This is a genomic window from Patescibacteria group bacterium (genome assembly GCA_038064855.1).
Lineage (GTDB): Bacteria > Patescibacteriota > Minisyncoccia > Ryanbacterales > GWA2-47-10b > SICQ01.
The window spans coordinates 17,440-74,898 of record JBBTSE010000001.1 but is presented as its reverse complement, the minus strand read 5'-3'; the positions used below and the strand labels follow the sequence as shown (position 1 = coordinate 74,898).

Here is a 57,459-nt window from a genome sequence, read left to right as displayed (position 1 = left end):
CTCGCCGGAGATTCCGTATTGCGAGAGCGTTTAGGTAAAAATGCTCAGACTACAGCGGCTCTCTATACCACCAAGAAAACAGTAGATGCTTTTGAACAAGTCCTACACTCACTATGAAAGTTTTGATGATGAGCACCGATAGATCAGTCTTTGATAAAGATTCGGCTTTTCGTGCGCGCTTGGCACTGTATGGCACTAAGGTAGGTCATATCACGGTACTAGCGTTAGGCGTGCGCGGCGATGAGCAATTGACAGATCAGGTACATGTCATGGGCGTGCGCGGCATGACAAAGATAGGCTCGCTCTACGCCGCTTACAAAAAAGCAAAGAAGATATTAGACATCAATCCGGTGTCTTGGGTGGTAACAACCCAAGATGAGATCACGGGACTCGTGGGGTTTCGGCTTCGTGGGATTTTTGGTGTGCCATGGCGTGCCGAAGTACATACCGATATCATGAGCCCATGGTTTGGAAAAATATTTTTTACCAACAAAATCCGTAAGTTGATATTTCGCCTGACGATTTCTCGTGCCTCGTGTATTCGTGTAGTGAGTAAGCGTATCAAGTCAAGTCTCGAGCACAAAAGATTTGTACGCGCTCCCATTGTTGTCGTACCGGTAAAGCCGCGAGAACCACTCGTACACGCATCGCCTCCCCGCGAAAGATTTTTTCTCGTCATCTCACGCCTTACTAAAGAAAAAAATGTTGCTCTCGCTCTTTTTGCTTTTTCTGATATAGTGGCAACTACAGAGGATGTTATCCTCAAGATCGTAGGTGATGGGCCAGAGAAGGCAAGGCTCGAGCGCCTTGCCGCGCATCTTGGTATTCGCAATCGCGTGGTATTTTTGGGGTGGCAGAAAGAAATTGACAGTTCTCTTTCGGGTGCGGTAGGCGTACTCTCAACTTCATGGTACGAAGGATTCGGCCTTTCTCTCCTTGAAGCGATGGCCGCGGGATATCCAGTCATCACGACTGATGTAGGTATCGTAGGAGAAACTCTCAAAGATGGCCAGTCGGGTCTCGTGGTGCGGCCCGGTGATAGGGCGGGTTTTGCCAATGCGATGGCGCGTCTGTTACAAGATACGAAGCTCGCTGTGCACTTGGGCAATGCCGCAAAAGAGGCGTCGCGACTTTATTTTGATGAAGCTGTCTATTGGCAAGCATTTGATGCGTCATTTTCCGTATGCAAACCAAAAAATTAAAACTCGTCTATATACTGCCGGAGTTTCGGCGTGATATTGCTACGCATTTTTATCATAAGGTAGAGATGCTCGAGCAGCTTGGGTATGAGTTCGAATTATTTTTAATCATTGAGCGAGGCGAGGCGCCAGAAAAGTTTGCCAATGTGTATGTGCAGTATTTTCATTGGTTACCGTTTCGTGCACTTGAGCTTTTTTCTATTTTACTTGCACTGCGTCTTTCAGGATACCGAAAGTTTTGGACGCACTATTCGTTTATCGCAGGCAACATAGCGCCGCTTTTTGGCAAAAGTTTTTATTGGAATTGCGGTATGCCGTGGTTGTACCAGCGTGGTAAGATAGAGGAGTTTTTCTTTTGCCGTGCGATGAAGAAAAATATACTGGTCACCGGTACCGAGGGCATGAAGGGCGCGTATATAAAAGAATATAAGCTCAACGCAGGTCGCGTGCGCGTGGTGCCCAACGGCATTAATCTTGCGCGGTATATGCCATGGCGTAGCAAGCGCGCTGAGGCGCGTGCCGAACTCGGTATTACCTCTGAGCAAAAAGTAGTTTTGTTTGTACATCATTTATCAAAGCGCAAAGGGGCAAATCGCATCAAGCCGATAGCCGAACGCTTTGCTGACGATCAATCAGTTATATTTGTTGTCGCAGGTTCTGGCCCGCTCGCAAGTGAGATTATAGGCGGCAACATACGGCGCGTGGGCGATGTGCCTCAAGACATTATCCCGCGCTATTTCGCTGCCGCCGATGTGTTTTTGATGCCGTCAGAAGAAGAGGGCTTCCCCAATGTGTTGTTAGAAGCGATGGCGATCGGTGTGCCAATCGTTGCGAGCGATGTGGGTGGTGTGCGCGAGATCGTATCGCCAAGCGCGCAAGATTTTGTACTATCAGGTGATGATGATATGTTCGCGCAAAAAATAAAAACATTGTTTGCGGACAGCGCTTTGGCAAGTCGCATCGGGGAGGAAGAAAAGGCGTGGATCACGCGCTACGATATGCCCAAGGCAGTGAAAGCTTTTACTGCTCTTGTGAGCGAGAAGCAATAACCGCGATATCTCGTTCAATTGAGCGAGATTTTTTTATAGCGAGTTCAATGGCAAAAGCGATCCAGAGTATCGTAAAACCAAATAGAAGATGGGTGAGGAGTGGGTGAAATATAGCGTCGGAGAAGAACATAGTTTCAAGTACGAGTGCTATGGTGGTAGTCGCGATGATGATAAAAAAATCTTGGAAAAAGCGAAGCGGACGGAAGATGGCTATCATGCCTCCAAATATACCTCGCGATTTTCTCGTAGCCATAGAGGTTTCGAGTGACGAGAGGGGAAAGTGCTCAGGGTGTTTAATATATTTTTTGGCATAGATTTGCGGCGCCAAGCTATGCATGACGCGTAGTGAGACGAGTGCGAGGCCTCCGAGTGCGCCAGCGACAACTAAAAATATGGGCGAGGTAATGGATATTTTTGTAATACCAACAGCGAGTGTAAGCGAGAAAAGTGGCGGGATGATAAGGTGATTGATCTCATCCCAAAAAATACCGCGGAGTGAATAGGTCTCGCGCAGACGGGCAAGCTCGCCATCGACTTTATCAAGGATGACATTGAGATAGAGAAACCCAAGTCCTACGAGTTTATACTGCCAGTCAAAAGCTACAAGAAATGCGCAACCAGCAAAGCCCGCTACAATACTGGCGATTGTCACTTGGTTTGGTGTGACGCGGGTACGGGCGACGAGACGAGTGATATAGATCGATGGGCCGCGCTGAAACAGAATATAGCCGGGTGGCCTGCGCCACCCGTCAGGGTTTGTTTTTGCGCCCTGCAGGCGCTCTCGAAGTTCTCGGGTAGATTCCATAGGATTAGTGACCTTTAATGCCTCCCAAGGGCTTTAACCAGGCTACTGGCTCTATACTACCAGATTTTTTAAGCTCATCGACTACGGCGTATAATCCCTCGCTCGTATAATGCTCTTTTTTTATCAGGTCTTGTTCTTTGCGTTTGGAGACGAGTGTATACTGCGCGGGAGTTATTTTTTGTGATTTCCCGTCTTTGATATATTCGCCGATTTCTTTTGCGGCTGATGGTGTCGCTGACCATAGTGACTCTTCAGCATCACCACCGACAGCAAGGCACGAGAGCGTGCCCACATCGCCCGCTATCATGACCGGTTTGCCCGTAAATACCCGCATTGCGTCTTGACGATGCACGACAAGCTCTTGTCCATCAATGGTTTCTTTCATGATTGAATTATGAGCGGCGTCCCAGACGAAGTGCGCTTTACCCTTGGGCAAGGCGTCATTGATGCGCTTGAGAAGTGCGAGACGAAATGCGTAGCCGTAGTTCAAGCCAATTCTGATCGATTGCCATAAACGCTTGCCTTCGGGCGAGTTGATAGGTGTCTCAGGAAATGGTGTGCGCGAGAAATATGCATGCCAGCGTGCGCCAAAGTGTTTAATACCTTCAGGCGCGGCAAAATGAAACATGAGTTTTAAGAAAAAGAGTGCTAGTTTTTCAAGTGGTGCATTCTTTTCTCGTCGCCCAAAGTAGCGGCCAAGGTGATAGGTCGCATGCCCGCCACCACCATGATAAAAAATCAAAATATCACCCTCCGCGATATTCCACGCGGACGCGATTTCTGGCTTATCAATTTTTTCTACCGTGTGGAGCTCAAGAAAATGATTGCCGCCGAAGTTATAACCTATCTCATGGCGTCCGTTGGTCCATGACGAGCGTGGGACAATGTCACCAAGATCAATTTCTTTTTTTTCAGCATTAGAGATGATATTGCCGCCGTATTCCATATGCGCGAGTTCTTCAGCATCAATGCCGTATTTGCGTGCTGCCGCAGGCGCGCCTTCAAGAAAAAATTGCCGAAGCTCTTCGCGCGTAAGATCATATTTAGTTGAGGGTTTCTCATAGGTGCCGAGCCACGCCAAAAATCCTTTAAAGCGGCTTTCGCGGGGGAGGACGCCAGCGCGAAGTCGCGTAGCAAAGTCTTTGAGAAATTCAGGCGAGAAGTCTTCTTTTTTGAGTGTTGTGCGAAATACACTCATACCGCAGTTCATCGCAGGCGCGGTCAGTTGCGGCACAATGGTATCTTTGGTCGCCGCTACAAATTGTGGGGGAGATTCAAGGCCTGCCTTTGGGTGAATATTGGGGAGACATACCGGAGGCCGCGCCAGGCTGTGCACGCGCGTAATACGCCCGAGCTTTCCTCGAATTTCTGGATGTTCGATGTTGTCGCAAGAAAAAAGCATAAAGTTATTGTATTATAACGATTTTCGGGTTCGGGGGCTACTATTGACAAATTATACTATATACGGAATGACTCTCAAGCAGATGATCGCGGTGGGCAAGTACGACTGGAGCAACCCCGACATCACGCCCGAGCGTTTCCCGATCAACGGAGGGGGCATCGTCGAGTCGGTTGCCGAGGCGATCCACTTCAACCACAACATCTCGTCGGACGATGCAGAAGCCAAGCTCGACCGCACGGGACTGCGTCCCGGCAGGATCGAAGAGCTGCTCACCTTCGGAGCTACCTTCCCGGACATGCAGCGGAAGTTCCCGATCGTGGCGCTCGGCTCCTCCTGCGAGTTCATTGGCAACCGCTTTGCCCGGTGCGCGCTTGCGTGCACCGGGTTTCACTTTTTTGTATACTAAAGACGACAAATGAAAAAGAGAGCGCAACGGTGCAATCGTATCTTGGGTTATTATCGCACGGGAATGCTAAGAAGTTGAAAATGAATGTTTATCTTACCCCTTGAACACGTCGAGTAGCGAGGGCAAACTGGTCAAAATATGGCAGAAGGTTCTCAAAAGTGGTGCCATATTCGTGCCCGCCAAAGACTGCATCGCAAAAAACTTCGCGCGCGCGCGCCACTTCTGTTTTTTCTGCCAGATTCAGGCGCGTATCTGCAATAGTTAAATCCAAAAGTTCCAGTCCGCGTTCAACGGCTCCCCAAAATGTTTTTTCGTCTTTATCCTGCCAGCGCCCGGCGCGGCTCACCTCGCTGCCAATATTGCCGAGTTGCTCCTCCAAGCTCAATTTGTGCCATCTTTCCGGGTCCATGTTATATGAGAATAAGTGTGTGGACGATAGACTTAATTTTTTCGCGAATCGTTGCATCCTCCACGCCACGCGAGCGGTTGTTAAGCCACGGCTTGAGATTGATCATCGAGTCAAATTCAATAAATTCAGAGCAGGATTTTTCTGGATATATATTGATGCCCCAGGTATGTTCGCGCTTCGAGTGTTCTTGTTCGGTCAGTACAACTTCTTCATCTGCGTGCAATCCACCACCAATTGCCATGATACCTTGTTCTATATCCACCACTGCTTTTACCAGTTCGCCAAATCCTTCATGTGCCATTCGCACAAGTTCCGCTTTGGTAATAGTTTTTTTGATGATTTGTATTTCCATAGCTTAGTTTAGTATATCAAACTTTAGATATTATCCTTTAAACACCGCGAGCGGGCGGAGACGGGCGACGGGGCGCGCAATACCTTCACGCTCAAGGGTTTCGGCTACATAATCAATGCCTTCATTTGTAATATGCTCTACCACGCGTTTAAACGGTGAGCGTGTCTGATAGATGTGGGTGACAAAGTTTTTGGGGTGTGGGCGCGAAAGACCCTCTGCTTGCATTTTTTTAATAGTCACGCCCGCTCCGTGGTCGGATGCAAAAAGATGCTCCTCGGCTTTATCAAGACCGATGGCGATATACGAGTTGGTAGTATTAAATCCTGAAATGATAAGGGGTTGGCCGGGAAACGCGCGGTTTGCGGTGTGACGATGCACGATAAGTTCCTCATCGCCTATTTTTTCTTTCATGATTGCGTTGTGAGTTGAGTCAACAATGAGTGAGGCGGTCACGCCTTTTTTGGGCGATACTTTTGCGAGCGTGTCGATGATGCGCCGTGCGATCGCCATGCGAAATCCATAGCTGTAGTTAAGTGATGCTTTGGTGGCTTGCCAAAGGCGATCGCCTTCAGGTGTGCCAAGCGGGATTTCCATAAAAGGTTTGGGCTTGAAATAATACCGAAAGCGCTTTGTGGCGTATTTCCAGTTTTTCGGGTTTCCAAAATGAAAGAGCGCTTTGAAAAAGAAAAGCACACATTTTTGGAACGCGGTATTTTTCTTGCGGTTACCAAAGTAACGGCCGACATGATACGAGACGGCACCTCCACCGCCGTGGTACATGATGACAATCGATCCTTCTTTTAGGCCCCAGTCACGCGCTTGCTTGATATCAATCATTTCTTCGACATATTGGATCTCCAAAAAATGATTGCCGCGAAATCCATAGCCAAGGTCGTGCCGCCCCGATCTCCATGAGATGCGCGGCAAGATATCTTTGAGATTGAGCGAGGTTTGTTCGTCTTTGGAAAAGACTGATCCGCGGTATTCGACGCGATCAAGAAATTCAGCTGGAAGGTTGTAGCGTTCTACTGCTGCCTCGGCACCGCGCTTGATGATATCGGTAAACTCTTCCTCGGTCAGGTCATACGGTTTATGGGGGCGACCAATGAGACCGAGCCATAAAAGAATATTTTTAAAGTGGCCGTACCGAGGGCCAAGATTTGACCGCAGTTCGTAAAAAAATGATTCAAAAAAAGAATGGTCAATATCTTTGACCGATAGTGTGGTGACCAGCGCACCCATACCACAACCAACTGATGGTGCGGTGAGCTCGGGCACGATAGTGCCGCGGGTGGCTGCCGCAAACGAAGAGGGGCCTTCCGTGCGTTCTTTTATATGAAGGTCGGGGAGGCATACCGCGGGACGCGCGAGTGACGGCAGCGCAGTAATAGTAGCGAGAATATCACGCGTACGCTCGTCATCAATATTACAGCCCAGTGAATGAACTTTTTCACGATCCATGATAGCATTATGGTACCCAAAAACGCCTTCATTTTCAACGATGATTGTCTGGTATCTTACAACACTCACATATCCTTCAACGCTCGCCAACCGCCTCCAGGTCATGAAGATGACGGAGGCCTTTTCGCGTCATGCCGTCGTTACTCTCTGGGTAGCCAGTATGGGCGACAAGAAAAAAGAAGTGCTCGAGAGCTACGGCGTCAAAGGAGATATTGCGATCAAAGAGTTACCGGTGGCGTCAGGTATATTGTGGCCACGAAGCTTCTTTCGAGCGTTGGCGTTTCGGCGCATTGTTCGCGAAGCTCCACCGCAAACAGTGTTTTACACGCGCGACGTATTGCTCGCCTTTTTTCTTTCTTTTCTTTCGCCACGATTTCGAAACAATTTCTTTTTTGAATGCCATTCGTTGGGTAAATTTCCAGACTTTATATATCAAAAAGTTTTTCGAGCAGCACGTGGTGTTATCTCAACAAACCAGGGCAAAGTTCGGGTTATAAGGGAGAAGTATGGCATTAATGAAGATCGTATCTTTGCGGCTGGCAACGCCTTTGATGAACATTTTAGCCCTTCTCTTCCACGTCAGGATGCGCGAAAAGAGGTAGATTGGCCGCAAGATAGACGTATTGTTTTGTATGTGGGTAGTACTCAAGCTTGGAAGGGTGCTGATATGCTAGAAGAGCTTTCATATAAGATGAAAGACGTTCTTTTTATAGTGCTTGGGGCTTCGCAAGAAAAAAAGACAGGGAATTATTGGGCGCTCTTGCCAGTTCAATATCATGAAGTGCCAAAATATCTTCGTGCAGCTGATGTGCTTTTGGCTCCGTATAGGCAGGATAGTGAGCGGGCAAATTTCTTTTTTTCTCCCATTAAAATTATGGAATATCGTGCATCAGGCACTCCAATTATTGCTACCAAGCTTGGTTCCATCGAAGAAATTTTTGGTGATGAGGTGGTGCGAGAGGAAATCTCCGCAGAATTTCCATCTATTAAGTTGGTAAGGGCAACGGCTGGTGATTTCCAAGCAGCCCTTGAAAAGCTTTTTACCCAGTACAAAGATGTACAAGAGAGGCGAGAACGTCAGGCATTGGAAAATCGTGAAAAATATTTAAGATCAAGCTGGAATGGTCGAGCTGTTCTTGTAAAACAATTCATAGAGAGATTTAAATGAAAATTTTCTTAAAGAGGAACGCTTTTTTTGGCGTTCTTTTTTTAGTTGTCTTCGGGCTAGGTCTTGTGCATCTCGTAATATTCCGTTATACGATGAATCCTGATGGTATTTCATATCTCGATATTGGCGACGCTTTTTGGCGGGGGGATTGGAGTGGTGCGCTAACGACATATTGGAGTCCGCTCTATCCTTTTATTTTGGGATTTGCATTGTGGCTCATGGGATTTTCGCCTGCCACAGAGTTTACTGTGGTGCATATAGTAAATTTTTTGTTGTATCTTGGCTCGTTCGCAGCGTTTCTTTTTTTTCTCCGCACCTTACTCGATCATGAAGAGATAGTTGACGCTCACGATCGCGCCCTCTTTTTTATCTTTGGTACAAGTATTTTTTTGACGGTAGCGCTGAGCATGATAACTATCAGTCATGTTACACCTGACATGCTTGTCGCATTGCTCATGTATGCTGTTTCAGGATTGTTTATCATTTTTCGTACGCAACCACAGACGTGGCATTATATAGTGCTCGGCAGTATCCTCGGGCTCGGATATCTTACTAAGGCGATTTTATTTCCTTATGCATTGGTGGTTTTGGTTCTCGTGTTTCTCGTTGTCAAAAAAGATCGGACAAAAAACTTTGGGTTAGGTGTCGCGGGAAGTATTTTTTTGCTGTGCGTGTTGCCTTGGGCATTTAGTATATCGGTCGCCAAAGAGCAATTTACTTTTGGTGATACGGGTGCCATTAATTATGCCTGGTTTAATAACGGTGTCCGCCCTTTTATACACTGGCAGGGAGAGGGGGATGCAGGGGCACCCACTCACCCTACTCGAAAAGTCTTTGATAACCCCGTGGTATATGAATTTAATGATGGCCATGCAGTGACCTATGCACCATGGTTTGATCCGGGGTATTGGTATGCTGGTCTTAGACCACATATTTCTTTATTGAATATCATACGTACCAGCTGGGACGGTTTCTCCATGCTTGCCAGTGATATGATGTATTATTTTAGTTTTATACTGCTAATGATCGCCGGTATTTGGTGGCGCGAAGAAAATAAAAGAGAGGCATTTTGGAAGTTTTGGCGCGCTTATTTTCCTTTAGTAATTTCGAGTAGCATCATTCTCGGGTTGTATGTTGCCGTATCTGTTGAAAGTCGTTATACGGCGCCGTTTCTTGTAATTGTGCCCGCAGTATTTTTTGTTTCGATCTATGCCAGTGTCAAAAAAAGAGATTTGCCTTATGCACGTATCGTTGTCGTTGCGGGGACGATTTTGGCAGTATTGATTACTGGTGCGCGCAACATGTATGATGTCACTCATTTATTTATTTCAAACCCACGGCATTATCACCTAGAAGTCGCCGACGGATTGAGAGAGATCGGTGTACCAGAAGGCGAGCCGATGGCGTACATTGGTCATGGCTCGGGCGGTATGAGCGCTTATTGGGCGCGTCTTCTGCGCGCAGAGATTATCGCTGAAGTACCCGAGGAGGGGCAGAAAATGTTCGTCGAAGGAAGTGTCGAGATGCGCAGAGAGGTGCTCAAGGCATTTGCTGGTGCTGGTGCCCGTTGGGCAGTATGGGAATATGCACCTGCATGGGCACAAGAAGAAGGCTGGCGGCGCATTGACCAGACGGTGTATTTTTTACGAAAGCTTTAGCGCGGTTTTACGCTCCAGACGTCACCCCATTGGTGAGGGTCGAAGCGCTTGTCGTCTTCTATTGATTCTTTAGTGGTCGCGGTTGATGCGCAGAGAAGTATCGTGTTGTTCTCGAGCGATACCCAGCCATTTGCGTATCCAGGGGGAATGACAACTACATTTGGTTTGCGCTGCGAACTAACAAAGGTGTATTTTTGTTCAGGATTTTGAGGGTTGAGCGCTACAAATTTTGCCATACCTTGGAGGATGGTGAAGTATTTCCATTCGCGTTCATGGAAATGAAACCCTCGGATAGTGCCGGGGGAGTGGTTTACCACATAGTAAACGCGCTTTACGGGTACTTCGGCATTGTCAAGAAAGGGGGCGAAATGCCCTCGGTCATCAACAAAGACGGATCCATCTTTGGCGTGGGGGATATGTTCCATGTTTGCGAGTATAGCGCGTTTGTCTAAAATTTCAACCATATAAAAAGAAATCCTCCACTCTGCAGCTGCAGAGTGGAGGTGATGGTGGCTGTGGCAATCAGTGGCGAGGATCACGAGCGATATCGCCTTTGTCGGAGTAGGCGATGATGCGATCTATCTCCGCCTTCACCATGGTGATGTCGAAGGGGAGCTCTTCGAACGGAACGCCAAGGATGGCATGCCACATCTGCGCATCGGGAGGGAGGCAGGTCGCGGCGGTTCGGCGAATGCGCGGCACATGGTAAGAGGAGCTCACGATCGTGATGTGCTTCGCTCTCTTCAAGGTCGGGTCGCTCGCGACGAGCTGGAGTTGCGTGAGGGTGTTTCCGATGCCGACCGCGTCATTGTCTAGAAGGCGGATGATGTAGTCGGGTATACCCTCAGACAGCGCCATTTGTCGAAGATGTGGCAGAGCCAGTGTCAGCCCCACGAGATAGAAGAACGGGATCGGAGGAAGACGCTGCTGCTCCTTTTTCGCCTTATCAGCGACATAATGCCAAATCCTGGCGCCGAATCGTACGCGCGCGAGATTCTCGCGGTTCCGTACACGGAATGCCATATCTCCGGTGCTCCGCGGATTGAAGTAATCGAGGATGATGACCGCGTCCGTCCGGTGTGGGAGAAATTGTGGTTCGGTGATCGTGTACGCGAATTCCCTCAAAAGGTTCTCTTCGAAACGCATTACCACCTCCTTTCAAGGTAGTATAGTTTTTGGGTGCTTTTAGTTCGAGCGCACTATACCACTAAATTTTGTTTTTGGCAACGTGTTTGATGTTGCTGTAGGTATCGCTATCGATGTCTTTGATGCGAGTGCTTTTGAGAAGGGTTGCTACTTCTTGGATGCCAAACACTACATCTTTATTTTTATCGACTGAGATAATTTTATCTTTGAGTGCTTTTTTAGTGCTCACATGGTAATGTCGATTGTCTTCAAAGCGCTGGTCAGTATATTCGATCTTGCAGTGGGTAAATTTTTGAACAAGCTTTGCCACTGTTTTTACATCATAATTATCTGTAGCTACGTTGTAGACGCCAGTTTTTTTAGTCGAAGTGTTGTGTACTAAGGTTTGAGCGATATTCTTTACGTGAATGAGCGGGCGTCGCTGGTTGCCACCAAATACAGTAAGCACTCCACGATTGATGGCTGCGGCAGTCAGTGTGTTGACCAAAAGATCGGTACGAAGACGCGCATAGTCGTCAGAGATACCAAAAGCAGTGCCAAGTCGAAACATGATGGCGTTAGGGTGCTTTAAGAGGATATCTTCCGCATTGAGTTTAGTGGTGGCATACAAAGAGAGCGGTTTGACCGGAGAGTCTTCGTCGAGTAGTTGTTCATTTGATCCATAGACTGAGCACGATGAAGTGAAGATGATGCGTCCACGGTAGTTTTTCGCAAGCCAGCCGATTGCTTTTTCATTAATCTCAACAGCAGCAAGAGGGTGTAGGTAGCAGGCACCATCGCCGACAATGGCGGCGAGCCAGATGATATCAGTAAATTTGCCTATAATGCTTTTAAGTTTCTTTGTGTCACGCACATCACCAAAAATAAATTCCCCACATGGTTTAAGGTAGCGATCCTCGTACAGAAGATTGTCGTATACGGTATACGGTATTTTTTTCTTTTGGAGAATATCGGTGACGGCGCCCCCGACAAATCCAGCACCTCCAACCACGAGTACATTCTTTTTGAGTTTCATTGGTTTTCACTTTATCACGCCCTCTATATTTTTGCGAGACCCTCTCCGAGCTCAATATGTGGTGTCCACTCCAATTCTTTTTGTGCTTTTGCGATAGAAAGACGGAGGACAAAAGGGGGTGCCGCAGGTTTGCCTGATAGGTGAAATGGTATTTCTTTGCCAAGCGCGAGGCCGATTTGGGTAGCGATGTCGCGGAGCGTATACGCGCGTGGTCCGCTGACATTATATATATGTATACCTTCACTCTTCGTCTCTACAGATTTTTTAATAATCGAGACAACGTCATCGATATATACCGGTTCGCGTACTTGTGAACCATCACCATCAACAGTGATAGTGCCAGCGTGTGCTTGCGCGAGAAATCCCGCGATGACGCCATGGTCGCTTCCAGGTCCGTAGATATTGTTGCCACGGAGGATGATGGCTGCTTTGATAAGGCCAAGCTCGTGCCATTTTTTTATTAAAGATTCAGCCGCTATTTTTGAGATGCCATAAGGCGCTACAGATCCCAATGGCGCGTCTTCATCCAGCACTTCTGAACTGTCCTGATATACGGCGGCACCCGAGAGGAAGATAATACGAGGAATGCGTGCGCGTTCTATCGCGCGTAGAACCTCGGCGGTCGGTACGATATTGCTTGAGATACATGTCTCGAGACTCCCACCGGCTGCACCTGCCAAATGGATGACATACTCAATGTCTACAGGAAGAGTATCCAAGTTTCCTTCACGCCGAGACCAGGTAATGATTTCATGTGTGCCCGCAAGATTTTTGGCAACATGCGTGCCGATAAAGCCCGTCGCTCCGGTGATTAGAATCTTCATGCTTTCTTTGCAGGAGGAATGTGACGCAACGCAAAGCCAAACATTTTCCACATGGGTTTGAATGCTTGGCGCAAATTCATTTTCTTGCCTTCCGCGTACCAACGAGGATTGTAGGAAATGGGCACATCGACAATCTTGAAACCAAGTTTAGAGAGTAAGATTTGAATTTCTGGTTCAAACGCCACGCCGTCAGAGGTAAGGTGGGGGAGAAATGCATCAAGTGCATGACGCGAATACATTTTATATCCCGTCCACATATCGGTGGTGTGGTACCCTGAGAGGATATTACACACGATCGTATACAGGCGATTCATAAGATAGTGGATATTCATAATAAGTTTTTTGGGGATGTATTTACCCATAAAACGCGAACCAAAAACTACATCCACCTCCTTGCGGAGGAGAGGCTGGAGTAAGTTAGCAAAGTCATTCGGATCTTGTTCAAGGTCGGCATCTTGGACGATGATAAAATCACCTTTCGCCATGTGAAAGCCACGGCGCACAGCACCCCCTTTGCCCGTATTTTTTTGGTGGACAACTTGGTGGGTTGATTCAAATGGTTTGAGTGCTTCGGCGGTACCGTCTTTTGAGCCGTCATTGATGATGATAAGTTCACGCTCAAAGCCGTCTGGCAGGCGAGCATTTTTAACGCGCTCGATGACTTTGGCGATTGTTTTCTCTTCGTTATAGACAGGTATGATGATGGTGAGGAGTGGCATAGATAGAATTGTAGCTTCAGTATAAAATACTCTATATGCTTTGGAAATGGCTGTTAAGGACTGGCGCTGTGGCGATTTTGGCGCTGTTTATGTTTTGGAGCCCCGGAGGCGATATCACTTCGACTCCTCGTTTTTGGCGTGATGAGGCGATTCCTTTTGAGATCGCGCGCGGGTGGGCAGAGACTGGCACGCTTGATGTAGTGGTGGCGCCCGGCGTTACCAATGCTTTTTCCTATCTGACTCATGCTACTGGTTTCCCCGTAACATTTCCCCTTGCAGTTATATTTCGGATGTTTGGTGCGAGTCTTTTTATTGCTCGCATATATATGCTCGTTTGGGTTGCCGCAGCACTCATATCAGTTTTTTTTGTAGCAAGATCTTTTTTTGGTAGAGATGAAGCTTTTGCGGCAGTGATGCTTGTAGGAACGTTTAGTTCCTTTTATGCTAATGGCCGTACGGTGACCGGAGAAATCCCCGGATTTTTGTTTCTGTTGTGGGCCCTTTTCTTTATTTATAAAAAAGAGTGGCTTGGATGGGGAGGAATGTGGCTCGGATTGGCGGCGGTGACCAAACCATCAATGTATCTTTTACTTTTACCGGCAGCGGCGCTCGAAATCATCATCACGCGCCGCGGGTTATTTTTGAAAGACAGTCTGAGTCTTGCTCGAGGTGTGGTGCCAGTATTGCTCGTGTGGTTTTATATTATCGTCCCGGAGTTTTTTCAGCTTTCAAGTTGGCAGGGGATGATCGATTTGTATCGGCAACCGTTTAACGAAGCTTCACTGCTTTCGCAATTTCCCGCAGGGTTTTTAGATTTTTTCTTTCATTCGACCATTCTGTATTTTCTTGTGATAACGGGTGCCGTGCTCTATGTGTTACGCCACAATATCTATGACAGTAAGGCGCGCCGCATGGTATGTTTTGTGTTGTTGTACGGGATATGCGCGTTCAGTTATGTGCTCCGAAGTCCTGGGTGGTTTCGTTTTTTGGTCGGATACGAGGCGCTGATACTTATAGGTATTGTTCCCGTACTTTTCTTGTTTGCTAAAAAAGTTCGTTTACCGCACGCAAGTTTTGTAGCGGTGTTTGTGGTACTACACACAGTCAATTATTTTTTTCTCTCAAACATTCCTTCGGGCAGTACGGCGATACAAGCAGGTCAGATGGTTAACACGCTTTTGGACGCACGTCCGGATGCGACTATCGGTTTTGTGCGCTTGCCGACTGTCGCGCCCTTTGTCGACTCTTGGCATAAATATCAGTTTGGTGATATTGGGGGACATGAGACTTATGGTATACATCCACTCGCGTATGTTCCCGAAAAATTTCCGACTTATCTTGTAAGTTATGCTAACCAGTATGAAGGGTTTGAAGAAGCTCTCGATCGTTACTATCAACCAACTGATATCAAGATCTTTAACAATACTACGGTATATATTCATAGATAAGTTATTTTAAAATGAAACTATCTATTGTTATTCCGGTATACAACGAGCGTGGCACGATCGAGGAAATCATACGTCGGGTACAAGCAGTAAATATCGGCATTATTGAGAAAGAAATCATTATTGTGGACGACGGCTCCACTGATGGCACAGACAAAATTTTAAAAAACATTCCCGGCGTTCGTGTGATTACTCATACAAAAAATATTGGGAAAGGGGGTTCAGTGAAAACAGGGTTCCGCCATGCTACAGGCGATATTCTTCTTATTCAGGACGCAGATTTGGAATATGATCCGAAAGATTACGGAGACATCATTGACCCTATTGTTAAAGGATATACGGACGTAACAAACGGCGTACGTATTCAGCCTCCACGTGATGCGCGTCGGAAAAAATCGTATTATTGGATTTCATGGCTTGGCAGTGAGCTTATTACTGTCGTAACCAATACTCTTTACTGGCACAATGCTGGTGAATACGAGGGTTGTTATAAAGCGTTTCGCAAAAGCGTTATTGACGCAACGCCGATTGAGACAAACGACTTTGATTTTGATAATGAGCTTGTATGCAAGCTTCTTCGAAAAAAAAGTCGCATTGTTGATGTGCCGATTCACTATTATCCGCGTGATTATGGTGATGGTAAAAAAATTCGTTTTTACCACGGCGTTAAGATCCTCCGAACGATCATAAAATGGCGCTTTAAGAGGATTGTATAGTGTTATTCAAAGTTATTTTTATATGGCTTGTCAAGATTGTTAATTTTTGCCAAAACGAGTTCAATTACTATTGAATGAGAGAAGTCTTTGTTCCTTGTCAATCTCTTTAGGAGGGAGGTAATCAAATATGCGTGAAGCCATTTCGCTCATTATCCCGCCGTCAGCATTTTTACTTGACGAGCGGGTATTCATGACTCTTGGTATCCTCAAAGTCGCGGCAGCAGTCGAGGCGAGAGGTCGTCCAGTTGATGTTCTTGATCTTTCTGGAATCAAGAACTTCATTGGGGCTGTTCATGACTATGCAAGCTCAACGCCAACTCGATACTTCGGCATTACAGCTACAACACCACAAATGCCAGCAGCGATTTCCGTCGCTGAGGCGATCAGGAGCGTGCGTTCCGACGCTCGTGTCATTCTTGGTGGCCCGCACATCACTCTTGTGGCAGCCGCCGTAAAAGGCGAGCGCCGGCTCGGCATTACTGGCCGGGCATCACGATCGTTTCAGAAGCTGTACGAACATTTTGATGTGGTGGTGGCGGGAGATGGTGAACTTGCAATAGAGCTTGCGCTTCAATCAGCGGCGCCCCAGTTCATCGACGCTGATGATCCGACACAACCACTTTTTCTTACCAACCAAGATCTCGAGGGGCTACCATTTCCGGCGCGGCACCTTGTAGATGTTGATTCGTACCACTACACCATTGAAGGTGAGCGAGCACTCAGCCTTATCGCGCAGCTTGGATGTCCATTCGAGTGTGGATTTTGTGGAGGGAGGCAGTCACCGTTTCTCCGCAGAGTGCGTACGCGTCAAAGCGCTCATGTGATCCAAGAGATTGTTCACCTCACTACGGTTTACGGTGTACGAGGCGTCATGCTGTACGATGATGAGCTCAATGTAAATCGCAACATGCTAGAGCTCATGCGCGGCATTTATGAGGCGCAGGAGAAGATCGGTGTCGAATGGCGATTTCGTGGGTTCATTAAGTCGCAGCTTTTCACCGACGCGCAGGCAGAGGCGATGTATCACGCAGGTTTTCGCTGGATTCTCGTTGGATTCGAGTCCGGTGCACCTCGGATTCTTGAGAATATCAACAAGCGCGCAACACTGGATGAGAATACCAGGTGTATGGAAATCGCGCGGCGTCATGGTCTCAAGGTGAAAGCCCTCATGTCGATCGGGCACCCAGGTGAGTCTTTTGAGACTATCCATGAGACGCGCGATTGGCTTCTCAAAATGCGTCCCGACGACTTCGATGTGACGATCATCACTACATATCCCGGCACGCCTTACTACGATTTTGCGTTGCCGTTTCAAGATAATCCCGCGACCTGGGTCTATACATGTAAGAAGACCGATGATCGTCTCTATAGTTTGGAGGTTGACTATACCAAGACCACCAACTACTATAAGGGTATTCCTGGCGAATACTCTGCGTATGTCGCCACTGACTTCCTTACATCTGATGAGCTTGTTCGAGAGCGCGACATGCTCGAGACAGCCGTGCGGGATGCGCTCGGTATTCCATTCAATGCGTCTGTTCCCGCTCTGCTCTATGAGCATTCAATGGGTCAGCTTCCTCCATACATTCTTCGAAGCACGTCATAAACCACTACCCCCACAAAAGGTTGGTGGTTTTTTTCTTTCTTTTCTTGTGATACTGTGGTTCCATGCGATTGGGGCGAATTCCTCTCATTGTTTGGATTATTTGTGCTTCTTTTTTGGTGCGATTAATCTTCGCAGGCTTTGTTTGGGAGCGGGTAGGATTAGAAGGGTTTGAGACTACGCGTGTACATAGTGACGCAGCGCAATATATTGAGCTCACAAAAAGTATTCTTAAAGATAAAACATTCACACTTTACGGTATTTCACACAGTTTTCGTACGCCCGGCTATCCGCTGTGGCTCGCGTTTTGGTACGGGTTTTCGGGGAGTTGGTTTTTTGCGGTAGGCGTCGTGGGGAGTGCACTCGGCGCTCTGAGTGTTTATGGGATTTACAAGATTGGGCTTGAACTTCTCTCGCCCCGATACGCGCTTTACGCGGCAGTACTCTTTGCGTTTGAACCTTATGGCGTTCACATGGCGTCACGGCCCATGACGGAGTCTTTGTACGCGTTTTTAATTGTAGGTATGGCGTGGTTGTTTCTGCATACCACTAAAACAATGGGCAACCGTTCGATCTTTTTTACAGCACTCACCGGTCTTGTTGTGGGTTTTTCGATTTTGGTGAGGCCCCAAATGTGGCCATTTTTTGTCGTCATATCTCCGTTGATTGTGACTCTCGCGCTTTTGCGAACACATGGTTGGAAGATCGCGGTAGGCTCTGCGTTCGTGTTGAGTATCGTCGCCGCGTTAACGGTAAGTCCATGGATTATTCGCAATAAAGCAATGTTTGGCGTAGCCGATGTGAGCTCACAAGGAGGATGGAATCTATATTTTTATTTTGCAAAACGTTTTACGGGGGCCGATCGTTATTATGGGCTTACCGAAGATGAGGTAAAGAGGGACCTTGATCGCCGTCTCGGTGAGGCGAGTACATACGATATTCGCAGTATTGCGTACCAACCTCTCTACTATAAAGATGCGTTTGATATTATTTTGGCGCATCCAGTACAGTTCGGTCTTTGGCACATCAAAGAAGGCCTTGTGTATTTTTATGATGATGGTTTGCGCGACATGTTGCGACACATTGATGTTGAGAGTGAGGGTCCACTCTTCCGTTCATCAAGTGGAGTTATACTGGGCGTAGCCGTACTTGGCATGAGGCTTGTGTGGTGCGCGCTTTTCATCTTTTTCGGTGTCGCAGTTTATCGTGATTTTTTTAATCGTCAGAGGGGTGCGGTGACGATCTTTTTTGCCTTTCTTGTGCTCTATGTGCCAGTGGTTGCAGGAACTCTTGCGGTAGCACGATTTAGATTTGCACTTACACCTTTACTCTTTCTTTTGGCGGTGCGTGGATATACACTTTTACGAAAGCTAACTGTATGAAAATTTTAGGTATTTCCGCATATTATCATGATAGTGCCGCGTGTCTCGTCATTGACGGGCGTATTGTGGCTGCTGCTCAAGAAGAGCGCTTTACGCGTAAAAAGCACGATCATTCATTTCCTCAAAAGGCTATTTCGTATTGTCTTGCGGAGGCGGGGATTACGGCCACTGATCTCGATTATGTGGCATTTTATGATAAGCCGCTTTTAAAGTTTGAGCGTCTTTTGGAAAGCTACATCGCATATGCGCCGCAGGGCTTCCCATCATTTCTTAAGGCAATTCCTCTATGGATCAAGCAAAAACTTTGGATTCAAGATTTGATTAGCAAGGAGCTTGATTTTCATGGCAAGATTCTTTTTCCAGAGCATCATGAGTCACATGCTGCGTCGGCATTTTTCCCGTCTCCGTTTGCCGATGCGGCGATTTTGACTATGGATGGCGTAGGAGAGTGGTCGACACTTTCATATGGTGTAGGTGAAGGAAACCACTTGGAGCTTTTGGCCGACATTCGTTTTCCGACTTCGTTGGGCTTACTGTATTCGGCATTTACGTATTATCTTGGGTTCAAAGTAAATTCGGGCGAATACAAGGTGATGGGGCTTGCACCGTATGGCGAGCCTAAATATCGCGATATTATTTTGGAAAAACTTATTGATTTGAAAGATGACGGTTCATTTCGTATGGACATGTCGTATTTCAACTATGTCGCTGGCCTTACAATGACATCAGAAAAATTTCATAAACTTCTCGGTGCTCCTCCGCGCTCACCCGAATCAGAGTTGACTCAGTACCATATGGATATCGCTCGTTCGTTACAGGACGCTACCGAAGAGATTGTCTTGCGTATTGCACGGCACGTGCGCAAGGAAACGGGTAAAAAATATCTTTGTCTTGCGGGGGGTGTTGCACTCAACTGTGTCGCAAATGGTAAATTGTTGCGAGAAAATATTTTTGACGATATATGGATTCAACCCGCGTCAGGTGATGCGGGTGGGGCGTTGGGAGCCGCGCTCGCGGTATGGTATCAGTATCTCGGCAATGTCCGTCAAACTGATGGCGTGCATGATGCCATGCAGGGCACGTATCTCGGCCCGCAATGGTCGCGCGATGATATCAGGCGATATCTCGATGAGCACCAGATTATCTATCGTGAGATACCAAAAGAAGATGTCTCCAAGGCGGTTGCTCGGCTGATTGCCGAGGAAAATGTCATTGGCTTGGTGCAGGGGCGTATGGAGTTTGGTCCACGCGCGCTTGGTTGCCGTTCGATTATCGGAGATGCGCGCTCATCCCGTATGCAGGAGGTGATGAATGTGAAGATTAAGTTTCGAGAGAGCTTTCGTCCGTTTGCACCATCGATACTTGCCGAGCGCGTCTCCGAATATTTTGAGATTGATAGACCAAGTCCTTACATGTTGTTGGTCGCGGCTATTGCTAAAAAACATCGTCATACAACAACGCCCGATCAGGAGAGTCTTTTCGGTTTGGCAAAACTCAAGGTTTCCCATTCTGATATTCCTGCAGTTACGCATGTCGATTGGTCCGCGCGGGTACAGACGGTACACAGAGATACGAATCCCGCGTACTATGATCTCATTAAGGCATTTGAGATAGAGACTGGGTGTCCAGTGATTATCAACACATCGTTTAATGTGCGAGGCGAGCCTATCGTTGCGAGTCCTGAGGACGCGTATCGTTGCTTTATGCGTACCGGTATGGATTATTTGGTGCTCGAAAATTTCTTACTTGCTAAACAAGATCAGCCGAAGTTGGTCGAACAGGAGGATTGGAAGAAAACATATGAGCTGGATTGATGATTATGCACATTGTTGAAGAGATTAAATCAATATCGAGTACAACCAAAGACCTTCGATCGTTTGGATTGGTAGTCGGAGGAGTGCTCACAGCTCTCGCTGGATTTTCTTGGTATCGTGGCGGATCGGTGGTTGTACTACTTGGTGCGCCAGGATTAGGTTTGATGCTGCTTGGTTTTGTACAGCCCCGTCTCTTGTTGCCTTTGCAAAAACTATGGATGAGTCTCGCGGTCATTCTTGGATGGGTGATGACGCGAGTGATTATCGGACTTCTCTTTTTTATTATTGTCACTCCGGCAGGATTGCTTATGCGCTTGGTGGGCAAGAAGCTCCTCGAGGGTTCTTTTGATCAGCAGGCGAAAAGTTATTGGGAGCGGCGAGCGTCCAATGCGCGGAAGAAAGAAAACTATGAACATCAGTTTTAGCAAGCGAGCTTTTCTTTTAATTTTCGGCGCTCTTTGTGTCGCACTTGGTATTGTTTTTAATCCACTGACAGTCCGAATCTTTTTTAGTTTTGGAGGGAAGCTCGATATGGTTGATACGGTGCTCGTTGTATTAATTGAAATGGCGTTGCTCGGTGTTGGTGCTGCTGCGATTTGGTTTCGCCAAAGAATTGCCAAAGAGATGATACGCCAAAATATTTTTTTGTTGTGCGTTACCGTGATTATGTTGTTGGGATTGGGGGAGATGGGTGCACGCGCATTTGATGCTTTGCAGGGAGGTGACTTTGCCCACAACCAGAGTCGTGCGGAGCGGCCGATTATTCCATTTCGCATGTTTGGCCAGGATTTATATGAAGAAAAAGATGGCGTGCGTTATATTATTTCTCGTCATGGAGAACGCTATCCGTTTCAAAAGGAACCGGGAACGTATCGTATCGTAGCGATGGGTGGATCGACGACGCAAAATTTTGTAGGCGGCACGCACTATCCAAAACTGCTTGAAGAAAAACTCGCGTCCGAATATCCAAATAAAAAAATTGAAGTCATCAATATAGGCAATTCGGGTTATTCGACCGCACAGATGATCATCTTACTGACACTCGATGTTATTTCATGGCAGCCTGATCTTGTTATCGCTTCAGAAAATATTAATGATCTGATCGCAAATTATTTCCCACACTTCGTTCCCGATTACGCGAACAAATATGAGACGTCATCATTTCTCCCGATTCCCTCGGTTACATCTCGCGTGCTCGGCTGGTCACGGCTTTATTGGGTGTTGAAGAGTAGGGGAGAAGCCCTGTCTTATCGGCTTGATGATTTACATGGAGATGTGTATCATCGTCGCTCATACACCAATGAGCCACCCGAAGAAGGACAAAGAGTGTTTCGTAGAAATTGGGAAACAATCGCGCGCACAGCAAAGGCTCGTGGTGTTCGATTGATTATTGCTACTCAACCTCTCGAATCTTCTCCCGAGTATTGGGATCGTCATATGCGATATAAAACGTACAATGATATAACCGCATATCCGTTGCATGACGAATTTGTCGCACATCATCATCGTTTCAATCAGATTATTCGCGAGGTAGCTCGCGCTGAGGGCATCATGCTTGCAGATAATGAGGCGGTATTTGCTGGCAACCAGATATATTTTACCGATCTCGTGCACTATACGCGCGTTGGCATTGAAAGATTAGCCGATGAGTACGCCACCCTCATCCGCTCGCAAAAAATTTTAAATTGAGATATACTGGTCGCATGTCAATGCTTGCATTTGCTCGCGAGGTATGGAGTTTTCTCAGAGAGAGAAAAAAGTGGTGGCTTGCGCCTATCATCATTTTTTTGGTGATCATGGGTATGTTGATCGTCTTATCTCAGGGATCAGCGGTGGCTCCATTTATCTATACTCTTTTCTAACAACGGAAACCGGGCTTCTCCGGTATGCGTTTTCTTACTTATGAAGGTGTCTATTATCATTCCTGTCTATAATGAGGAAAAGACCGTACAGTCTGTCATTGATACTGTGCAGGAGGCTTCTTTCGGTTTTGATGGCGATCGAGAAGTGATTGTTATCGACGATGGTTCGAAGGACGCTACCCCCAAACTCTTGGCTGGACGCTCCGATATCCGGCTTGTGCAAATGTCTCACAATCAGGGTAAAGGAGCTGCGCTCAAAAAAGGATTCGAGCTTGCCACAGGGGATATTCTACTCATCCAAGATGCTGACCTTGAATATAGTCCTAAGGACTATCCGGTTCTTTTAGAGCCGATCATAAGTGGCAGGGCAGACATAGTTTTTGGGTCGCGATTTCGTGGCGATTACCAGCGCGTGTTTTATTTTTGGCATCAGCTGGGCAACAATGTGCTGACACTTTTTTCAAATTTGTGCACCAATCTCAATCTTTCCGATATGGAGACTGGGTACAAAGTGTTTCGCAAGGAAGTTATCCAAACAATTACTCCAAAACTTAAATCAAAACGGTTCGGTATTGAACCTGAGTTGACGGCGCGCGTGGCTCGCGGCCGAAATGCTGATGGTAAACATTGGCGTATTTTTGAGGTGCCCATTAACTATTATGGCCGCACCTATGAAGAGGGGAAAAAGATAGGTTGGCGTGACGGGTTTGCTGCGCTTGCTGCTATTTTTTATTTTAACCTTATTGATAGATCATGATGAGGTCGCAGTATCGCGCTGTCATCATCATTGCGTGCTTATCAGCAATGTTGTCGCTTGCGTACGCCTTTTACTATCATGATCGTCCGCGCGCCGATGCGCTTGGCTATGATCGCATTGGGTGGAATCTCGCGCAGGGTAATGGGTATATCGAAGATGTAGCGAATATTGATCGTCCTGCGGAAGATTGGGCGATTAACCGCGTAGGGCCAGGGTACCAGTTTTTTCTCGCAGGCCTTTATTTTTTGTTTGGTCATCAGGTATGGGTGGTATGGGTCGCGCATGCGCTTTTGCGTGTGGTATCAACGGTACTTGTGTGGTTAATCGCACGTAAACTATTTCCTGACGATGCGCGTACAGCCTTGGTCGCCGCACTTCTCTTTGCGCTCTCGCCCGATTTTATTCTAGTTAGCGGACTCCTTCTCACCGAGACGCTTTATGCTGCGGTGATGCTGGCAGCGCTGCTCGGCGTGTTGGCTATCTTTGAGATCCGGCGACCCGCAACAGGTTTGACGCTTATCACGGGTTTCTTTTTTGCTGTAGCGCTTCTTGTACGTCCGACGACTCTTTTTGTAGTGATGCTTTTTTGCGCCATACTCATCTATCAGAAACGTTGGAGAGAGCTTGTCGCCTCACTCGTATTACCTATACTCATTGTCGGTTCGTGGTCGGTGTTTGCGACAATGCGTTTTGATCGGTTTATTTTGACGACGGGAGTTGGCGCGTATGATCTATGGGTAGGAAATAGCCCAGGTGCTACGGGTGGATTTGAAAAAACGCCGGAAGTGCAGGAAGCGCGCAATACTATGAGTCACAAAGAACTCGATGCGTATTCCAAGAAAAAATATTGGGAATTTTTCACCACTCAACCATTAGAATTCATGCAACTCCAGGTGCGTAAGACTACTTTATACTTTAGTACTCTGCGCCCAGGTGGGTATTGGCCACATCTGTATGCGCGTGCTATCGAATTGCGTGCAACGCTCGCAGCATCAATGCTCTGGACAATTGCGCTTTTTGTGGCGGGTATCGCAGGCGCTCTCGTGCTCTTCCAGACGCGCCAAGATCTCGGTATGCGTTTTTTGCTGGGAGCTGCACTTTTGCAGCCAATATCCGTCATCCCTCTCATTGTCGAGACGCGGTATCGCTACCCACTTCTTCTTTTGCTGATTTTTTTCGGTGCATATGCAATGACGCATTTGGGTAAGGCAAAGCAAGCTTTTTTATATGCGAGCATTGTGCTCAGTATAGCGACGTTCGGTGATTTTGTTTTTCACATGAGCGATATACTCGAAAAAGCGCGCCGCATTTTTTAATGATATGAATATTCTCTATATCACGCGCGCAAACCTTTCATTTTCTCGGGCGCATACTCAAAATATCTTAAAAACAGTAGAAGCTTTGCAGCGAAGCGGAGAGAGTGTCGAGCTTGTAGCAAAAAGCGACACTCTCGCACTTTTTGCTATGGTCATCAAGAAAAGAGCAGTATTCGATGTGCTTTATTTTCGCGATCCATATATATGGTGGATGGCATGGGTTGCGCGTTTTGTTTTGCATAAAAAAGTTATCTTTGAGGTGCATGGTAGCCATGAATGGCGCATGGGCGCGCCTTTTTGGCGCGTAGCACTTATGGCGAGCACTGCTGCTGTTTTTATTACTAAAAAACTTGCGGAGTATTATGGTTACCAAAAACCCTTTGCGGTGACACATACGAGCGGTGTTGAACTTGATTCTTTTAGTATGTCTCCAGAGACCCTGAATAATTTACGCGCATCACTAGGATTATCTTCCGAAGTACCTGTGCTCATGTATGCGGGTAGTTTTCTTTGGTACGATATTCAAGTACTTTTGAAGATGATGTTGCAGCTTAAGCATCATGCTCAACTCGTTGTTGTTGGTGCGAAAGCCTATGAAGAGCGAGAGCTTCAGATGCTCAGCAAATCGTTAGGCGTCAGCGAGCGTGTGTATATTGTCGGGCGGGTGACACCCGCAGCGCTGCCACCTTATCTATTGATTGCAGATATCCTTCTCAATCCACTGAAAATTTCCTATCCGAGCAGCATCTCTTCAAAACTTTATGAGTATCTTGCCGCAGGCAAGGCTATCGTATCAGCTAGGGGCGGGGCCAATGACGAAGTTATTGAGAATGATCGCAATGGCGTGCTGCTCGATGGTGTAGATCCGACGATTTGGGCGCGAACGATCGATGCGCTTTTGGATGACTCTGTAAGGCTGCGTCAGCTTGGTGATGCCGCGCGACAGGATTCCTTGCGTTATACTTGGGACACACGAGCAAAAAGCATCAAGGCTCTTCTATGAATACCTCTAAAACAATAATTGCAGAATTGTTATGGCAGACGGGTGTTGGCCCGCTTCTGCGCGTTTTGCGTGAGCCCAAGCGGCTCGCTGTTTGTTATCACAGTATTGCCGATAGCGGTCAGCATGATCATATTCGTATCGCCATAAAAGATTTTACTCGTCATATTGAATATCTTGCTGCACGCGGATATCGATTTGTAAAATTTTCCGAACTCATGAGTGCGCAAGACCGTGTCGCGGCTATTTACTTTGATGACGGGTTTCGTGATATGTTTGCCAATGCGAAGCCAATTCTTGAGCAAAAAAATATTCCAGCGACACTTTTTGTAACGACTTCATATGCAGATGGTTTGCATGATTCAGCAGTCTACGCATCATGGGATGAGATCGCTATGCTCGGTAAGAATTGGGAAATTGGATCGCATTCCGTGTCTCATCGTAAGCTAAACAAAATATCAAAAGAAGAAGTATACCAAGAGATGACCGAATCAAAAAAAATAATTGAAGCAAAGACGGGCAGGGTGGTGACGGCTTTTTCATATCCGCATGGTCGCGCGTCAACGGAGACCGAAGCCACCGCGCGTGATGTGGGTTATATAATGACGACCGGCGACCAGCATTTTCATAAAGTACGCCCCGACCCCGACGATTCGCTCGCGGTTTTTTATTGGAAGACGCTCAAGCTATGGTAATCGAGAGAAATTTTATTTTATCTCGCACGCTTCGCGTTATCCTTGATGACGCGGCTCTTGCGAGCGCACTCAAAGAAAAAAAACATGCATATATCACGGGCCTTTCGTATGATGGCGATCTTACGGGGAGTGATGCGAGTATTGCAAAAAAAACAAAGCAGACTATTGTTATCGAGCCTGACGCAATGACCGATGAGGAGATTATTGCTTCGTTTCGTGATACAACGCGCAACGAAGTGCGCAGAACATTTACTATACCCGAGCTCTCCTTTGTGCTCCCTGATGCAAATCATGAAGAAGCAGTGAATCTCTATAGCGAGTTCGAAGAAATGGGTGCGCGGCCCCCACGTCGAGCAGAGTATTTTCGAGAAAGTCTTTTCGCAGGCGCCTATTGGAAGAGGAAGCTTATCGCGAGTATTATTTGTTATGATGCCAAACCAGTTTTGCGAGTCAACGCGATTGTTTCAGTGCGCAAAGATGCTAGCGAGATAAGTAAACACGTGAGCTTTGCTACGCGTCGCCTTATCTTTGAGCTCATCCGATACGCACGCGATCATGGTTACAGACAAATCGATTTGGGTGGTATCAATACGACCGACGAGTCAAAAAAAGGTATTACCGCTTTCAAGATGTCATTTGGCGGGATGACGCGAGAAGAGTATACCTACACATATAAGAATTCATTATTTCGTTATGTCACTTCTTTTTTTTACAAAGGGCGATAAATTAGTAGGTTCCTCGCGTCAGCGCGTGTGGCTCATGGCCGAGCATCTTGAGCGCGCGTATGGGATCCAAAGCAAAATACTCTATCCGCGCATGGAGCAATTTGGCTCGTTTACTTTTTTGAAAAATACTATTCGCCAGCACGATGTATTGATCGTACACAAGTCTTTGTTTTCTTGGAAAACAATTCTCATTGTTCTGTACGGTAGATTTATTTTGGGCAAAGTATTGATATATGATCTCGATGATGCCGAATGGGTACACTTATACCTCAAAACAGTTTTGCTAGCAAGATGCGCGCATAAAGTGTTTGCGGGATCCGAGATTATTCAGCAATGGGTGCGCCGTCACAATAGGCGCGTTGTATTTATACCGACAGTCGTCGATGCTGGACTTTATGTGTCATTGCATGTTGAGCATCAGCAGCGTCAGGTAGCGACTATTGGTTGGGTGGGTACTGGCAAGGGGCATTTTCAAGACGGGCATTTTCATATGATTCGTTCCGCGCTTGATATGCTCGCGCGCGAGTCGTGTTTTCGCTTGGTTATCATTGGCAGTCAGAATCATCAACCACTCAAAGATTATTTTAGAGACGCAGCATTTGAGGTTGTTTTTGCGGACGAGCTTGATTGGTCGGATTCTAGCGCCGTGCCAGCGGCAATTCATGAATATCAGTTTGATGTGGGGTTGATGCCTACCAAGGATACGCCGTTTAATTGTGCGAAATGCGCATTCAAAGCGATAGAATATATGGCGTGCGGTGTGCCCGTGGTGGCAAGTCCTGTAGGCGAAAATGTCCGCGTAGTAGAAGACGGCGTGACAGGCTTTCACGCGCGTACTGACGCCCAGTGGCATGATACGATTATAAAATTACTTTCCGATAAAGAGCTCAGGATGCGTATGGGCCAGGCGGGCATGGATAGAGTACGAGAGATATATTCATATGAAAAGGTTATACCTGTGGTTAAAAATATTTTACAGGGCATGTTACAATAATCCTTTATGAAAGACAGCATAATTAAAAAAATACTTAAAATTCTTGCATTTTGTCTCTACACTGCTCTTTTTTGCTTTATCGCAGGGGAAGTCGGTGTTCGAACTTTCTATACTTATTTTTCGAACTACAACATGGAAATGTGGCGTTATGGCGCTTTAATTAAACAAGAGGTTGATCGCGAGGCATTGCCATTTTTTCATGCACCGAACAAAGAGGGCGATTTTTATGGCACAACCATTAAGACGAATTCGCTTGGTTTGCGAGATAATGAATATCCACAGCAAAAAAAATCTGATGTGCAACGTATCGTAATGCTGGGAGATTCTTTTACTCTTGGTTGGGGCGTTTCGTTCCCCGATATCTATTCAAAGCAGCTCGAACGCATGCTCAACGAAACGGGGAAGCGCTACGAAGTAATCAACTTCGGAGTAGGTAACTACAACAATAGTATGGAAAAGGAGCTATTCGATTGGAAGGGCGCTTCTCTTGATCCTGATATGATTATCCTTATGCACTTTGTCAATGATGCTGAACCAACCCCACGTGGTCATGGGCGTATTGGTAATTTTATGCGTAAGCATTCTTATTTTTTGGCACTTTTATTCGATCGTTATGCAAAAGTAAAGCCGTTGTTTGCGCACGATTTTCAATGGCAAGAGTATTATAAAAATCTCTATTTAGTAGACAATCAAAAAGCGCTCGATGAAAATACACGAGCTATTCGTGAGCTCATTGCTACATCACGCGAGAGTCGCGCTAAGTTTCTTCTAGTCAGCATTCCCGAACTCCACCAACTCAAAGAATATCCGTTTCCCGAAGTGACTATGTATGTTCGTGGTATCGCTGAGCAAGAAAAGGTACCCTTTTTGGATCTTTTGCCCGCCCTGAGCGTGCATTCTCCCGAGACGTTATGGGTAAGTGTTGAAGACACTCATGCGAACGCAAAGGCGAATAAAATTATTGCCGACGAGCTTTTTCGCGTTATTACCAAGGAACCTTCTCTACAGTAAGTATGCAAGACTTTTCCAGTAAACAGTGGTTGTATGGTGTAAGTGTTTTGTTCGGCGTTTGCATCTTACTTTTTGTTGTGACTGAACTATTTTTCCGGTTTTTCCTTCCACAAACACTCAACCCATTCGTCTACGATCCCATTATTGGTATGCGTCAACGGCCCGGCACTTTTGTGGCAGTAACGGATGGAGAGGTGCACTATAAACACGTAAACTCCGCAGGATTTGTCGACGAAGAAAGGACTAAAGAAAAGCCCAGTGGCACAAAGCGCATTGTTGTGTTGGGCAATTCATTTTCCCAGGCGAATCAAGTTGACGACGATAAAGACTTTGCGAGTGTGCTGCAAGCAAAACTGCAGAGCGAAGGATATTCGTATGAAGTATTAAATTTTGGTATTCGCGGCATGAGTGTGACTCAGCAGTATCTGACATTGCGGGAGTATGCGCTTGCCTATCATCCCGATATTGTCATTTTCGCCACCTCTTTTTTTAATGATGTGGCGGACAATGTGCCACAGCTTGGTACCCCCGTTCATCCATTTATTGTTTTTGAAAATGGTACAGAACGTTTTATATCGCCTCATAATCCGGCGCAGGGTTTCCCTTGGAGTTTTCTCCGTAATCATTTTCATGTATATCGGTGGGCGGTGCAAAAATATTTTTTGGTTAAAAGTAATATTAAGAACTTGGCCGCGAGAGACGCAGAACATGCAGCGGTAACGCGGGAAGAAACGCCCCTCGTTTTTTTCGAGACCTATAGCGAAAAGGCACAGGCGCGAAGTGAGTGGCAAGAAGCGTGGCGTATTAGTGAAGAGATGCTGAGACGATCAAAAAAACTATCCGAGGAGGCGGGCGCTAACTTCGTGTTGTTTATGATTCCAAATAGAGTTGAGATATACTCCGATGATTGGAAAAATCTACTTGACCAATCGGCGCAAAAATTTCCCCAACTCAAAAATGAATCATACAATTTAACGTTGCCGTATCAACAAGCGTCGCGTATCGGAGAAAATATCGGGACATTGCCTATCGATCCACATGATGTGTTTTTGCATCGAGCTGAGCAGGGAGAGCGGCTCTACATGCCCATTGATCATCATTTTAGTGTTCGTGGGCATGAGACTGTTGCCGAAGTACTTTTAGCAGCTTTTAAAGAGCGGGGCCTCCTTACTAAATAATAAGTATCATGGAACACAAAGAGTCGCCTGATCATTACGATGCCAAATATGATTCAAAGCGACGTTTCGTAAGTTATTGGTACCAAATTGGTGAGGTTTTGAAGTGCAAGCCGGCGCGCGTTCTCGAGATTGGTATTGGTAATAATTTTGTTGCCCGGTATTTGCGAGAGAAAGGACTTGATGTCACGACCGTTGATCATGACGAGCGGCTCCATCCCGATGTAGTTGCCGATATTCGATCGTTGCCGTTTGAGGATAGAGTATTTGATGTGGTGACTGCGTATGAGGTTATCGAACATCTTGAGTACAAAGATTTCCCCAGTGTGCTCAAAGAGCTGGCGCGTGTTTCATCAAAGAAGGTGATCATTTCATTGCCCGATGCCACTCGCGTAGGACGAATTGAGTTTCCGATACCAGGAGTTACGAAGATCCAATTGCTGGTGACTGTTCCCTTGTTTCCACGATCCCACAGCTTTACTAAAGGCGGGCATTTTTGGGAAATAGGCAAAAAGGACTATCCGCTATCGCGCGTTTTGCAAACGATGAAAGATTCTGGCCTCATCCTTGAGAGTACGTATCGTGTATATGAAAATCCTCATCATCGATTTTTTGTCTTGAAACGTGATACAAACTAACTATTTTTTTCCAGTCGCATTCATGGTGCTCGAAAGACCGAGCCATGAAATAGCATGAGCGGGGAGTGTAAATAGTCGCCAGATAGCACGCGGCCATTTTCTTTTTTTACCCGATCTCCAGAGCGACAAGCTTTGCAGAAAATATTTAGGCGAGGGGACAAATGAGGTATGTACCTCTGCAAATCCGTTTTCTTTCAACATGCGTGTGAGTGTGCGCGGGGTGAAGTGATAGAGGTGGCGCGGTGAGTCAATGTGATACCAGTATTGCCGAAAAAGCATACGCGAGAGACTACGGAAATTTGGTATGAGGACATGGAGCGTGCCGCCGGGTTTGAGGATGCGATTTATTTCTTTGATCATACTCGATGGATCATGTACGTGTTCGAGGACGTGATTCATATAGATCTCATCAAAAAAATCGTTTTCATACTTCGCATCATTCACCGAGCCATAGGATACGGGAAAGCCATATTGCTGGGCTTGGTGCACAGCACGCTCATCAAAATCAACGCCATAAAGAGCCCACGTCGGATATTTCTGAGCAAGCTCGAGGAGTAGATCGCCCCATCCACAGCCGACATCGAGCACGCGCCGTGTGGATTCTTTGGGTAGAGTATAGACGCGTCCATCTACGGTTTTTGTTTGGTGTGGACGGTAGTTATCAGGATAAAAATTGTTCATCTCGAAGGGCTCGGGCTGAGGATTGAGATAGGCGAACCCGCACCGATTGCACGTGACTAACGTAAAGCTATTTTGCGTTGTCTTATAGAGGAGGTCGTGAGTTTTGGTGTAGAGAGTTGATTGGTTGCCCCCGCAAAGATTACAATTTATCGATTTCATAGTAGTGTGTATAGTATGCCAGAAAGCAAGACTCAATCAAATATAAAACCGTTGGTGAGCGTTGCGCTTCCCGTGTTTAATCGTGCACCTATTATAGGGAGAACGATTGAGAGTATTCTTGCGCAAACTTTTCAAGATTTTGAGCTTATCATTGTTGATGATGGCTCAACTGACGGCATCGAGGGAGTCATGCGTGCATATGAGGACGATCGCATGCGATATGTTCGGCACGCGGAAAATAGAGGGCTTATGGCCGCTCGCAATACGGGCGTGCGGGAGTCTCTGGGGGTATTCTTGGCGTTTCAAGATTCTGACGATATATGGCACCCAAAAAAACTTGAAGAAGAAATAGCATTACTCCACGCCGCGCCATTGAGTGTAGGGGGTGTGTATTCGCGCGTGGAGAAGACTTATATAAATGGCAGTACCATGCGCATCCCAAGTGATGATCAGAAAACCGTTGATGGTAATTTACTCAAGGTATTTTTGCGCGGTGATTACTTTATTACTTTGCAGGCACTTTTAGTGAGAAGGGAGTGTATTGATCGAGTGGGCGCGTTCGATGAGAATTTTAAAGTTTTTGGTGATGGCGAATTTATTATTCGTTTTGCAAAACATTTTGAGTTTGTATACAATCCGAACATTCGCGTCTTGCTTAAGGTCCAAAATGATAGCATCTCACTTGACCAGAAAAAACGTCTTACAGCGAAAGAGCGATTGTTTGAAAAAGAACGGGAAACTTACAGTAGATTTCCAGGAATCTATGCTGCGAACGCATTTTCCCTGGGTCGTGCGTTTGCTTTTGCTGGTGACACGAGCAAAGCGAAAATTTTTATATGGGAAGCTATACGCGTGCGCCCTTGGCGATTCTCGTACTTTGTATTTTTTCTTCTTCTCGCATTAGGAGGTTCAGGGGGGGTACGGACGCTTGGCAAGTGGCTACAGAAATTACGTATATGAATCTTTCAGCATCGCAACAAGTACAAGAGCACGAATATGAATTCCCATACCATTGGTTTATTCGTAAGCATACTCGAAAAGGAGTTGTCTTTTATGGATACTGGAATCGTGCCATGTGTCTCGCAGGCGACCTTAAAGATAAGATGGTTCTCGACGCGGGTTGCGGAGATGGATATTTTGCGCACTTGCTGAGACTTGCCGGAGGAGATGTAACCGGTGTTGACTATTCAGCGCGATCTATAGCATTTGCAAAACTTCTCGATGAAACGGCTCACTTCGAAGTTGCGAATATTGCAAAGCTCTCATTTCCCGACGGATCGTTCGATGTTGTCTTTCTTATCGAAGTGCTCGAGCACTTAACTCCAGAAGAGCGCGATTTGATACTGAAAGAGTTGTCGCGCGTATTGAAGCCGGGAGGTAAGCTTATTGTATCGGCGCCCTCAACACGCATGAAGGTGATTGAAAAGCACGAAGAGCATTTTACCCCCGCAAGTTTTGAGACATTGTTCCGAAAATATTTTAAAAATATCCAGATTTACGGACAGGATCGAGACGATGTTATAGGAAGATTTTTTTGGCTGACATGGAAACTTTGGGATAATCGTTTGTGGCGGATTAAGCCATTGGCAGTATTTTGGACGGAAAAAATATATTCGCGCTTTATCAATACTGCGCAGCCGTTACAAGCAAAGCGACTTATCGGTGTTTTTGAAAAAGAAAAATCGGTAGCATAATATTGGTAATTCTGCCGATGATGCGCCCCGCAACCGCACCCCAAAGGCCATACGGATAGATGAGGAGTGCAAGCGCCACGATTTGAATAAGCGGTGAGATAATATTGTAGATATAGATTTTTTTAATATCCCCAGTTGCTTTCATGGCGGTATTAAAAATCGTAAAGGGGAAGATGACCAGTGAGAGTGCAAAGACTTGTGAAAGTAATACAGACTCGATATAGCGAGGGAACAATAGCTGGTAAATCCACGGAGCGGCAATGATATAGAGCAGTACGATGAGTGCGCTGATCGCTGTCGCGCGGAGCGCTTTTTTAAGAAGGGTATCCTGTAGGCCTACGGTATCTGGATGCGCCGCAATCTTGGGAAATGTCACATCAGCAAATGTACCCAAGAGAGATTTGATTTGCTCGGGAAGCGCTATCGCGAATGAATAGGTAGCGAGTGCTGCAGGCCCCAAAAACATATGGATGAGTACAGCGTCGAGATAATTTGCGACAGTTGCGGGTATATTCACGAGACTCAATTGGAGGCCATAGTGAATTGAGCCGGGTTCTATAGACACCTCTTTCGGTATTTTTCGTAGCGTTTGTAGATAAAAGAATATATTAGGCAATCCTTCACCAAGTGAATAGGCGGCAAGGAGTACAAGAAGGCTTGATGCTGGTGAGAGGCGAAAATAAAAGATAGCACCAATAGCCATGGCCATCGAACAGAAATAAAAGAGTTGATCGATGATATTGAGAATCGTTTTTGCGCGAAATTCTTTTTTACCATCAAAATATGCACGCCAATTGCCAAGGCCCTCTACCGCTGGTACGACGAGCGAGGCGATGATAAAGCCCCATGCAAGCGTTGTATCGCCCGTGATAAAAAAATATGATGCAATGCCAAACCCCACCAAACTGATCCCAAACGATCCAAAAAATATATATTTACTTCCTTGGCGAAAGGTTCCATCAAATCCGCGCGCAACGCTGCGGGTAATCGAAGTACCAATACCAGGTAACGCAAAAATACCTACGATGCTCAGAGCGCTCAATATATAACGGTAGTCACCATACACACTCTTTGGTAGAAACCTGGCATACGCAATCGAAAGAAAAAAAGCACTGCTCATTGTGGCAAGCTGTCCCAAACTGAGCCAGAAACTCCCGCGCGCGAGGTATGACACATTGAAGCCAAAGAGTCGTTCCATCTTGTTCATAAACGCCGCGAGCATGATATTTGTAATCTAGCATCCTATAAGGCTTTTTGCTATCGTTAGCGTATGGTGCGAGACTATCGTGATTCACATATTAGCCGAGAGAAAAGCCGCCACTATGAAGAAGATATCTATCGGAAAAATTCTTACGATGATGTTCTTTGGTGGTGGGAGCAGGATTTGTTGCGCGAGGAAATCACCCGTTTTAAAAAACAAGCCGGTTCGGTCTCGGCGCTCGATTTTGGCTGCGGTACCGGTCGTATCACTGCCATAGTTGAACAGATAGTCGAGCGTTCGGTAGGCGTTGATATCGCCGATTCCATGCTGGAGTACGCGCGTGCCAAACTGATACGCACTGAACTCATCTCTGCCGATCTTACAAAAAATGATGTACTCAAAGGCCGTGAGTTTCAGCTTATTACTGCGTTTCGCGTGTTTCTCAATTCGTCGCCGCAACTGCGAGATGAGATGCTTGTAGTATTGGTGCCCAAGCTCACACATGATGGGCGTATGATTTTTAACATGCACGGCAATATTTGGAGTCATCGTATATTTACAAAAATATATTTCTGGTTGCGTGGCCGTCAGCTCAATACAAGTTCATATTGGCATGCAGGTCGCATGATGGCATCACACGGATTCATGATAGAGCGATTCTATGGGTTTGGTATGATTCCTAAAATCTTTTATCGTATATTCGGTGTACGTTCTATGTTCGCACTTGATCGTATGTTGTCAGCTCTTCCGCTCATGAAATATATTTCATTCGATCTCGTGTTTGTATGCAAAAAAAACTAGTTGCGGCAGGCATCGTCATACTCGGTCTTACGACGAGCGTTGTCGTAGGCGTTGTTGGTGGCACCTTGGCGCTTAGCAATTTTTCTCAGTACCGCGATGACTCCCGCTTCTATAATGAAAAAGCGTTTAGTTTGCTTGACCAAGGATCGTTTTGTGATGATACAAGCGAATTTCGTAAGCCCCCAGTCTATTCGCTGTTTTTAGCGGGAGCTTACGGTACGCTGGGACGCCGTCCGCACTCGGTTTGGTTGTTGCAGGCAGGGCTGTTAATACTCACTATTCTTATTCTTTTATCGATAAGTAGGATATTTTTTTCAGGGCCGCTTGTATATCTTATGCCGCTTTTGTTTTCTCTGGCATGGTGGGAGCTTTTTTATGTTTTTAAAATCGGTTCTGACCTCCTTGCTATCACATTGCTGGCGGGAGGCGTACTATTGACTCTGCGCTCACTCGGCAAATTTTCTTACCGAGGTGCCGTTGCGTGGGGTTTGTTATTTGCTATTTTGATTTTGACCAAACCCGTTGTTTTGTACGCGATACCGTTTTTGTTGGCTATTGCTTTTTGGGAGCAGAGGCGGCAGGGAGTGGTTGCGCTTCTCATGATCATACTACTGGTGGGTGGATGGATGGCGCGCAATCAGATTTTATTTGACGACTATCAAATCGAACAGACGGGGCATATTGTTTGGGTGCGCGGCGTGTTCGCGCAGTCATCGTGGCATGATTTTGCTGCTTATAGTATTTCAGCGATAGCAGGCGATTATGTGGCCGATCTTGTGTTCCCAGGATATGCTTTGCGTCCGCTGCCTGGCGAGATCAATGGAAGTGTCAAACGTATATGGGAAGAGTGGCGTACTGCAGGAAAGACTGATTTTGAGATTGACAAAGAATTCCTTGCCCAGGGTGTTGCTATGCTTCGTGCGCATCCAGTTGGTTCTTTAGTGATGAGTGCCCCGGCATTCTTTGAGCTTAACGCGCCCAGTAACCATCGTGGATTTCCGATGACGCATTTTTTGACGGGTACGCGGGAGCATCTACCTATCGTAGTGAAGCTCGGTCTTATTGTTCTGGTGCGTGGCGTATGGTTTTTATTTCTTGCCGTTGTTGTCTATGGCATGTGGGATTGGGGTATTGTGACTGATCGCCGGTTGATGTTTTTAGCAGTACTCCTCGTTTACTTTAATATCATGCACGCACTTATTATTATTCCTATGGAGACGCGGTATTTAGCGCCCGTTGTCCCAATATATTTTTTCTTTTTTGCACGAGGCGCAGGGAAGGCGTCAGGGTTATATAGACAAAAGGCGCACGCGTGATATTATTTTTTCACCTATGAAAAAAGCGCTTATCACGGGTATCACGGGGCAAGATGGTTCATATCTTGCCGAGTTTCTTCTAGAAAGGGGATATCAGGTACACGGCCTTATGCGGCGTTCAAGCTCGCTCAATACTTCGCGAATCGATCATTTGCATCATGATATTCACGAAAAAGGGGGTAATTTATTTTTGCATTACGCGGATCTTACTGATGCAAGTTCTATCAATCATTTGGTGCGTACCGTCCGCCCTGACGAGGTGTATCACTTGGGTGCGCAAAGTCATGTGCGCGTTAGTTTTGATGTGCCTGAATATACTGGCAATGTAACTGCGCTTGGCACATTGCGTATGCTTGATGCGATTCGCGATGCAGGGTTAGAGGGCACCAAGTTTTATCAGGCATCAAGCTCTGAGATGTACGGTATGGTGCAGGAGACTCCGCAAAAGGAAACTACGCCGTTTTATCCTCGCAGTCCGTATGCGGTAGCAAAAGTATATGCGTACTGGATCGCGGTTAATTATCGCGAGGCGTACAATCTGTTTGTATGCAATGGGATACTATTTAATCATGAAAGCCCACGCCGGGGCGAGACATTTGTGACGCGGAAAATCACCATGGGTATCGCAAATATTTTAGCAGGCAAGCAAGAAAAACTTTACATGGGTAATCTGGAGGCAAAGCGTGACTGGGGATACGCGCCCGATTATGTCGAGGCAATGTATCGTATGATGCAACACCCAACTCCAGGTGATTATGTAGTTGCTACGGGTGAGACGCACACCGTGCGTGAGTTCATCGAAGAAGTGTTTGGTCTGGCAGGGCTTGATTGGAAAAAATATGTAGAGATCGATAATCGTTATTTGCGTCCGACAGAGACTGATATATTGATTGGAGATTACTCGAAGGCAAAACGCGAGCTCGGTTGGGAGCCGAAGGTAACGTTTAAGGAGTTGGCACACATCATGCTCGAAGCTGATTGCAAGGCAGTTGGCATAGAGCTTAAGTGATTTATGGACATTCAAGATAAGAAAATTCTAGTGACAGGAGGGGCGGGGTTTCTCGGATCATTTGTTGTCGAAGAATTGCTGCGATCAGGGGTAAAAAAAGAAAATATTTTTATCCCGCGTTCTGCTGATCACGATCTTCGCGACAAGGCAGTTTGTCAAAAGGTGGTCGCGGGGCAGGATATGGTGATTCATTTGGCAGCAAATGTTGGAGGGATTGGCTATAATCGAGAAAAGCCAGGCGAGCTTTTCTATGACAATCTTGTCATGGGGGCGCAAATACTCGATGCGGCTCATCGAGCGGGTGTTCAGAAATTTGTAGGACTCGCTACTATTTGTAGCTATCCAAAATTTACTCCCGTGCCATTTCGAGAAGAAGACATATGGAGCGGATATCCGGAAGAAACAAACGCTCCCTACGGGCTTGCAAAAAAAATGTTGCTCGTACAGGCGCAGGCTTATAGATCTCAGTACAATTTTAATGCGGTGACTCTTTTCCCGGTCAATTTATATGGACCGCGCGACAATTTTAATCCAGATTCTTCTCATGTAATTCCTGCGTTGATTCGTAAGGCAATCGAGGCGCGGGATAGCGGCAAAGCATATATCGAGGCGTGGGGGACGGGTATTCCGACGCGTGAGTTTTTGTATGTTGAAGATGCGGCGCGCGCTATCGTGCAGGTAGCGCAGCATTATGATAAACCTGATCCGATAAACCTTGGATCTGGTATGGAAATATCAATCAAAGATTTGACGGAGAAGGTTTGCAAGCTCGTCGGATTCAAGGGCGAAATTAAATGGGATAACTCAAAGCCTGATGGTCAGCCGCGACGGATGCTCGATACATCTAAGGCAGAGAAAGAGTTTGGATTTCGTGCAACAACGAACTTCGATGAGGGTCTCGCAAAAACAATCCAATGGTATGAATCCCACACAAGCTAAAAAACAATCACTCGTTGAATATTTTGATCGTATCGCGCCTGCGCGCGACCGTTGGAGGGCGCGCAATAGTTATTATCACGCTGAACTTTTGCGATTGTTACGTTTTTTTGTACCTGCGCATGCGCAGGTACTTGATATCGGTGCGGGTACGGGCGATCTTCTTGCTAGTCTTGAGCCTGCACGCGGTGTAGGCGTTGATATTAGTCCCAAGATGGTAGTGGAAGCGAAGACAAAACATCCAAAACTCGAATGGCAAGTTGCTGATGCTGAAGCGCTCGCGCTTGGCGAACGTTTTGATTATGTCATTATGTCTGATCTCATCAGTTCGCTCGATGATATTGAAAAAGCTTTTTATGCGCTCAACGGGGTCAGCCACTCACGTACGCGCGTGATTGTGACCTACTATAATTATTTCTGGGAACCGATGTTACGCGCAGCAGAGTCTTTGGGTCTCAAGGCACGTCAGCCTTTGCAAAATTGGCTCTCACCCAAAGATATCGAAAACATGATGCACTTGGCGGGCTTCGAGGCTATCAAATCAGGAACCAAGATGTCTCTACCGTTTTATATTCCGCTCGTCTCGGCATTTATGAATAAAATTATTGGCAATTTACCGCTCCTTTCTCGGTTGGGATTGGTGCACTACATTGTCGCACGCCCACGCCCGCAGGATACCAAGGACCATTCGGTATCAATTATCATCCCTGCGCGCAATGAGCGGGGCAACATTGAAGACGCGATTTTGCGCATACCAAACTTTGGTACCTATCAGGAAATTATTTTCATCGAAGGACATTCAAATGATGGCACGGGTGATGAGATCAAGCGCGTCGCCGAAAAATACGCAGGCCGGCGCAATATTCGTTTTGCCGAGCAACAAGGTAGGGGCAAGGGGGATGCGGTGCGTCTCGGATTTGAAATGGCCAAGGGCGAGATATTGATGATTCTTGATGCTGACCTTACTATGCCTCCCGAAGATTTGCCAAAGTTTTACCGCGCGATTGCATCAGGCAGGGGGGAGTTTATTAACGGTTCGCGTCTTGTCTACCCGCTCGAAGAAGAATCGATGCGCTTTCTCAATATCTTGGGCAATAAGTTTTTTAGTATCATGTTTTCGTGGTTGTTAGGTCAGCGACTCAAAGATACACTTTGCGGTACCAAAGTGCTTTTCAAGTCTGACTATGAGAAGATCGCTTTGGGGCGTTCATATTTCGGCGATTTTGATCCGTTTGGTGATTTTGATCTGCTGTTTGGTGCGGCAAAGCTTAATCTCAAAATTGTAGAAATACCTATTCGTTATCAGGCACGCACTTACGGGGCAACAAATATTCAACGCTGGCGACATGGGTGGCTTCTTCTTAAAATGACATTTTTTGCTATGCACAAAATAAAATTTATATGAGCGGATCGGTTGCAGAACATTTCGACGAGGTCGCTGCCTCATATGATTTCTGGAAGAAGAAAAACTTTTACTATTACGATTCTCTCAAATCATTGTGCCGATCCTACGTCCCCAAAGGAAGCGTGGTCACAGAGATCGGTTGTGGTACGGGAGATATCCTTGTGGCGCTCGAGCCTTCTCATGGGATTGGGGTTGATGTGAGTTCGCAGATGATAGAAATCGCCAAGAAAAAATATGCTACACATTCCGCACTTACTTTTGAAGTGGGAGATATTTGTACGATGCAACAAAAAATTGATGCGCCGTTTGTCGTTATGACTGATGTGCTCGAGCATGTGGGAGACTCAGCAAAGTGTATGGGCAATCTTGCGCGCTTGCTTACTCCTTCTACGCGTATCATTGTTACCCTTGCCAATCCTTTTTGGGAGCCAGTATTGGAGGTCGCTGAAAAATTCGGTATGAAAATGCCCGAAGGTCCCCATGAGCGTATTACTATTGCTCAAAATGAAAAGATATTTGCAGAGAAAGGTTTTTGTATTGTTGAGAAAGGGTATCAACTTTTGATACCAAAAAAGGTACCTGGCGCTGATTGGCTCAATACACGTTTTTATCGGTGGCCACTTGTGCGGCGATTCGGATTTGTAATCTTTTGGGTTCTTGAGTATGAAGGATAGCGTGTTTGAGCGGAAAATTTTTTGGCTGGTAGTTGCCATTCGTATCGCGGTACTCATTGGTATTGTTGTGATTTTCGGCGCCGACCGGCTCTTGTGGAGCGACTCATTTGTGTATCGTGATTTGGCACAGTCGATTGCGTCTGGCATGAGGTATACTGATTCGCTTCGTACGCCATTGTATCCAATCGTTCTCAGCTTGTTTGTGGGCTGGGGAGCGTGGGGGTTAGCAACCATCGTTGCTGTGCAGGCGTTTCTTGCCGCGCTCACAAGCGTATTTATATTTCGCATTGCCAGATGGTTTGTGCGGCCGTATCCTGCGGCCGCGGCGGCCGTGTTGTTTGCTGCCGAACCTTTGAGTATATTGTTGGGTGCGCTGATTTTGCCTGAGACATTTTTACTCTTTTTTCTCGTTTTGTTTTGTTATTGGTTTATGCGCGGATACCGCGAAGAGCGCTCGCTTTTTTTGGCATACTCAGCAATCGCCTTAGGGTGTGCAATCTTGGTAAAGCCAGTAGCACTCTACTTGTGGGTGATACCTGTTGCATTTCTTTTGTATGCAAAGCATACGAGACAAGCTTTGGTGTATGGAGGGCTTATATTCGCGCTTGTATTGCCATGGATGGTGCACAACAAACTTGTTTTTAATACATTTGCCGTCACCACTCATGACACGGTGAGTGTGTGCGGATATCTTTTAACGTCCGTCTTTGCGTCTGAGTTTGGTAAAGATCCGAGCAATATGGATGTTGCTATTTTTCCGCCTAAGTTTCTGGATGCGCAGGCGCGCTGTACCAGTAGTAGTATGGGTATACGTATTGCCATGTTTGAATATCCTGCAAGTTTCATAAAAACAATGATGTTGAGTTCTGCTGCTTTTTTGACCAACGAAGGATATGGTGCTTTTTTTCAAAAAGCACCAGAAGAATCTATTAAGGCGCATCATAACTATTTGACGCCCGTTGTGTTTGCCGATGTCCAGTGGCGCCGCAATATCGTAGGAGCAGCGCGCGAATTGTCTGTACCCGAACTTTTAGCAGTTCTTGGCGGAAAATTGTTTTGGGTTATCGTCTGTTTGTTGGCGTTTATGGGTATGTACAGTGCATTGAGAGATTTTGATATGCGTCCATATGCGTTGTTTCTTATTTTAGTTCTGCTTTATTTTATAGGTATCACAGTATTGAGTACGGCTTTTGGTGTAGGTGCACGTTTGCGTTATCCGATTACCCCTATACTTTTTGTTTTTGCAGTACTGTGTCTTGTCAGACGATATAAATTTGTCTAACCTGAGAAAACTTATCATATGAAGATTCTCCTTGTCGGGTCATCTGGCTTTCTCGGATCCCACCTTACTAAAAAGCTCAACACCGAATTTACGGTAGTGTCTTTTGACATTACTCTCGGCAATGATATGCGTAATCGCGACCAAGTGCGTGTAGCGGCAGATGGTGTTGATATTATTTTCTTTTTTGGCGCGGCGGCGGTAGGTAGGCGTAATATTGATGGCAGTACTAATATCGGTGATATCGAGTATGATGGTTTACGTACAGTCGCCAAGGTAGCAGCTGACCTGAAGAAGCCCATTTTTTATGCGTCGAGTATTAGGGTGTATGGTACAACTGCAGAAATGGCCGCAGGCGAACACATTGAGCTCCATCCCACAAGTGTTTATGGAAAGACAAAGCTGCGTTGCGAGCAGGCTCTTGTAGAGATCATGCAAGGTGTGGGCGCGCCCTATTATATTTTTCGAATGGCCGCCATTTACGGTAAAGGCATGCCAGAAGATTTCATTGTGGCGAGCTTTCTCCGCGATGTCTCTGCCGGCAAAGCAATCCATCTATTGAGTACCGGTACCCAACAGAGAAATTTTTTGCATGTCGATGATGTCTGTGAAGCATTCGCGCTATTTTTGAAATCCGAGCACAAAGAAAGTGGGGTGTATAATATTGCGCATACAGAAACCATTCGCGTACTTGATTTGATTGAGCTGTGCGGGCGTATTGTGGGTAAAGAGGCTCAGGTTTATCCCGCTAGCGACATCTCACCTGAGCCGGATGAGATGATAGCCGTTGGAAAGATAGAAAAAGCCGTCGGATGGCATCCACGCGTTGCTCTTTCCCAGGGGCTTGCCACATTGTATGATGCATCTATCATCTCTCGGTTATGAAAAATTATACTAAAGTAAGTGTTGTTATTCCCGCATACAATGAAATGCGCACTATTCGTAGTGTTATTGATCGTACCGAGAAGGCCGATGTGTTGGGACTCGAAAAAGAGATCATTGTTGTTGATAATTGTTCAACCGATGGTACACGGGAAGTTATTGATGAGTTGGGCAAATCAGGCCGCGTCAGAGCGATCTTACACGAGAAAAATCTCGGTGTCGGCACGAGTTGGCGCGACGGCATTGCGGTCGCAACCGGTCAAATTATTGTTCGTCAAGACGCGGATATGGAATATATGCCAGAAGATTTCCCATTACTTCTGCGCCCGATTCTCGATGGCAAAACTGAGATTGTTTACGGCTCGCGCATTTTAGGCTTTGAGAAAAGCAAGTATCGTTACAAGACTTATTTGTGGGGAGGTATCCTCATCAACAAGCTCTGCACGCTCATCATCGGTACACGCCTATCCGATATTCTCACAGCATCAAAAGTTTTTGATAAAAGTATTTTTGAAAAATTTAGCTTAATGAGTGTTCATTTCGAAATTGAAGCCGAACTTACCGCGAAGGCGTGCCGAGCAGGGTTTCGTATCATTGAGGTTCCTATTACCTACAATGCACGCAGTTTTGAAGAAGGAAAGAAGATCAGATGGCACCATGCGTTTGTAATATTGCGGAGCGCGGTTTACCATCGGTTTTTCTCAACTCTCAAATAACACATGATACGCGGTTTAATGCGGTGGGATAGATATGAGCTCTGGCTTTTTTGTCTTGCGGTATTTGTGCGAGTATTTGCCGTGGCGGTGCTTTTTTTTTGGTACCCGCCCTTTCCGTTTGCTGGTTCTGACTCGCAAAGTTATTTATCAGCCGCGCGCGGTTTTCTAGTAGAAGGGCATTTTATCGCTGAGGATGGCGTCTCTCCTAATAGTTATGAGATGCCCGGATATCCGTTGTTTGTGGCGGCATTAGAAAGTATTGGCGGACTGATATTCGTCGCGCTTGTTCAGTGCCTCTTATTGGGTGTGACCACGGTGTTGATATATCGTATCGGCGGACTGTTTTCAGCACACATAGGGATGGTCGCTGCGTTGCTGTTTGCTTTTGATCCGGCTGGTATATTCTATTCGGGCTTCATCCTCACCGAACCTCTCTTTTTGTTCTTTTTCGTATGCGCTGTATATTTCGCAGTTTCGTCCGAATCACTACTTCGAGGTACGCTTATCCCCGGGTTACTGCTAGGTATGGCCACTATGGTACGTCCGGTAGGAGAAGTTTTGGCAGTCGCGTTTATCGTATTTTATATTTTTAAAAAATCAGTCGCGTGGAAGAAATGTTTTATTGCGACAGCAGTTTTTGTGGTCGGATTTGCGATGATCGTAGGCCCATGGATTGTGCGCAATAAGATTCTTTTTGGTCGCACAGAACTCTCTGCTGTCGCCGCGTGGCAATTTGCCTATGCGCATGGACCGCTTTTTTATGCGTATCAAAACAATATCTCCGATAAAGAGGCCATCTCTCTATTTCACGCGCGTCTTCTAGAGGTAAGCCCCTATGTTGAAGACATTAAGGCAAATCGTGCGGGCACTCTTTATAATGCCCCCTATCTATGGCAGGTAGCGTTTGAATATATTGGTGAGTATCCCGTAGCATTTGCGCGCTTTCATGTGATAAAAACTGTTCCGTTTTTTGTAAGTGATGGATTGCGCGAAATCGCAGGTCGCGTCGGTTTGATTGATAATGACTTACCCAATATTGGTAATTTATTATTACGCGGAGAAGTTAGCGGGATCATCGCGGCACTTGTACAAGAGCCTCTCGCGTTTGTGTTATTTCTTATCGGCAGTCTTTTCTGGGGCGCCGTCGTGTGTTTGATGGTTGTGGGCGCGTGGCAATACAGTCGTCATGATGTCCGCGGGCGTCGCACCATCATGCTGCTTGTTTGTCTCATTGTTATTATGGCCGGTGTCGCGGGCGGCGCAGTATCTCATCCACGGTATCGATATAGCGTGACACCGTTTATATTTGTGCTGACGGCGATTGGCATTAGCCGCGTGGTATTACAGAGCCGTTTGACACAAAGGGTAAAGCGCTTTAAAGTTTTTTCATGAAGGTAATGATTCTTTGCGGTGGGAGAGGGATTCGTCTCAATGAAGAGACAGCCTTTAAACCGAAGCCTATGGTTATGGTCGGTGAGCGACCTATCGTATGGCACATCATGAAGCTCTATAGTCATTATGGATTCAATGACTTTGTTCTCTGTCTTGGGTATCGGGGAGATATGATCCGAGCATATTTTGATAACCCAGCGCACAAAGAGCCCCAGTGGAATGTACAGTGTGTTAATACGGGAGAAAGTGCTGAAACGGGAACTCGCATTATGCGAGCCGCTTCTTTTTTGGGAAATGATGAGAAGTTCATGCTGACATACGGCGACGGGGTTGCCGATGTCGATATAAAAAAACTTGTCGATTTTCATAATGAACACAACAAGGCTCTCACGGTGACCGCTATCAAACCACCAAGCCCGTTTGGTGTACTCGAGATTGACGGCCATACGGTCACTTCGTTTGCGGAAAAACAGCGATCAAAAGATTGGACGAGCGGAGGGTTCATGGTATGTAATCGTTCAGTACTCGATCTTTTATCTGATGATGAGAAGTGTATTTTTGAACAAGGCCCTGTGCAAGAGCTTTCTCGGAGAGGTGAGCTCGCGGCGTACAAGCATGAAGATTTTTGGCACTGTGTAGATACGCTCAAGCATCTCGAAGGACTCAATGCATTTCATTCGCGTGGCGAGCGCCCGTGGATGGTGTGGGAGCGGGCGTAGGTTTGTTCTGGGCATTTTTTGTGCTATAAGTGGGGTTGAATTTGAACCTTGATTTTTCTGCATGAAAAACAAATAAGCCAAGGAGGTAGCTAGTGAATGACCAGCTTGTAGCTCACGAGCTACGAAGGCGTTTCCCACGTACTCCCATCAGACGAGTCATGCTCATCAACCCGCCTGCCTTGCCCGCCAAGGCATTCGATCTTAGCGCGGCGAGAAAGAAGCGGTACTCAGGATTTCTCCCGTACGGACTCGCGGTACTCGCGCGCTTGCTGCGAGAGGCGGGGTTCGCCGTGTCTGTACTCGATCTCAATTTTTTTCTGTTGGCGACAGCTCAGAGAGGAGATGAGGTTGATGTCGATGCGGTATGGAGAGAGGAACTTCGGAGAGCTCTTCTTTCTTTCGACCCCGATCTCGTCGGCGTCACTTGCATGTTCACCATGACACACGAGGTTTTTACCGAAGTGGTGCGCGAAGTGCAGGCGCTAGGCGCCCCCGTCATCGTTGGCGGCGTGCATGTGACCAATGACACCGAGCGCATTTTGCGCGAGCTCGATGGCGTAGTCGCGTCAACCCACGAGGGCGACGTGAGCTTTCCCGAGCTTCTTGCCTTTCTCAACACGCCCGATGCGGATGTAATCCCGCGACAGATCGCCATGGTGATCGATGGGCACTACTGGTCAGACGACCGCCGTGCTCTACCCACCAGTGAGGTGGTGAGTCGTGTGGCGGCCCTCGATCTTTTGCCGGTCGAGCAGTACTCGGGTGTCGGATCTATCGGATCATTTATCTCGGGTCTGCCCGCAAACACGCGTGGAGCTGTCTCGCTGTTCAATAGGGGATGCCGCGCGCAATGCACCTTCTGCTCCGTCCGATTTTTCAATGGGCCGAGCGTGCGTTCACGATCCGTCAAAAGCGTCGTCGACGAGATCGAGTGGCTCTACCACGAGCGCGGGGTCACCCATATCACCTGGCTCGATGATGACCTATTCTACGGAAAGGTTGTCGACCTGTTCAACGAGATCGTTCGTCGGCGTATTCCCATCACATGGGACGCGTCCAACGGCGTCATCGCCGCTGCTCTGACGCCTGAGATTATGGCGGCAGCAGCAGAGTCTGGTTGTATCGGCCTTTTCTTTGGTTTCGAGTCTGGTAACCCCCAGACGCTTCGAGAGATCAAGAAACCCGGTACGATTGAGCAGTACCTTCGAGCCGCCGAGCTCATTCATCTCTACCCTCACATCTTTACGCGCGCGTTTCTCATGATAGGTTTTCCGCACGAGACGCTTGAGATGATGATGCAGACCATGCGGTTTGCAATCAACATGAACCTCGATTGGTACAACATCACCATCTTGCAGCCACTTCCCTCGACACCGATCTACAAGAGCATGCTCGAAGAGGGTTTGCTCGAAGATCTCGCGATTTCTGGCGAGGTAAAGTTCCAAGTGGGACCATTCGGCAAGCAGACACAGATCGAGCGAGCCGAACAGCTCAATGCGCGATCATTCGCAGATGAATTCGCATTACTCGATCCGCAAGCCGTCCCGCCACGCGACATGCTCAGCCTCATCTGGTTCTTCATCAACTACCAGGTCAACTACGCGCGCGTAGGACGGGTCGATCGTCCAGAGAAACTCGCAATCATGCATCCGTTTCTCCACGACATTGCCGACCGTGTCACCGAAAATCATGCTCTCGCCCAAACAGCGGCAGCGGAGATCAGTGCCAAGACAGGAGATTGGCAAGACGTAAGGCGCCGCATGGCAGACGTACGGCGAATACTCGCCGAGTCCGCGTACTGGCGCGACAAGTTCGGGGCCTTCAATCTCGATGGCTGGCTCGCTTTCATCGAGTACAACATGCAGACACACCTCACAGCAGGATGAGGGCCATCACCGGGTGGCCCTCTTTTTTTTGTCGCAAGGGTATTGATGGTTTTAATATATTGTGGTATGGTATTTTCCAGACCTCGTTGAAATAAAATGGTTTCCCAAGCGAGGAAAACAGCACAAACACAGGAGGTAATAGTGCAACCAGAGGTAACCGAACTCAGCGACGAGGAGAGGGATCTCTACCTCAAGCTCCAAGCCAAGGTTGGCTGGAAGCGAACGGGGACTGAGGTCTTCGAAAGCTTCTTCCCCATCTTGCCGTTCGTCCCGTCCGAGCAGGCACTCGTGCGTACGTGTGCTGATGGCTCGAAGGAAGTCCTCATGTGGTACCGTGAGGATCCGCACTACAAGGGCTGGCACATGGTTGGAGGGTACATCCTCCACGGCGAGTCGGACGAGGAGTGGCTCGCGCGGTGCATCAAGAAAGAGACGGATCTCAAGCTCAGCTCCTTCTGGCACATCCGCGACTTCAACACCCGACCCGAGACCGGCTGGGTGCCCAATCACCAGATGGCCAGATTCTTCGTCTGTGAGGTGAAGGGCGAGCCAAGTGTGGGCACCTGGTTTCCGCTCAACGCGATTCCCGAAGATACCCTCGGGCATCACAAGAAGTACATCGACTGCCTTCGCGCGCATTTCATGCGGATGGAGACGATGTGCCAGAAGGGAATCTGGCACGACCACAAGTCGAAGGCGCCGCAGTGGAAGTGGCGGGTTTGCAACTGGAACTATTTCGGTGAAAGCGCCGATCGGGTCGATTCTGGGCGCGTGTACGATGCGCTCGATGACGCGGTCGCCGCTTTCAGGAGCTTCGAAGCTCCTCTAGCCTACCTCGTCGATGACCAGGGTCTCCAGATTCTGTAGGCGCGATTCGCGCGAGCGGACACCAACGGGTGTCCGCTCTTTTTTATTCTGACTCTTGCGCAATATCGATTTTTGTTGTATGAATTGGGAATCATGACGCTTGGATATTGGCAACATAAAAATGTATTTATCACCGGAGCTACAGGGCTTTTGGGCTCGTGGCTCGTCAAATATTTGGTTGATGCCGGCGCTCGCGTGACGGTACTCATACGCGATATGGTGCCTGATTCATATCTTTTAACCTCCGGTTACGCGGGTCGCGTCAATGTCGTGCGCGGCAGTCTTGAAAGCTACCACATCCTTGAACGAGCGCTCAACGAGTATGAGATCGATACGGTATTTCATACAGCCGCACAAACCATCGTGCAGATTGCAAATCGCAATCCTCTCCCAACACTCGAGGCAAATGTGCGCGGTACCTGGAATATACTCGAAGCCGTGCGCCGCAATCCTAATGTAAAAAAGATTATTATTGCTTCTTCTGACAAAGCATACGGCATTCACAAAGAGCTCCCCTATACTGAAGACGCGCCATTGCGCGGTTCACATCCGTATGATGTGTCCAAGAGTGCTGCCGATCTAATCGCGCAAATGTATCACAGTACCTATAGTGTACCAGTGACCATTACGCGCTGCGGCAATTTTTTTGGTCCCGGCGATTTGAATTTTAATCGTATTGTTCCCGAGACCATTCGTGCGTTGGTTGCCGGTCAGCGTCCCGTGATCCGTTCTGACGGTACTTTTATTCGCGATTATTTTTATATCGAAGACGCAGCTGATGCGTATATCACGCTCGCAGAAAAAATGGATGATCCTAAAATTCACGGACACGCCTTTAATTTTTCAAACGAACTCCAGATGTCAGTGCGTGAAGTAGTAGAACGGATCGGCACATTGATGGGCAGCTCGCTCGAGCCACTTATCATGAACGAAGCTCGCAACGAGATTCTTCATCAATATCTGTCTGCTAAAAAAGCGCGGGAAATGCTCGGATGGAGTCCCAAGCTTGGCTTTGATGAAGGATTGCGTCGTACTATAGACTGGTACCGCAAATTTTTACATACTAAAGGTAATGTCTAACACTTCGCGCGTCTCGCTCGTGACCGGCGCCGGTGGCTTTGTTGGTGCGAATTTAGTGCGAAGACTCGTGAATCAGGGCGAGCGGGTTCACGCGCTGGTGCGTGCTGATAAGCCAAATTGGCGACTTGCCGATATCGCGGACAAGATCACTTGGCACAAGGCCGATCTATGCGATAAGGCTACGGTGCGTACGATAGCGCATACGGTACAACCGGAATTTATTTATCATCTTGCTACTGCAGGCGTATACGCGGGAGCTCATGTATCTGACAGCGAGATGATTGAAAATAATGTTTGCGGTTTTATAAATCTTGTAGACGCGGTGAGCGACTTGAATTATGCGTGTTTTATCAATACCGGCAGTTCCGCTGAATATGGGCAGAAGCAAAATCCCATGCACGAAGCTGATATATGCGAACCTACGACAGCCTATGGCATCAGTAAACTCGCTGCTACACACTACGCGACTTTGGTAGCTCAAAAAGAGTCGAGACCTATTGTCACACTGCGCCTCTTTTCTCCCTACGGGCCGTATGACGATGCTAGTCGTCTTATGTCGTATGCTATCGCGCGCGCTTCGCGTGGTGAAAATCTTTCATTGGGTGATCCCCAATCAGTAAGAGATTTCGTGTATATCGATGATGTTATAGAAGCATATGTACAGTGTGCGAAAAATGCAGTAAAGTGCAGAGGAGAAGTATTCAATATCGGAAGCGGGGGAGAGTTTTCCGTCCGCACTGTCGTTGAAAAAATTTTACAAAAGGTAGGGTCATCTTCGCAATGTTCGTGGAGAAATGCCAACGCGGGTCGTCCTTGGGAATCATCTCGTTGGCAGGCTGATATCTCAAAGGCAAAAAAAATGCTAGACTGGGAACCCAAAGTTTCTTTGGATAAGGGTTTGGACAAGACTCTTTTGTGGTTCGGTAAAAATCAGTCTTTTTATAAAGACATATGAAAGAGCATATCACCGATAAAAAAATATCAGTCATCATAGCTTGCTATAACGAAGCTGAAAATATTCCCGCGATGTACAAGCGGTTGACAGAGGCGTTTGTGCACATCACGCCTCACTACGAGTTTGTGTTTGTTGATAATGCTAGTCGTGATAATTCCGCCGAATTGTACCAATCTTTGTGTGAGCAAGATCAGCGCGTTTCGGCGATTCTGATGTCTCGTAACTTTGGGAGTTCAGATACTTCGTATTCGGCAGGCACGGAATACGCTTCGGGGGACGCTGTTATTTGGATTGATGGTGATATCCAAGACCCGCCTGAGCTTATCTCACAATTTGTACAAAAATGGCTTGAGGGGTATGAGGTCGTGTATGGTGTTAGGAGTAAGCGTAAAATGGGTATATTTTTGGGTTTTGCATATAAAACTTTTTACCGTTTGTTTCGTAGATATTCATATATAGAGATGCCAATGCATGCGGGCGATTTCTGTATCATTGATAGGAAGGTCGCTGATGTTCTCAACAGCATGCCGGAACGCGACAGGTTTATGCGGGGACTGCGCGCATGGGTCGGGTTTAAGCATACTGGTGTAGAATATACCCGTCTCGAGCGTGCCGCAGGCCGCTCATCGACAAATCTTGGTTTGTATATCCGAGTCGCGAAAAAAGGTTTAATATCTTTTTCATACGCACCTCTTTCGTTTATCTCAAATATTGCATTTGTCGCCATGATAGCGACTATGATTGCGATCCTTGCCTTTCCGTTTTTTGCTATTTTTTACCCAGCGCCACGCGGATTTCTCACACTCATAGTTGTTATTCTCTTCATCGGTAGTGTTCAATTTTGCATTTTAGCAATTTTAGGAGAATACATGGCAAAGATTTTTGAAGAGGTAAAAGCTCGGCCAAAATATATCATTCGTCATATTATAAATAATCATCGCATATGAAACTTTCAGATTACGTCGTTCAACATCTCGCTGACAGAAAAGTAAAAAAAGTATTTCTTATCACGGGTGGCGCTATCGCGCATGTCGTTGATTCTTTTCGCAATATCAAAGGCATTGACTATGTGTGCCATCAAAACGAGCAAGGCGCGGCAATGGCGGCAGAGGCCTACTCGCGTCTATCTGGCACCATCGGTGTCGCGATGGCAACCAGTGGTCCTGGCGCGACCAATCTCATCACCGGTATGTGTTGCGCGTGGTTTGATTCTATCCCAGCTCTGTATATTACTGGGCAAGTAAATAATCACGAACAAAAAGGAAATACAAAGGTGCGACAAGTCGGTTTTCAGGAGACGGATATTGTCTCTATGGTAAAGCCGGTCACTAAATATGCCGTGATGGTTACCAGGCCAGAAGACATACGCTATGAGCTTGAGAAGGCAATATATATTGCGTACGAAGGACGCCCCGGCCCCGTATTGATCGATATCCCGATGGATATTCAGCGCGCTGATATAGATCCAAAAAAGTTGCGCTCTTTTACTCCACCAAAAAATGCCGGACCCGATCGCGATACTGGCAAACGCTTTGATACGAAAATCAAAGCCGCAATGCACTTGATGGAGAAAGCAAAGCGTCCTGTCATTATTGTCGGCGGCGGAGTCCGTCTAGCAGATGCAACCTCCCAGATGGGAGAATTTATCAAAAAGACCGGATTTCCTGTAGTAACTTCGTGGAGCGGTTTTGACGCCGTTGCGTTCGGGCATCCTTTGCATATAGGGCAGTTCGGTGTTTATGGAAACAGAGGAGCAAACTTCGCTGTTCAAAACGCTGATTTTATCATCAGTGTTGGCTCACGCCTCGATACGCGTCAGACGGGCGGTCAGCCATCTACCTTTGCGCGTGAAGCAAAAAGAGTCATGGTTGATGTTGATAATGCAGAGATAAAAAAGCGTCGCGGGTACAAGGCAGATGTGGAGATTTGTAGCGATGCGAAAGATTTTCTAAGAACCACAAACACGCTTTTGAAAGACTTTTCAGGGCAAGATATTACTGACTGGGTAGGTCGTACGAGAGTCTGGAAAAAGGCGTATCCCGCGGTCTTGCCCGCATACTACAAACAAAAGGGCAGCGTGAACTCATATGTGTTCGCAAAAACACTTTCTGATCTTACTCCACGCAACGCGGTGATCATACCCGATGATGGCGGCAATTTGACATGGATCATGCAATCCTTCGAGATCAAAGACGGTCAGCGGCTTTTCTCAGCTTTCGGCAATTCTCCCATGGGGTATTCATTTCCAGCGAGCATTGGCGCAGCATATGCAGTCGGTCCCAAGCGGCCAGTCATCGCGATCATCGGTGACGGCAGTTTCCAGATGAATATTCAGGAATTGCAAACTCTTTTTCTGTATAAAATTCCGGCAAAGGTTTTCATTCTCAACAATCATTCATATGGTATTATCAAGCAGTTTCAAGATTCTTTGTTTGGAGGGCGCTACGAGGCTTCATCTCCAGAAAAGGGATATGCTCCGCCAGACTTTGTCGCTATCGCAAAAGCGTATAAACTCAAAACGGTGACAATCAAAAATCACCAAGAGCTTGCGAGTAAGATAAAAGAGGTGCTTCGTTTCAAAGAGCCTGTTATTTGCGATGTACTGTTAGATAAAGATCAGAAGTTGATGCCGAAGCTTGAGTTTGGCAACGCCATCGAAGACTTGTGGCCAGAGATCGATCGCAAAGAATTCGCCGCCAATATGATAGTAAAACCTTTCAAAAAGAAAGCATAAGTCATATGTCGCAAGACCCTATTCCATTTTCTCAAATAGCGCAGCAACTACAGGCAAGCCCCATGTTTACGGTGTTAGCGCAGGTACAGGCGCTCGAAAAAGCAGGTGAGCACATTATCCATTTTGAGATAGGTGACCCTGATTTTAATACGCCTGCGCATATTGCTGATGCCGGCATTGCCTCGCTCCAAAGAGGCGAGACGCATTATGTAAACTCCTTGGGTATTGCCGAATTGCGTGACGCGGTCGCAGAGGCGACTGAGCGTGATTTGGGGTTTCGCCCATCTCGAGAGCAGGTAGTTATCGCCCCCGCTATTTCTTTTGTATATTTTGTCGTAAATTGTTTAGTGAATCCCGGCGAGGAGGTCATCGTTGCTAATCCGGATTATGCTTCGTATTTTTCAGCCTTTTCTGCGTTGGGCGCAAAAGCCGTCGCTGTTCCTACCTACGAGAAAAAGCAATTTCGCATACAGGCAGAAGATATCGAAAAACATATTACTCCGAAGACGCGATTGATGATTATCAATTCTCCGCAGAATCCGACGGGCGCGGTTATCTCCCGCGAGGATTCAAAGAAAATATTTGATCTAGCTCAAAAGCATAATATTTTTATTATTAGCGATGAGGTATACGGTAAAATAGTATATGATGAAAAGGTGCATTCTTTGGGCACCTATGATCATTGCCGCGAACGAATTATTATCTTAAATAGTTTTTCTAAAACATACGCCATGACTGGTTGGCGTCTCGGGTACGCGATTGCCCCCGAACAAATCGTAGAGAAACTTGGCCTGATGATTCAGACGGTTATATCGAGCGTACCGGCGTTTATCCAGCAAGCTGGTGTTGCCGCACTCCTCGGAGATCAATCATGTGTTAATACTACGGTTGAGGAGTATCGAGGGCGTCGTGATTTGATCATCAAAGGGCTCAACGAGTTATCGGGAGTTTCGTGTGTAGTGCCGGGCGGGGCCTTTTATGCGTTTCCAAATATTTCAGGCACCGGTATGTCGAGTGAAGAATTTACACGTTTTATACTTGATAAAGCCCGTGTCGCCGTTTTACCGGGAGTAAATTTCGGTTCTATGGGGGAGGGACATATACGCATTTCATTTGCAACATCAACCGAAAATATTAAAGAAGGACTCGCGCGTATGAAGAAAGCGCTTGAAGAACATAATCATCATGAATAAAGAACTCAAAAAACAAATACAAAAAGAGTATCAAAAGCGTTTTGGTAACCAAAAGTTTATAGCAGGCAAAACTTCTATACAGGCGTCGGGCAAAGAGTTTGATTGGCAAGAGATGGTGGGCATGACCGAGGCGGTTCTCGATGGCTGGTGGACCGAAGGACGCTTTGCCGATGAATTTGAGAAGAAGTTCGCTAAGTTTGTTGGTGTTCCATATTGTATTACCACTACATCAGGATCCTCCGCTAATCTTTTGGCGATCTCAGCACTTACTTCTTGTCACCTTGGCAAACGCCGTCTCAAACCGGGAGATGAGGTGATAACGCTCGCGGCTGGATTCCCCACGACAGTCAATCCGCTTATTTTACATCAACTGGTGCCCGTTTTTGTCGATATCGATGTAGAGACTTGTAATGTCAATAGAGAGCAGCTCAAAAAGGCCATATCTAAAAAAACAAAAGCGATCTTTTTACCACACCATCTTGGTAACACTTTCAATGTCGATGCTGTCAAAGCGCTCTGCAAAAAGCATAAGCTCTGGCTTGTCGAAGATTGTTGTGACGCACTCGGATCTACCTATAAGGGAAAGCAAGTAGGTAGTTTTGGGGATTTGTCGACATTTAGTTTTTATGCCGGTCATCACATGACGATGGGAGAAGGTGGCGCGGTGATGGCGCGCGATCCACTGCTGGCTTCTGTGACTCGATCGTTCCGTGATTGGGGCAGAGAGTATTGGTTTAAAACAGGAGAAGATTCTCGGCGTGACAAAGGACTTGGCGCGCTTGGCAAATCAAAATTACCCCCCGACTATGATCATAAATTTATTTTCTCGGAGATAGGATTTAACCTCAAGATAACCGATATCCAGGCCGCATTGGGTCTTGTGCAACTTAAGAAGGTAGGCGCGTTTACAAAACGCAGGCGCGATAACTTTGCTTATTATTACAAAGAATTAAAGCGCCACAAAAAGTTCTTTGTGTTGCCGGAGGCAGCCGTAAACACTCAGCCATCGTGGTTTGGTTTTTTGCTTACTCTCAAAGATGATTGCCCATTTACACGAAAAGAGCTTATTCAATATTTGCATGACCACAAAATCGTAACGAGGATGTTTTTGGCAGGCAATATTATCAATCAGCCTTATTTCCAAAGTTATGCTATTGATTATCGGGTATCGGGCAAGCTTCCAAATACTGATCATGTCATGCGCGGGTCTTTCTGGGTTGGTTGCTATCAGGCAATTGATAAAGAGAGACGAGAGTATGTTGTCAAAGTTTTTACCGAATTTCTAACGAAGTACCCTAGAGTCTAAAATCCGTATCATATAAAGATATCCACAGGCAATTACATTTTTTTGGTTTTTAGGAATACAATGAAGGCGTAAAGCTGTACCTTGCTCAGAGCTTTGTCGGGTTCTTGCTTGTAAATAGTTTTAGCCTATTAATCATCTTTATTTTTTAAAGCAAAATATGAAAAATGTAACTGTTTCTTTGCCATCTCAGAGTAGGGAAATCCTCCTCATTATTACAACGTTCTTTGTCGCCGCTACGTTTTTTATCGCTCTCAATAGCTGGGCAACCACTATCGGTACCAACGTTGATACCAGTGTCTTCAATGCTTCTTCTACCGCGCATATTTCGGGTAATATCAACGGCGGCGCCAATCTCTTCATTGGTGGTACGACCACACAGTCGATGGCGGCAGTAGCTTTCGGTACCGCAACAGCGGGTACGAATATTGATGCATATATTTCTGGCGGTTTGGGTGTGAACAATGCCACAAGCGCTGATGGTGATTTTGTTGTCGGCACGAGCCCATTGCTCTCATTCACCAAAAATGGACGCTTGGTAGTCGGCGCAACCTCAACGGGTGCGGTCTCAGGTATCTCAGGTCACAAATTTATCTTTGATGGTGGACAGGCAATCTTCTCATCAGGAAGTACAGCAACTGCTACGTTGAGTATTCTTAACGAGGCATCAGCTGATGGTACCAACGCTTGTATTGAAATGAGTACAGATGGCATCACCTATCGCGTATTTATCAATAGCGCGCGCACTGGGCTTACGGCAGAGGCAGGGTCATGCGGAGGCAACTAAGGTTTTCTTATTCATTAAAAATTATCTGAATATGAGAACCAAATTTTTAGTCGGGCTTCTCGCTGTTTCCGTGGGTTTCGTGCTCGCCCAGAGTGCGTTGGCGGTAACGGTAAGCGAAGCCATCACGCTGACCGCTCCCACAGAGAGTGGGAGCACAAATAATGTCACGATGTCGGCGAATTCCACGTTCGATTCGATGACGGTAACAGCGACAGCACTTTTGATTTCAGTTTCCAGCGATCAGAGCGTCACACTTACATCGTCAGACGCGCGCGTATTCAAGAACGATCAGAGTGTGCAGACGGTATGCAATACCACTTCGTCTTCCATAACTCTTTCGAGTGCCATTACCTACGCCATTCAAATGGGCGGCGCGTGCTCGCAGGGTGGAGGAGGTGGAGCGGGTACTCAAGCAACTCCGCCACCACCACCAAGCTCTGATAGTCCAGGTGGCTCTACCACCCCACCTCCACCGCCGTCCGACTCGGGGAGCTCTACTACACCTCCACCACCTTCAACGGATACTACTATCCCTCCTCCAGCTACCACGACACCTCCTCCGTCAATGCCAACCCTTCAGGTTCCGACAAAAGAGCTTTCTTTGGGTATGAAAGACGATCAAGATGTCATGAAGCTTCAAGTGCTTCTTGCTTCCGACACGTCTCTCTATCCGGAAGGTTTGATTACGGGTAACTTTGGCCCCAAGACCGAGGCCGCGGTGAAAAAGTTTCAGACAAGGCATGGGATTTCGCCGGTGGGTCGCGTAGGTCCTATGACGCTCGCGAAACTCATGGAGATTTACGGCAGCGGTTCAATGACTGCTCCGACGCCAGCCGCATCAACTGGTGGCAAACTCACTCGCGAGCTTGCGATGGGGGATGAGGGAGATGATGTAAAAACTCTCCAGTCGTTCCTCGCCGCTGATCCAAGTCTCTATCCCGAGGGTTTGATTACTGGCTATTTTGGTGGTCTTACCAAGGCAGCGGTACAAAAGTTTCAGACAAGGCATGGGATTTCGCCGGTGGGTCGCGTAGGTCCTATGAC

Annotated in this window: 58 protein-coding genes (1 of these 58 only partly in view); 46 read left to right on the top strand and 12 right to left on the bottom strand. The window is 46.8% G+C overall.

The genetic code is table 11. From position 1 onward, the window contains the following. The 3 genes in view from AAB417_00360 to AAB417_00350 are tightly spaced (each overlapping or abutting the next) and all read left to right on the top strand, a layout consistent with a single transcriptional unit that may run on beyond the window. On the top strand, positions 1-117 hold the end of the coding sequence (locus tag AAB417_00360) for a glycosyltransferase family 4 protein (protein MEK7630473.1). The gene continues 999 nt to the left of window position 1, outside the view; 117 of the gene's 1,116 nt are visible here — the last part of the coding sequence; its start codon lies beyond the left edge, outside the window; it ends in the stop codon at positions 115-117. Then, a complete protein-coding gene (locus AAB417_00355; GenBank protein MEK7630472.1) occupies positions 114-1,202 on the top strand; it encodes a glycosyltransferase in 1,089 nt (362 codons plus the stop codon). Before AAB417_00360 ends, AAB417_00355 begins: the two co-directional genes overlap by 4 nt. Further along, positions 1,184-2,248, top strand: coding sequence for a glycosyltransferase family 4 protein (locus AAB417_00350; protein MEK7630471.1), 1,065 nt, complete (start codon positions 1,184-1,186; stop codon positions 2,246-2,248). Before AAB417_00355 ends, AAB417_00350 begins: the two co-directional genes overlap by 19 nt. Here AAB417_00350 and AAB417_00345 read toward each other — a convergent pair. After that, entirely contained in the window at positions 2,220-3,053 is an 834-nt protein-coding gene (locus AAB417_00345; protein MEK7630470.1) for a CDP-alcohol phosphatidyltransferase family protein, read from the bottom strand. The genes AAB417_00350 and AAB417_00345 overlap by 29 nt on opposite strands. Positions 3,054-3,057: 4 nt before the next feature. Beyond that, complete coding sequence (locus tag AAB417_00340) at positions 3,058-4,455, bottom strand: RtcB family protein (GenBank protein ID MEK7630469.1); 1,398 nt, start codon at positions 4,453-4,455, stop codon at positions 3,058-3,060. A gap of 67 nt (positions 4,456-4,522) precedes the next feature. On the opposite strand from AAB417_00340, the gene AAB417_00335 reads away from it, so the two are divergent. After that, positions 4,523-4,861, top strand: a complete 339-nt coding sequence (locus AAB417_00335) for a hypothetical protein (GenBank protein MEK7630468.1) — start codon at positions 4,523-4,525, stop codon at positions 4,859-4,861. Positions 4,862-4,949: 88 nt separating this feature from the next. Here the strand turns inward: AAB417_00335 and AAB417_00330 are convergent, their stop codons facing one another. Genes AAB417_00330 through AAB417_00320 form a run of 3 tightly spaced genes read right to left on the bottom strand, consistent with a single transcriptional unit; the run spans position 4,950 to position 7,083 of the window. Next, a complete protein-coding gene (locus AAB417_00330; GenBank protein MEK7630467.1) occupies positions 4,950-5,270 on the bottom strand; it encodes a hypothetical protein in 321 nt (106 codons plus the stop codon). A 1-nt stretch (position 5,271) separates the two neighbouring features. Next, on the bottom strand, positions 5,272-5,622 hold the full coding sequence (locus AAB417_00325) for a DUF5674 family protein (GenBank protein ID MEK7630466.1): 351 nt from the start codon (positions 5,620-5,622) through the stop codon (positions 5,272-5,274). A gap of 30 nt (positions 5,623-5,652) precedes the next feature. Continuing rightward, complete coding sequence (locus AAB417_00320) at positions 5,653-7,083, bottom strand: RtcB family protein (protein MEK7630465.1); 1,431 nt, start codon at positions 7,081-7,083, stop codon at positions 5,653-5,655. On the opposite strand from AAB417_00320, the gene AAB417_00315 reads away from it, so the two are divergent. Beyond that, complete coding sequence (locus AAB417_00315) at positions 7,082-8,251, top strand: glycosyltransferase (protein ID MEK7630464.1); 1,170 nt, start codon at positions 7,082-7,084, stop codon at positions 8,249-8,251. The two genes, AAB417_00320 and AAB417_00315, sit on opposite strands and share 2 nt — an antisense overlap. Next, complete coding sequence (locus tag AAB417_00310) at positions 8,248-9,909, top strand: hypothetical protein (GenBank protein MEK7630463.1); 1,662 nt, start codon at positions 8,248-8,250, stop codon at positions 9,907-9,909. The genes AAB417_00315 and AAB417_00310 overlap by 4 nt, the downstream gene beginning before the upstream one ends. Here the strand turns inward: AAB417_00310 and AAB417_00305 are convergent. The 5 genes from AAB417_00305 to AAB417_00285 all read right to left on the bottom strand — a co-directional run bounded on the left by AAB417_00305 (position 9,906) and on the right by AAB417_00285 (position 13,613). Beyond that, a complete protein-coding gene (locus AAB417_00305; protein MEK7630462.1) occupies positions 9,906-10,334 on the bottom strand; it encodes a dTDP-4-dehydrorhamnose 3,5-epimerase family protein in 429 nt (142 codons plus the stop codon). The two genes, AAB417_00310 and AAB417_00305, sit on opposite strands and share 4 nt — an antisense overlap. Positions 10,335-10,431: 97 nt before the next feature. Beyond that, a complete protein-coding gene (locus AAB417_00300) occupies positions 10,432-11,055 on the bottom strand; it encodes a hypothetical protein (GenBank protein ID MEK7630461.1) in 624 nt (207 codons plus the stop codon). A 61-nt stretch (positions 11,056-11,116) separates the two neighbouring features. Continuing rightward, positions 11,117-12,070 carry an SDR family oxidoreductase gene (locus AAB417_00295; GenBank protein MEK7630460.1) on the bottom strand — a complete coding sequence of 318 codons (954 nt, stop codon included), beginning with the start codon at positions 12,068-12,070 and terminating at the stop codon, positions 11,117-11,119. Positions 12,071-12,093: 23 nt separating this feature from the next. After that, positions 12,094-12,894, bottom strand: coding sequence for an NAD(P)-dependent oxidoreductase (locus AAB417_00290; protein ID MEK7630459.1), 801 nt, complete (start codon positions 12,892-12,894; stop codon positions 12,094-12,096). Next, entirely contained in the window at positions 12,891-13,613 is a 723-nt protein-coding gene (locus AAB417_00285; protein ID MEK7630458.1) for a glycosyltransferase family 2 protein, read from the bottom strand. The genes AAB417_00290 and AAB417_00285 overlap by 4 nt, the downstream gene beginning before the upstream one ends. A gap of 35 nt (positions 13,614-13,648) precedes the next feature. Here AAB417_00285 and AAB417_00280 point away from each other — a divergent pair, with 35 nt between their 5' ends. The 17 genes from AAB417_00280 to AAB417_00200 all read left to right on the top strand — a co-directional run bounded on the left by AAB417_00280 (position 13,649) and on the right by AAB417_00200 (position 30,746). Continuing rightward, the gene (locus tag AAB417_00280) at positions 13,649-15,061 is read left to right on the top strand and encodes a glycosyltransferase family 39 protein (protein MEK7630457.1); all 1,413 of its coding nucleotides are present in this window, start codon (positions 13,649-13,651) and stop codon (positions 15,059-15,061) included. 11 nt (positions 15,062-15,072) lie between these two features. Then, a complete protein-coding gene (locus AAB417_00275; GenBank protein ID MEK7630456.1) occupies positions 15,073-15,774 on the top strand; it encodes a glycosyltransferase family 2 protein in 702 nt (233 codons plus the stop codon). A 127-nt stretch (positions 15,775-15,901) separates the two neighbouring features. Beyond that, positions 15,902-17,380 (top strand): radical SAM protein, encoded by a 1,479-nt coding sequence (locus AAB417_00270; GenBank protein ID MEK7630455.1) that lies wholly within the window; start codon positions 15,902-15,904, stop codon positions 17,378-17,380. Positions 17,381-17,442: 62 nt separating this feature from the next. After that, entirely contained in the window at positions 17,443-18,759 is a 1,317-nt protein-coding gene (locus tag AAB417_00265) for a glycosyltransferase family 39 protein (protein MEK7630454.1), read from the top strand. Continuing rightward, a complete protein-coding gene (locus tag AAB417_00260; protein ID MEK7630453.1) occupies positions 18,756-20,573 on the top strand; it encodes a carbamoyltransferase in 1,818 nt (605 codons plus the stop codon). Before AAB417_00265 ends, AAB417_00260 begins: the two co-directional genes overlap by 4 nt. Next, complete coding sequence (locus tag AAB417_00255; GenBank protein MEK7630452.1) at positions 20,573-20,998, top strand: SxtJ family membrane protein; 426 nt, start codon at positions 20,573-20,575, stop codon at positions 20,996-20,998. The genes AAB417_00260 and AAB417_00255 overlap by 1 nt, the downstream gene beginning before the upstream one ends. Further along, entirely contained in the window at positions 20,982-22,262 is a 1,281-nt protein-coding gene (locus AAB417_00250) for a GDSL-type esterase/lipase family protein (GenBank protein ID MEK7630451.1), read from the top strand. Before AAB417_00255 ends, AAB417_00250 begins: the two co-directional genes overlap by 17 nt. A 14-nt stretch (positions 22,263-22,276) precedes the next feature. After that, a complete protein-coding gene (locus tag AAB417_00245) occupies positions 22,277-22,435 on the top strand; it encodes a DUF5989 family protein (GenBank protein MEK7630450.1) in 159 nt (52 codons plus the stop codon). Between the two features lie 40 nt (positions 22,436-22,475). Then, positions 22,476-23,192 carry a glycosyltransferase family 2 protein gene (locus AAB417_00240; protein ID MEK7630449.1) on the top strand — a complete coding sequence of 239 codons (717 nt, stop codon included), beginning with the start codon at positions 22,476-22,478 and terminating at the stop codon, positions 23,190-23,192. Continuing rightward, positions 23,189-24,508: a glycosyltransferase family 39 protein gene (locus tag AAB417_00235; GenBank protein ID MEK7630448.1), complete on the top strand. Its 1,320-nt coding sequence runs from the start codon at positions 23,189-23,191 to the stop codon at positions 24,506-24,508. Before AAB417_00240 ends, AAB417_00235 begins: the two co-directional genes overlap by 4 nt. Positions 24,509-24,512: 4 nt before the next feature. After that, complete coding sequence (locus AAB417_00230) at positions 24,513-25,511, top strand: glycosyltransferase (protein MEK7630447.1); 999 nt, start codon at positions 24,513-24,515, stop codon at positions 25,509-25,511. Then, positions 25,508-26,203: a polysaccharide deacetylase family protein gene (locus AAB417_00225; GenBank protein ID MEK7630446.1), complete on the top strand. Its 696-nt coding sequence runs from the start codon at positions 25,508-25,510 to the stop codon at positions 26,201-26,203. The genes AAB417_00230 and AAB417_00225 overlap by 4 nt, the downstream gene beginning before the upstream one ends. Beyond that, a complete protein-coding gene (locus tag AAB417_00220) occupies positions 26,197-26,928 on the top strand; it encodes a peptidoglycan bridge formation glycyltransferase FemA/FemB family protein (protein MEK7630445.1) in 732 nt (243 codons plus the stop codon). Before AAB417_00225 ends, AAB417_00220 begins: the two co-directional genes overlap by 7 nt. Then, a complete protein-coding gene (locus AAB417_00215; protein MEK7630444.1) occupies positions 26,897-27,922 on the top strand; it encodes a glycosyltransferase in 1,026 nt (341 codons plus the stop codon). Before AAB417_00220 ends, AAB417_00215 begins: the two co-directional genes overlap by 32 nt. 6 nt (positions 27,923-27,928) lie before the next feature. Next, a complete protein-coding gene (locus AAB417_00210) occupies positions 27,929-28,933 on the top strand; it encodes an SGNH/GDSL hydrolase family protein (protein MEK7630443.1) in 1,005 nt (334 codons plus the stop codon). Positions 28,934-28,935: 2 nt separating this feature from the next. Next, on the top strand, positions 28,936-30,111 hold the full coding sequence (locus AAB417_00205) for a hypothetical protein (GenBank protein ID MEK7630442.1): 1,176 nt from the start codon (positions 28,936-28,938) through the stop codon (positions 30,109-30,111). Positions 30,112-30,119: 8 nt separating this feature from the next. Further along, positions 30,120-30,746 carry a methyltransferase domain-containing protein gene (locus AAB417_00200; protein MEK7630441.1) on the top strand — a complete coding sequence of 209 codons (627 nt, stop codon included), beginning with the start codon at positions 30,120-30,122 and terminating at the stop codon, positions 30,744-30,746. Here the strand turns inward: AAB417_00200 and AAB417_00195 are convergent, their stop codons facing one another. Then, complete coding sequence (locus AAB417_00195; protein MEK7630440.1) at positions 30,747-31,586, bottom strand: class I SAM-dependent methyltransferase; 840 nt, start codon at positions 31,584-31,586, stop codon at positions 30,747-30,749. It lies immediately after the preceding gene. Positions 31,587-31,601: 15 nt separating this feature from the next. Between AAB417_00195 and AAB417_00190 the strand changes: the two genes are divergently transcribed. Together AAB417_00190 and AAB417_00185 are read left to right on the top strand one after the other, a co-directional pair. After that, positions 31,602-32,546 carry a glycosyltransferase gene (locus AAB417_00190; GenBank protein ID MEK7630439.1) on the top strand — a complete coding sequence of 315 codons (945 nt, stop codon included), beginning with the start codon at positions 31,602-31,604 and terminating at the stop codon, positions 32,544-32,546. After that, entirely contained in the window at positions 32,543-33,280 is a 738-nt protein-coding gene (locus tag AAB417_00185) for a class I SAM-dependent methyltransferase (protein ID MEK7630438.1), read from the top strand. The genes AAB417_00190 and AAB417_00185 overlap by 4 nt, the downstream gene beginning before the upstream one ends. Here the strand turns inward: AAB417_00185 and AAB417_00180 are convergent. Next, positions 33,243-34,487, bottom strand: coding sequence for an oligosaccharide flippase family protein (locus AAB417_00180; protein ID MEK7630437.1), 1,245 nt, complete (start codon positions 34,485-34,487; stop codon positions 33,243-33,245). The two genes, AAB417_00185 and AAB417_00180, sit on opposite strands and share 38 nt — an antisense overlap. A gap of 63 nt (positions 34,488-34,550) precedes the next feature. Between AAB417_00180 and AAB417_00175 the strand changes: the two genes are divergently transcribed. From AAB417_00175 to AAB417_00075, 21 genes are all read left to right on the top strand, one after another. Then, the gene (locus AAB417_00175; protein ID MEK7630436.1) at positions 34,551-35,282 is read left to right on the top strand and encodes a class I SAM-dependent methyltransferase; all 732 of its coding nucleotides are present in this window, start codon (positions 34,551-34,553) and stop codon (positions 35,280-35,282) included. Continuing rightward, positions 35,267-36,598 (top strand): hypothetical protein, encoded by a 1,332-nt coding sequence (locus AAB417_00170; GenBank protein ID MEK7630435.1) that lies wholly within the window; start codon positions 35,267-35,269, stop codon positions 36,596-36,598. The genes AAB417_00175 and AAB417_00170 overlap by 16 nt, the downstream gene beginning before the upstream one ends. Before the next feature lie 16 nt (positions 36,599-36,614). Next, a complete protein-coding gene (gmd, locus tag AAB417_00165) occupies positions 36,615-37,607 on the top strand; it encodes a GDP-mannose 4,6-dehydratase (protein ID MEK7630434.1) in 993 nt (330 codons plus the stop codon). 3 nt (positions 37,608-37,610) lie between these two features. Beyond that, positions 37,611-38,546, top strand: a complete 936-nt coding sequence (locus tag AAB417_00160) for a GDP-L-fucose synthase (protein MEK7630433.1) — start codon at positions 37,611-37,613, stop codon at positions 38,544-38,546. Then, the gene (locus tag AAB417_00155; GenBank protein ID MEK7630432.1) at positions 38,527-39,948 is read left to right on the top strand and encodes a glycosyltransferase; all 1,422 of its coding nucleotides are present in this window, start codon (positions 38,527-38,529) and stop codon (positions 39,946-39,948) included. Before AAB417_00160 ends, AAB417_00155 begins: the two co-directional genes overlap by 20 nt. Then, positions 39,945-40,622 (top strand): class I SAM-dependent methyltransferase, encoded by a 678-nt coding sequence (locus AAB417_00150; GenBank protein ID MEK7630431.1) that lies wholly within the window; start codon positions 39,945-39,947, stop codon positions 40,620-40,622. The genes AAB417_00155 and AAB417_00150 overlap by 4 nt, the downstream gene beginning before the upstream one ends. A gap of 1 nt (position 40,623) precedes the next feature. Next, positions 40,624-41,904, top strand: a complete 1,281-nt coding sequence (locus AAB417_00145; protein ID MEK7630430.1) for a glycosyltransferase family 39 protein — start codon at positions 40,624-40,626, stop codon at positions 41,902-41,904. A gap of 18 nt (positions 41,905-41,922) precedes the next feature. Continuing rightward, a complete protein-coding gene (locus tag AAB417_00140; GenBank protein MEK7630429.1) occupies positions 41,923-42,786 on the top strand; it encodes an NAD(P)-dependent oxidoreductase in 864 nt (287 codons plus the stop codon). Then, the gene (locus tag AAB417_00135) at positions 42,783-43,499 is read left to right on the top strand and encodes a glycosyltransferase family 2 protein (protein MEK7630428.1); all 717 of its coding nucleotides are present in this window, start codon (positions 42,783-42,785) and stop codon (positions 43,497-43,499) included. Before AAB417_00140 ends, AAB417_00135 begins: the two co-directional genes overlap by 4 nt. 18 nt (positions 43,500-43,517) lie before the next feature. Then, complete coding sequence (locus AAB417_00130) at positions 43,518-44,891, top strand: glycosyltransferase family 39 protein (GenBank protein ID MEK7630427.1); 1,374 nt, start codon at positions 43,518-43,520, stop codon at positions 44,889-44,891. After that, the gene (locus AAB417_00125) at positions 44,888-45,610 is read left to right on the top strand and encodes a sugar phosphate nucleotidyltransferase (GenBank protein ID MEK7630426.1); all 723 of its coding nucleotides are present in this window, start codon (positions 44,888-44,890) and stop codon (positions 45,608-45,610) included. The genes AAB417_00130 and AAB417_00125 overlap by 4 nt, the downstream gene beginning before the upstream one ends. A gap of 158 nt (positions 45,611-45,768) precedes the next feature. Further along, positions 45,769-47,496 (top strand): radical SAM protein, encoded by a 1,728-nt coding sequence (locus AAB417_00120; GenBank protein ID MEK7630425.1) that lies wholly within the window; start codon positions 45,769-45,771, stop codon positions 47,494-47,496. A 96-nt stretch (positions 47,497-47,592) separates the two neighbouring features. Next, complete coding sequence (locus tag AAB417_00115; GenBank protein MEK7630424.1) at positions 47,593-48,363, top strand: NUDIX domain-containing protein; 771 nt, start codon at positions 47,593-47,595, stop codon at positions 48,361-48,363. 93 nt (positions 48,364-48,456) lie between these two features. Beyond that, positions 48,457-49,443 carry a GDP-mannose 4,6-dehydratase gene (locus tag AAB417_00110; GenBank protein ID MEK7630423.1) on the top strand — a complete coding sequence of 329 codons (987 nt, stop codon included), beginning with the start codon at positions 48,457-48,459 and terminating at the stop codon, positions 49,441-49,443. Next, on the top strand, positions 49,436-50,398 hold the full coding sequence (locus AAB417_00105) for a GDP-mannose 4,6-dehydratase (protein MEK7630422.1): 963 nt from the start codon (positions 49,436-49,438) through the stop codon (positions 50,396-50,398). Before AAB417_00110 ends, AAB417_00105 begins: the two co-directional genes overlap by 8 nt. After that, positions 50,395-51,345: a glycosyltransferase family 2 protein gene (locus tag AAB417_00100; protein MEK7630421.1), complete on the top strand. Its 951-nt coding sequence runs from the start codon at positions 50,395-50,397 to the stop codon at positions 51,343-51,345. The genes AAB417_00105 and AAB417_00100 overlap by 4 nt, the downstream gene beginning before the upstream one ends. Further along, positions 51,342-53,132, top strand: a complete 1,791-nt coding sequence (locus AAB417_00095) for a thiamine pyrophosphate-binding protein (protein ID MEK7630420.1) — start codon at positions 51,342-51,344, stop codon at positions 53,130-53,132. The genes AAB417_00100 and AAB417_00095 overlap by 4 nt, the downstream gene beginning before the upstream one ends. A 5-nt stretch (positions 53,133-53,137) precedes the next feature. Beyond that, positions 53,138-54,325, top strand: a complete 1,188-nt coding sequence (locus AAB417_00090) for a pyridoxal phosphate-dependent aminotransferase (GenBank protein ID MEK7630419.1) — start codon at positions 53,138-53,140, stop codon at positions 54,323-54,325. Further along, positions 54,300-55,631: a lipopolysaccharide biosynthesis protein RfbH gene (rfbH, locus tag AAB417_00085; GenBank protein ID MEK7630418.1), complete on the top strand. Its 1,332-nt coding sequence runs from the start codon at positions 54,300-54,302 to the stop codon at positions 55,629-55,631. The genes AAB417_00090 and rfbH overlap by 26 nt, the downstream gene beginning before the upstream one ends. Positions 55,632-55,788: 157 nt before the next feature. Then, the gene (locus tag AAB417_00080; GenBank protein ID MEK7630417.1) at positions 55,789-56,415 is read left to right on the top strand and encodes a hypothetical protein; all 627 of its coding nucleotides are present in this window, start codon (positions 55,789-55,791) and stop codon (positions 56,413-56,415) included. 31 nt (positions 56,416-56,446) lie between these two features. Beyond that, positions 56,447-57,459: peptidoglycan-binding protein (locus tag AAB417_00075; protein MEK7630416.1), on the top strand; the 1,013-nt coding region annotated here is incomplete at its 3' end.

Excerpts from the sequence above, each read along its gene's own strand:
- AAB417_00355 (MEK7630472.1), top strand. The coding sequence starts at position 114 with ATGAAAGTTTTGATGATGAGCACCGATAGATCAGTCTTTGATAAAGAT.
- AAB417_00350 (MEK7630471.1), top strand. The coding sequence starts at position 1,184 with ATGCAAACCAAAAAATTAAAACTCGTCTATATACTGCCGGAGTTTCGG.
- AAB417_00345 (MEK7630470.1), bottom strand. The coding sequence starts at position 3,053 with ATGGAATCTACCCGAGAACTTCGAGAGCGCCTGCAGGGCGCAAAAACA.
- AAB417_00340 (MEK7630469.1), bottom strand. The coding sequence starts at position 4,455 with ATGCTTTTTTCTTGCGACAACATCGAACATCCAGAAATTCGAGGAAAG.
- AAB417_00335 (MEK7630468.1), top strand. The coding sequence starts at position 4,523 with ATGACTCTCAAGCAGATGATCGCGGTGGGCAAGTACGACTGGAGCAAC.
- AAB417_00330 (MEK7630467.1), bottom strand. The coding sequence starts at position 5,270 with ATGGACCCGGAAAGATGGCACAAATTGAGCTTGGAGGAGCAACTCGGC.
- AAB417_00325 (MEK7630466.1), bottom strand. The coding sequence starts at position 5,622 with ATGGAAATACAAATCATCAAAAAAACTATTACCAAAGCGGAACTTGTG.
- AAB417_00315 (MEK7630464.1), top strand. The coding sequence starts at position 7,082 with ATGATAGCATTATGGTACCCAAAAACGCCTTCATTTTCAACGATGATT.
- AAB417_00320 (MEK7630465.1), bottom strand. The coding sequence starts at position 7,083 with ATGGATCGTGAAAAAGTTCATTCACTGGGCTGTAATATTGATGACGAG.
- AAB417_00310 (MEK7630463.1), top strand. The coding sequence starts at position 8,248 with ATGAAAATTTTCTTAAAGAGGAACGCTTTTTTTGGCGTTCTTTTTTTA.
- AAB417_00305 (MEK7630462.1), bottom strand. The coding sequence starts at position 10,334 with ATGGAACATATCCCCCACGCCAAAGATGGATCCGTCTTTGTTGATGAC.
- AAB417_00300 (MEK7630461.1), bottom strand. The coding sequence starts at position 11,055 with ATGCGTTTCGAAGAGAACCTTTTGAGGGAATTCGCGTACACGATCACC.
- AAB417_00295 (MEK7630460.1), bottom strand. The coding sequence starts at position 12,070 with ATGAAACTCAAAAAGAATGTACTCGTGGTTGGAGGTGCTGGATTTGTC.
- AAB417_00290 (MEK7630459.1), bottom strand. The coding sequence starts at position 12,894 with ATGAAGATTCTAATCACCGGAGCGACGGGCTTTATCGGCACGCATGTT.
- AAB417_00285 (MEK7630458.1), bottom strand. The coding sequence starts at position 13,613 with ATGCCACTCCTCACCATCATCATACCTGTCTATAACGAAGAGAAAACA.
- AAB417_00280 (MEK7630457.1), top strand. The coding sequence starts at position 13,649 with ATGCTTTGGAAATGGCTGTTAAGGACTGGCGCTGTGGCGATTTTGGCG.
- AAB417_00275 (MEK7630456.1), top strand. The coding sequence starts at position 15,073 with ATGAAACTATCTATTGTTATTCCGGTATACAACGAGCGTGGCACGATC.
- AAB417_00270 (MEK7630455.1), top strand. The coding sequence starts at position 15,902 with ATGCGTGAAGCCATTTCGCTCATTATCCCGCCGTCAGCATTTTTACTT.
- AAB417_00265 (MEK7630454.1), top strand. The coding sequence starts at position 17,443 with ATGCGATTGGGGCGAATTCCTCTCATTGTTTGGATTATTTGTGCTTCT.
- AAB417_00260 (MEK7630453.1), top strand. The coding sequence starts at position 18,756 with ATGAAAATTTTAGGTATTTCCGCATATTATCATGATAGTGCCGCGTGT.
- AAB417_00255 (MEK7630452.1), top strand. The coding sequence starts at position 20,573 with ATGATTATGCACATTGTTGAAGAGATTAAATCAATATCGAGTACAACC.
- AAB417_00250 (MEK7630451.1), top strand. The coding sequence starts at position 20,982 with ATGAACATCAGTTTTAGCAAGCGAGCTTTTCTTTTAATTTTCGGCGCT.
- AAB417_00245 (MEK7630450.1), top strand. The coding sequence starts at position 22,277 with ATGTCAATGCTTGCATTTGCTCGCGAGGTATGGAGTTTTCTCAGAGAG.
- AAB417_00240 (MEK7630449.1), top strand. The coding sequence starts at position 22,476 with ATGAAGGTGTCTATTATCATTCCTGTCTATAATGAGGAAAAGACCGTA.
- AAB417_00235 (MEK7630448.1), top strand. The coding sequence starts at position 23,189 with ATGATGAGGTCGCAGTATCGCGCTGTCATCATCATTGCGTGCTTATCA.
- AAB417_00230 (MEK7630447.1), top strand. The coding sequence starts at position 24,513 with ATGAATATTCTCTATATCACGCGCGCAAACCTTTCATTTTCTCGGGCG.
- AAB417_00225 (MEK7630446.1), top strand. The coding sequence starts at position 25,508 with ATGAATACCTCTAAAACAATAATTGCAGAATTGTTATGGCAGACGGGT.
- AAB417_00220 (MEK7630445.1), top strand. The coding sequence starts at position 26,197 with ATGGTAATCGAGAGAAATTTTATTTTATCTCGCACGCTTCGCGTTATC.
- AAB417_00215 (MEK7630444.1), top strand. The coding sequence starts at position 26,897 with ATGTCACTTCTTTTTTTTACAAAGGGCGATAAATTAGTAGGTTCCTCG.
- AAB417_00210 (MEK7630443.1), top strand. The coding sequence starts at position 27,929 with ATGAAAGACAGCATAATTAAAAAAATACTTAAAATTCTTGCATTTTGT.
- AAB417_00205 (MEK7630442.1), top strand. The coding sequence starts at position 28,936 with ATGCAAGACTTTTCCAGTAAACAGTGGTTGTATGGTGTAAGTGTTTTG.
- AAB417_00200 (MEK7630441.1), top strand. The coding sequence starts at position 30,120 with ATGGAACACAAAGAGTCGCCTGATCATTACGATGCCAAATATGATTCA.
- AAB417_00195 (MEK7630440.1), bottom strand. The coding sequence starts at position 31,586 with ATGAAATCGATAAATTGTAATCTTTGCGGGGGCAACCAATCAACTCTC.
- AAB417_00190 (MEK7630439.1), top strand. The coding sequence starts at position 31,602 with ATGCCAGAAAGCAAGACTCAATCAAATATAAAACCGTTGGTGAGCGTT.
- AAB417_00185 (MEK7630438.1), top strand. The coding sequence starts at position 32,543 with ATGAATCTTTCAGCATCGCAACAAGTACAAGAGCACGAATATGAATTC.
- AAB417_00180 (MEK7630437.1), bottom strand. The coding sequence starts at position 34,487 with ATGAACAAGATGGAACGACTCTTTGGCTTCAATGTGTCATACCTCGCG.
- AAB417_00175 (MEK7630436.1), top strand. The coding sequence starts at position 34,551 with ATGGTGCGAGACTATCGTGATTCACATATTAGCCGAGAGAAAAGCCGC.
- AAB417_00170 (MEK7630435.1), top strand. The coding sequence starts at position 35,267 with ATGCAAAAAAAACTAGTTGCGGCAGGCATCGTCATACTCGGTCTTACG.
- gmd (MEK7630434.1), top strand. The coding sequence starts at position 36,615 with ATGAAAAAAGCGCTTATCACGGGTATCACGGGGCAAGATGGTTCATAT.
- AAB417_00160 (MEK7630433.1), top strand. The coding sequence starts at position 37,611 with ATGGACATTCAAGATAAGAAAATTCTAGTGACAGGAGGGGCGGGGTTT.
- AAB417_00155 (MEK7630432.1), top strand. The coding sequence starts at position 38,527 with ATGAATCCCACACAAGCTAAAAAACAATCACTCGTTGAATATTTTGAT.
- AAB417_00150 (MEK7630431.1), top strand. The coding sequence starts at position 39,945 with ATGAGCGGATCGGTTGCAGAACATTTCGACGAGGTCGCTGCCTCATAT.
- AAB417_00140 (MEK7630429.1), top strand. The coding sequence starts at position 41,923 with ATGAAGATTCTCCTTGTCGGGTCATCTGGCTTTCTCGGATCCCACCTT.
- AAB417_00135 (MEK7630428.1), top strand. The coding sequence starts at position 42,783 with ATGAAAAATTATACTAAAGTAAGTGTTGTTATTCCCGCATACAATGAA.
- AAB417_00130 (MEK7630427.1), top strand. The coding sequence starts at position 43,518 with ATGCGGTGGGATAGATATGAGCTCTGGCTTTTTTGTCTTGCGGTATTT.
- AAB417_00125 (MEK7630426.1), top strand. The coding sequence starts at position 44,888 with ATGAAGGTAATGATTCTTTGCGGTGGGAGAGGGATTCGTCTCAATGAA.
- AAB417_00120 (MEK7630425.1), top strand. The coding sequence starts at position 45,769 with ATGCTCATCAACCCGCCTGCCTTGCCCGCCAAGGCATTCGATCTTAGC.
- AAB417_00115 (MEK7630424.1), top strand. The coding sequence starts at position 47,593 with ATGGTTTCCCAAGCGAGGAAAACAGCACAAACACAGGAGGTAATAGTG.
- AAB417_00110 (MEK7630423.1), top strand. The coding sequence starts at position 48,457 with ATGACGCTTGGATATTGGCAACATAAAAATGTATTTATCACCGGAGCT.
- AAB417_00105 (MEK7630422.1), top strand. The coding sequence starts at position 49,436 with ATGTCTAACACTTCGCGCGTCTCGCTCGTGACCGGCGCCGGTGGCTTT.
- AAB417_00100 (MEK7630421.1), top strand. The coding sequence starts at position 50,395 with ATGAAAGAGCATATCACCGATAAAAAAATATCAGTCATCATAGCTTGC.
- AAB417_00095 (MEK7630420.1), top strand. The coding sequence starts at position 51,342 with ATGAAACTTTCAGATTACGTCGTTCAACATCTCGCTGACAGAAAAGTA.
- AAB417_00090 (MEK7630419.1), top strand. The coding sequence starts at position 53,138 with ATGTCGCAAGACCCTATTCCATTTTCTCAAATAGCGCAGCAACTACAG.
- AAB417_00080 (MEK7630417.1), top strand. The coding sequence starts at position 55,789 with ATGAAAAATGTAACTGTTTCTTTGCCATCTCAGAGTAGGGAAATCCTC.